Genomic DNA, 57,671 nt, shown 5'->3' on the forward strand with positions numbered 1-57,671 from the left:
GCCCTCCTGCGCGGCCTTCCCTCGAGCCCGCAAAAGCACGCCAGATAGCGCCGCCATGTCCCCGCCATCGATCCGGTAACGACGCATCTTCTCGGCGCCGGGCATCATTATCCCCAGCTGCCACTTCGCTTTGCTCAGTTCGAAAGCCAAGTAAATCGTGGCATACTCGCTTCCGGCGGGTGCGTCAGTGTGATCAGTACGCATCGTTGATCCTCCAGGGTGAGTTGGTGGTCACAAACTCAATTTACCCCTGACCACCTGCCACCCCATAGGATCTACGAACTGCAACCGCTACTTCAGCTTGAGCCGATAGGTCTCATGGCAGTCGGTGCAGCGGTCGTTGATGCTGGTGTAGGCGGCCTTCAGGCTCGCGACGTCGGTGATCTTGCCCTTGACGTCGGCGATCGCCTTCTGCACCGGCGGGATCTTGGAGTCGAAATCGGCCTTGTTCTGCCAGACTTTTGGCGACGCACCGTAGCTGGCGTTCACCACGTCCTGCTTGGGATTGACCTCGAAGGTTTTTGCGATCTTCGCGACGTCTGCCTCGAGATTGGCGAGCGCCTCGTCGACGGCCTTCTGGTTGTAGGGGATGTCGCCCTTGGTCATCTTCTGGATGACCGTGTAGAGGCTCTTGGCCTGCGAGCGCATCAAATTGTCCTGGTGAACGGCGACCTGCTGCTGCGCCATCACGGCGCCTGCGCCCAACAGCAGGGTCGTCGCGACAATCATCACCCGTTTCATTGCTTGTTCTCCGGCTCACAGATTCTGGGAAAGACCATCCACCCGTTTCACGGGCATCCGTCCATCCAGATTAGAACCCCGTGCGCGACATTTATTCCCGCACGGGCAGATCGGGGATTGTTAAAGGCTGTGACGGCGATGGTGCTCGTGGATGGCGATCCACACCCGCTCCGGCGTCGCCGGCATGTCGATGTGGTCGATCTTGTATTCGCGCCACAGGGCGTCGACGATGGCGTTGACGATGGCCGGACAGGAGCCGATCGCACCGGCCTCGCCCGCGCCCTTCACGCCCATCGGATTGGTCTTGCAGGGAACGTTGGCGGTCTCGAACACGAAGGCGGGACCATCAGCCGCACGCGGCAGCGCATAGTCCATGTAGGTGGCGGTTATGAGCTGCCCGTCACTGGCGCCGTAGACCACCTGCTCCATCAAGGCCTGACCGATGCCCTGCATGGCGCCGCCGTGCACCTGGCCAGCCAGCAGCAGCGGGTTGAGCGTCTTGCCGAAATCGTCGACGATCACGTAATTGACGATCTTGATCATGCCGGTGGCCGGATCGATTTCGACTTCCGCCAGATGCGTGCCGTTGGGATAAGTGCCGTCGGCGCTGGCAAACGTCGCGCTGCCGTTCAGCTTTGAGGGATCTGCGCCCGGGCGCTTGGCGAGATCGGCGAACGAGATCGAACGGTCGGTGCCGGCGATCCGTATCACGCCCTCCGAGATCTCGAGGTCGCCGGCGCCGGCTTCCAGCGCCTGCGCCGCAATCTCCTTCAGCTTCTGCCCGAGTTCGCGCGTGGCACGCTCGACGCTGACGCCGCCGGAGGGAATCGAGGCCGAGCCGCCGGTGCCGAGCCCGGTCGCAATCTCGGCAGTGTCGCCCTGGCGGACATGCACGCGCTCCGGCGGCAAGCCGAACTGCTCGGCGACAATCTGCGCATAAGCGGTCTGATGCCCCTGCCCGCTCGATTGCGTGCCGATCAGGACGGTGACCTCGCCATTGGGATCGAGCCGCACATTGGCGGTCTCTTCGCCCATCACGCCGCAGATCTCGACGTAGCTTGCGAGGCCAATGCCTCGGATCAGGCCCTGCTTCTTGGCGAGCTTTGCGCGCTTGGGAAACTCCTTCCACTCGGCGATCTCCATCGCCCGCTTCAGATGGGCGGCGAAATCGCCGGAATCATAGACCTTGCCCGTGGCCGTCTTGTACGGCAGCGCCTTCGGCTGAATGAAGTTCTTGCGGCGGATGGCATCCGGCGTCATGTCGAGTTTTCGCGCGCAGGCGTCCACAAGGCGCTCGATGACATAGGCGGCCTCGGGCCGGCCTGCGCCGCGATAGGCGTCGACCGGAACGCTGTTGGTGAAGATGGTGCGCACCCGGCAGTGGAAGGCCTGGATGTCGTAGAGGCCGGGCAGCATGCCGGCGCCGCCGTGGGGAATGTAGGGGCCGAAGGTCGACAGATACGCGCCCATGTCGCCCATCAGGTCGCAATCCATGGCGAGGAATTTGCCGTCCTCGGCGAGCGCCATCTTCGCGGTGGTGACGTTGTCGCGGCCTTGCGCATCACCCATGAAATGCTCGGTACGGTCGGCCGCCCATCTCACCGCCTTCTTCAATTTGCGCGCGGCGACCGCCAGCAAGGCGTATTCGCGGTACGGAAACAGTTTTGTGCCAAAACCGCCGCCGACGTCGGGGCAGATCACCCGCATCTTGTCGGTCGGGATATTCAGCACGTTCTGGCAGAGGATGTCGCGCAGACGGTGGCTGCCCTGGCTGCCGACCGTCAGTGTCAGATGATCGTTCTTGGCGTCGTATTCGCAGACGGCGGCACGCGTCTCCATGAAGCTTGCAACCACGCGCGGATTGACGATGGAGATTTCGGCGACCGCATGCGCCTTGGCAAAGGCGGCTTCGGTCGCGGCCTTGTCGCCGATCGAGACGTCGAACAGCACATTGCCGGGCTTATCCGGCCAGACCTGCGGCGCGCCCTTCTTCACGGCATTGACGACGCCGGTCACCGCTGGGAGCGGGCTCCACTTGACCTCGATCGCCTCGATCGCGTCGCGGGCCTGATCGATGGTCTCGGCGACCACGAAGGCGATGGAATCGCCGACATGGCGCACCTCGTCTTTGGCAAGGATGGGGTAAGGCGGGCCGGTGAACGGATCGGTCTCCAGATTGAACAGGCACGGCAGATTGCCGAGATCCGCAACGTCGTCGGCGGTCAGGATCAGCGCAACGCCGGGCAGCGCGCGAGCTCGGCTCACATCGATGGTGTATTTGGCATGCGCGTGCGGCGAGCGCAGCATCAGGGCGTGAAGTGCGGCCTGCGGCGCATAATCGTCGGTATAGCGGCCCTTGCCGCGGATGAGTGCGTCATCCTCTTTGCGCAGCACGCTTTGGCCAACGCCGAACTTGATGGGAGCAGCCATTTGATCTTCCCGTTCTCATGGTTGTTTTGCCGGCATATTGCCGTGGAAAAACTGGCAAGGCAAACGGCTTTCGCCATGCGCCGTCCGCGAAAGATCCCCCGCGCCTTGCTTGTCAGAGCGGGCTGGGACGCAATCCAAGATCGGTCCAGTTGGTGGCATGGTGGTTGTCGAGCTCACCCCGCATGTTGATCACTTACATGCCTTGGCTCCACAGACGCATCGCGCTATTTCTCAGCGCATCTATAGCCCGTTCCGGCGAGAAGTAGTCGATCTCGCCACGCGTCAGGCCGATATCCATCAGCTCCCTGTCACTCAGATCCTGCAAGGTGACTCCTGGGCCCCGCCGCCGGCGCCGCTCCTGAAACGCACGCCAGTATCGCGTGATCAGGCTTAAAATGCTCCTCGCCAATGCGATGTCGGGGCGTAGCGCCGCGGCATCGCGCTCGGTCGCGGGTGCGATGTTCGTCTGTTGAGCTGGCATCGGATGCTCCTGCTGTTGTGCCGGCAGGGAGCGTGGCCAAACAAAAGGCCCCGTCCGATGCCGGCGGGGCTGGTGGAAAAGATGTCGTCGTCAAATTCTAGCGCGCGACTCCTCCCACGGCCCAGCCGAAGCGGGTCATGTGGTTGCAGGTGACTTTGCGCACTGATTTGATCATGAGGTACCAATCCCACAGAGATCGCGCAAAATCAAGGGATGTATGGATGTTGGTTGCATCCTAGAGGCGAGGACGACGCTTCGGCGAATTCGTCCTCCTAAAGCGGACACAACGAATCTACTATTGAAGTTCGCCTAGCCCCGCACCAGTGAGAACAGCCAGCCGCGGCCGAACAGCACGAGGATACAGAAGGCGTAAATGAACGTGCCGGTGATCATCAGCAGCGCCAGCGTCATTTCGTCCCGGAAGCTCGGCATTGTGGAGAAATAGATCGCCCCGAAATGCGCGGTCAGCCACAGCCCGGCGGCGAGGATCAGGCCGCTCAGGACGAATTTGGCGAGCGATTGCACCAGCGCCCGATCGAATGCGAGATAGCCGCGCCGCACTGCGAAGGTGAGCACGAGCAGCAGATTGGTCCAGACACCGACGGCAGTTGCCAGCGCCAGCCCGATCTGGGCCAGCGATCCCATCAGGGCGAATTTAAGAGCTACGTTGACCGCGATACCCGTCAGCGAGGCGCGCACCGGCGTCGCGGTATCCTTGCGCGCATAGAAGGTTGCGACCGCGCTGCGGATCAGCACGAAGGGGATCAAACCAATGGCATAGGCAGCGAGCGTGGCGCCGGCGGCGATGGCATCGGCCTTCGAGAACGCGCCGCGGGCGAACAGCGCACGCATGATCGCCTCAGGCACGGTGACGAAGGCCGCGACGAAGGGCACCGAGAACAGCAGCGTGAACTCGAACGCGCGGCGCTGCGCCTTCATCGCACCGTCATGGTCGTTGGCGGTGATGCGCCGCGACATCTCCGGCAGCAGCACCGTGCCGATGGCGATGCCGATCACGCCGATCGGCAGCTGGTTGAGTCTGTCCGCGTAATAGAGCGCCGACAGCGCGCCGGCGGGCAGGAAGGTCGCGATGATCGTGTCGGCGAACAGCGCAATCTGGGTCCCCATCGAACCCAGGGTCGCCGGCCCGAGCGCCTTGAAGAAGGCGCGGACATCTTCATCGAGCTTGAGCGGTGCAATGCGCGGCAGGCCCCCGTGACGCGCAAGATCGCCCGCAAGAAGAAAATATTGCAGGAAGCCCGAAATCAGGACGCCCCAGGCAGCGGCGTGCCCCGCATTGGGAAACCAGGCGGCCAGCGCCAGCGTCATCATCATCGAGATGTTGAGGAAGATCGACGCGGCCGCGGCGCTGGCAAAGCGCTGCATCACGTTGAGCATGCCGCCATAGAGCGTCACCAGCGTGATCAGCAGGAGATACGGAAAGGTGATCCGGGTCAGCTCGATCGCGAGCTTGCGCTGGTCGGCATCCTCACTAAAGCCTGGCGCCAGGATGCTCATGGCCTGCGGCATGAACAGCCAGGCGACGACCAGCAGCAGAACCTGCGAGGCCAGCAGCAGCGTGAAGATGCGGTCGGCGAACAACCTTGCCGCGCCCTCCCCGCGCTCGCCATGGACATGCGCATAGGCCGGCACCCAGGCCGCGTTGAAGGCGCCCTCGGCGAAGATCGCGCGGAAGTGATTGGGCAGGCGGAGCGCCACGAAGAAGGCGTCGGCCACGGGGCCGGCGCCGAGGATCGCCGCGAGCATGATGTCGCGGACAAATCCCGTCAGCCGCGAGAGCAGCGTATATCCGCCAACCGTGAAGATCCGTCCGAGCATGCGTCTGTTTTAGAGCCTTATCGGACAGAGGTCGATTGCATCTTGCGATGCGCATCGCTGTGCCCTGTCCCCTTGTGGGAGAGGGCATCGCCGCAAGTAGACCCAAGCTCATTAGGATGAGGGGTCTCTCTCCGCGCATTCCGTGCGGAGAGACCCCTCATCCGGCGCCATAGCCGAAGCTTCGCTTCGGCGTTCTTAAGAACGGCGGCCGAAGGCCGCCTATGCCACCTTCTCCCACAAGGGGAGAAGGAAGGGCAGCAATACGGAAATATCAGCCCGAAATCGCGCCGCGCACGGCTGCGATGATTCGCTCCTGGGCGGCCTCGTCGAGATAGGGGTGCATCGGCAGGCTGATGACGTCAGCCGACAGGCTCTCGCAGCGCGGCAGGCCGCCTTCGGCCACCGGATAGTGCTTGTAGGCGGTCTGCTGATGCATCGACTTCGCGTAATAGATCGCGGTCGGCACGCCCTGGGCCTTCAGCGCGGCGGCAAAGCCGTCGCGGTCGGTCCCCTCAGGCAGGCGTATGGTGTATTGCGCCCAAACCGAGGTGCAGCCGGGCGCAAGACGCGGCACGGTGACGACATTGGACAGGCCGCGCGCATAGCGCTCCGCGACCCTGTTGCGGGCGGCGACCTCGTCGTCGAAAATCTTCAGCTTCTCGATCAGGATCGCGGCCTGCATGGTGTCGAGCCGGCCGGTCAAGCCGAGCCGGACGTTGTCGTATTTGTCCACGCCCTGCCCGTGCACGCGGATGCTGCGCAGCGTGGCGGCGAGTTCGTCGTCGTCGGTGAAGATCGCGCCGCCGTCGCCGAAGCAGCCGAGCGGTTTGGCCGGGAAGAAGCTGGTCGTGGTCGCGAGCGCCTCGGTGCCGAGCATGCGGCCCTTGTAGCTCGCGCCAAAGCTTTGCGCGGCGTCATCGATCACGAACAGGCCCTCGGCCTTTGCGATTTCCGCGATGGCATCGTGATCGGCGGGCTGTCCGAACAGGTCGACGGGGATCACCGCGACAGGCCGCAAGCCCGCCTTCCGTGCGGTCGCGATGCCGCGCTTCAGCGACTCCGGACTCATGTTGAAGGTCGCCTCATCCACATCGACGTAGACGGGCGTAGCGCCGGTCCGCGCCGCCGGCGAAGCGGTGGCAATGAAGGTGAACGAGGGACACAGCACGGCATCGCCGGGACCGACGTTCTTCGCCATCAGCACCATCAGAAGCGCATCGGTGCCGCTGGCGCAGCACACCACGTGCTTGGCGCCGCAATACGCCGCGAGCTGCGCCTCGAGCTCGGCGACTTCCGGGCCGTTGACGAACTGGCAATGATCGAGCACGCGCTTGACGGCCGCATCGAGCGCGGCGCCGAGGCGGCGGCGCTGCGAGCCGACATCGATGAAGGAAATGGGATCGGAACGCAGATGCTGGTTCATGGCGCCTTGCCGATTGTCTTGCGTGGTTGGAGCGGTCGACATGGAGGAGGATCAGCCGGCGACGCGGCGCGGGCCCGTGCGGGCTGCCGACGACGTCGCGGCGGGCCGCGATGGCGTTTCGAGGCACTGCGTGGCGATTTCGAGGCTGGCGACGCCCTCGTCGCCGGTCACGGCCGGCGTCTCGCCGTGGCGGACGGCCCTGAGGAACGCGATCAGTTCGGCGCGCAGCGGCTCGTCGTGCCCGACCGGCAGATGCCGCATCGAATAGCTGCCATCGGGCTTGAAGCCGAAACATTCGGTGACCTGGCGCGTCAAGAGATCGCCCATCACATATTTGCCGCGGGTCGCGACCGTGACGCTGCGCGCCTTGAACGGCGTCAGCCAGTTGGTGTTGATGTGAGCGAGCACGCCGGATGCGGTGCGGAACTGCAACAGCGCGATATCCTCGCGCTCGGCCACCGCGCTGGACAATTGCGGCTGCACCTCGACGATGTCGGATTCGGTGAACCAGCGGATCAGATCGATGTCGTGGACGGCGAGATCGATGACAACGCCGACATTGGACATGCGCGGCGGGAACGGACCGACGCGGGTGATCGCGATCGAGAGGATGTCCTCGCCCGCGATCGCCTGCTTGACGGCGGCGACCGCCGGATTGAAGCGCTCGACATGGCCAACCATCAGCGTCACGCCGGCCTTTTGCGCGGCGGAAACGATCTCGCGGCCTTCCGCGACCGTGGACGCAATCGGCTTCTCGACCAGCACGTGGATGTTCTTGGCGATGCAGGCGAGCGCGATCTCGTGATGCAGATGGGTCGGCGCTGCGATGGTGACGGCATCGACGCCTGCGGCGAGCAGCTGATCGAGCGTTTCGAAACCCTGGCAGTTGGCGAGCTCGCAGGTGCGCGCGAGGTGAACCGGCGAAGGATCGACCACACCGACAAGGCTGACGCCGGGCAACCCCGCGAGCACGCGCGCGTGGTTACTGCCCATTACGCCGGCACCAATGACGCCGACGCGCAAGCCGGCCATTGCCGGTGCAGACCCTTTGGAACTCATCTGAGCAAACCCCGATTCAACGCAAATCCCCGGGCCGCTTCTAGCATGGACGCCACATTTGTGGCGGATGCCGAGCGTGCAGACCGGACACGATTTGATTCAAAAAGTTACACGCTCCCCGGGCGTTAAGCCGCTGAAAGAAACCGCTCTTTCGGCCCGGGTCGCGTGATTCGGAAGCTTTGCTGGTTACGACCTTTGATAGTCGTCTTCAATCCGGATGATGTCGTCTTCCCCGAGATAGCTGCCGGTCTGGACCTCGATCAGCTCCAGCATGATCTTGCCGGGATTCTCCATCCGGTGCACCGCGCCCATCGGGATGTAGATCGACTCGTTCTCATGCACCGTCTTCACGGTCTCGTTGACGGTGACGCGCGCGGCACCGCGGACCACGATCCAGTGCTCGGCGCGGTGATGGTGCTTCTGCAGCGACAGCCGCCCGCCGGGCTTGACCACGATGCGCTTGACCTGGTGGCGCTCGCCATTGTCGACCGACTGGTAGCTGCCCCAGGGCCGATGCACCTTGAGATGCTCCTCGGTGACCTTCGGCGCGACCGCCTTGAGCCTGGTCACCAGCCGCTTCAGGCCGTTGGCATCGTTCTGGCGCGAGACCAGCACCGCGTCCGCAGTCGCCACCACGACGAGATCATCGACGCCTTCGAGCGCGACCAGCGCCGAATCGGTGGTGACGTTGCAGTTGCGGGAGTCTTCGAACACCGCGGCGCCGTGCGCGGCGTTGCCTTGCGCGTCCTTGTCCGACAATTCCCACACCGCGTGCCAGGAGCCGACGTCGGACCAGCCGCAGGACACCGGCACCACCGCGGCGCGCGAGGTCTTTTCCATCACCGCATAGTCGATCGAGATCGCCTTGGCCGAGCCGAATGCCTGCGGCTCCAGCGTCACGAAGGACAGATCGCGGCCGGCATTGGTGACCGCACTGGCGATCGCTTCAACGCTTCCTGCGTCGAGCTTGCGATATTCGTCGAGCAGCAGTGCAGCCGGAAACATGAAGTTGCCGCTGTTCCAGAGATAGCCGGAGTTGACGTAGTCGGCGGCCTTCACCGCGTCCGGCTTCTCGACGAAGCGCGCCACCGCATGCACCTCGCCCGAGATCGCCTCACCCGGGCTGATATAGCCGTATTCGGTCGCGGGCCGCTCCGGCTTGACGCCGAAGGTAACGATGCGCTCGGCGCTCGCGGCCGCGAGGCCTTCGCGGCAGGCGGCGACGAAGGCGGCAGTGTCCTGCACCACGTGATCGGCGGCGAGCGCGAGCACGACGGCGTCAGCGGCGCGTATTTGCGCGAACACCGCACCCGCGGCGATCGCGGGGCCGGAATCGCGCCGCATCGGCTCGAGGATCACGTCGGCCTCGATGCCGATCTCGGCGAGTTGCTCCAGCACCATGAAACGGTAGGACGCATTGGTGATGACGATCGGCCGATCGAACAGCGACGCATCCGAGACGCGCAGCAGCGTGTCCTGGAAGGTCGAGCGCGCGCCGAACAGCGGCAGGAACTGCTTGGGGCGCACCTCGCGCGAGGCCGGCCACAGCCGCGTGCCGGCACCGCCGCACATGATCAGGGGGATAATGCGTTTGTCCATCGTCATCTCAAACCTTGAAGTAGTCCCGATACCAGGTGACAAAATTACGGACCCCTTGCTCGATCGGCGTTGACGGCACAAAGCCGGTGTCGCGCATCAAATCCTCGACATCCGCGAACGTTTCCAGCACGTCTCCGGGCTGCATTGGCAGCAGCTCTTTGTTTGCCGTCCGGCCCAGCTCCCGCTCCATAAGCGCGACGACATGCATCAGCTCTTCGGGGTGGTGATTGCCGACATTGTAGACCCGAGATGGCGCATTTGCGGCAGCCGGCTCGTCCGCGGGCACCCGATCGATCAGCTTGGATACTACACGGGTCACGTCGTCGATATAGGTGAAGTCGCGACGCATCTTGCCATGGTTAAAGAGCCGGATCGGCCTATCAGCCATGATCGCGTTCGCGAACAGAAACAGCGCCATATCGGGCCGCCCCCACGGTCCGTAGATGGTGAAGAAGCGCAGGCCCGTGACCGGCAGCCGGTAGAGATGGCTGTAGGACTGCGCCATCAGCTCGTTCGCCTTCTTGGTCGCGGCGTAGAAGCTCACGGGATGATCGGTCCGGTCCTGCACGGCAAATGGCAGTTTTGTGTTGGCGCCATAAACGGAGGATGACGAGGCGTAGACGAGATGACGACAGAAATTGTTCCGGCAGCCCTCGAGCACGTTGAGAAAGCCCTGGAGGTTGGAATCGGCGTAAGCGTGCGGATTGTCGATCGAGTAGCGCACGCCGGCCTGCGCGGCGAGATGGACGACTTTGGCGAATCCGTGTCGCGCAAACAGTGCCGCGATGGTGTCGCGGTCGGCGAGATCGGCCTGCACGAAGGAGAAGCGGGAATCGTTCCGCAGCAGCTCCAGGCGCGCCTGTTTGAGCGCCGGATCATAATAGCTGTTGAGATTGTCGAGCCCGACGACGGGCCGGCCCTCGCCCAGGAGCTGCCGGGCGACATGAAAGCCGATGAAGCCGGCGGCACCCGTGACCAAAATCGCCTGATCCGTCATCCTGTTCCCAAGGGTCCTTCACCCGCGCCCGCGATCGGCGCCTGTTTAGCTGCTGCGCCAAGCGGGCGATATCCCGCCGCCGTTCATGACAGCTTCCTTTCATGACAGCTTCCTTTCAGCTATTGCAAGATCGGCGCCAAAACCATACCAAAGCGGCCGAATTCGGCGCTTCGCGTCGGGTCGCCACAAATCTTCGCAAACCCTGTTCATGCGGGCGAGATGCGCCGAATCCTGCTGTCGACGGCCAAAATCCTGATTTCCGCGGCGCTGCTCTATCTGGCGCTGCGCAAGGTGGATCTGTCCGAACTGTTTTCGCGTTTCACCGTGACCAGCCTGTTCTGGATTGGCATGGCGATCGCGATTATGTTCCTGCAAATCTTCGTCGGGGTGCTGCGCTGGCGCGAGGTCAGCGCCGAATGCGGCGCGCCGCTCGAGCTCGGCCGTGCCATGCGTTACAACGTGATCGGCGCGTTCTTCAACCAGACTCTGCCATCCGCGATCGGCGGCGATGCGGTCCGGCTGTGGCTGGTCGCGCGCGCCGGCGCCGGATGGCGCGCGGCGACCTACTCGATCTTCGTCGACCGCGCGATCGGCCTGATCGCGCTTGCGATCATCATCGTCGCGAGCCTGCCCTGGAGTTACGCCCTCATCACCGATCCGCACGGACGATCGGCATTGGTGCTTGTCGACCTTGCGGCACTCGCGGGCGGCCTTGGTTTCCTGATCTTCGGCGCGCTGAAATGGCCGTGGCTGAAGACCTGGTGGGCCACGCATCACATCCACGCCTGCGCGGTGATCGCGAACCGCGTGATCTTCAGCGCGACGCGCGGACCGATCATCGCCATCCTGTCGCTCGTCATTCACGTGCTCGCTGTCGTCATCGCCTGGTGCGTGGTGCAGTCGATTGCCGCGCCGGTCAGCTTCGGCCAGGCCTTCCTGCTGCTGCCGCCGGTCATGCTGATCACCTTGATGCCGATCTCGATCGCCGGCTGGGGCGTACGCGAGGCCACGATGGGGCTGGCGTTCGGCTTTGCTGGGCTCGCTGCGAACGAAGGCGTCAACGTCTCGCTGCTGTTCGGCGCCGTCTCGTTCATCGTCGGCGCGTTCGGTGGCCTAGTCTGGATCCTCAGCGCCGAGAAAGCCGCGCAAGGATCGGGGCCGATCGGGGTGCCGGAGTGAATCCGGCCAGCGGCGCTCTCGCCGTCGGACCATCGCTGCTCGCCGTCGCGATCGCCGCGCTGATTTCGGCCCTCATCACCTGGACCAGCCGTCCCCTGTTGCAGCGCTACGCACTGGCGCGTCCGAATGCGCGGTCCTCGCATCGCATCCCCACCCCGCAGGGTGCGGGCATCGCGGTGATCGCCGCCACGCTGCTGGTTGCTTCGGTCTGGGCCAACGTCGCGATCCCGCCGGCGCTGGTGGCCGCGACGGTGCTGATTGCGCTGGTCGGGTTTGCCGACGACATCGTTTCGCTGCCGGTACTAGTGCGGCTGGCGCTGCAGGCCGCCGCCGTCGGCGCGGTCGTGTTCACCTCGCCCGAGACTGCGCGCATCGTTCCGGCCCTGCCGCTTGCGCTGGAGCGCGGCCTCATCCTGCTTGCGGGGGTCTGGTTCGTGAACCTGGTCAACTTCATGGACGGGCTCGATCTGATGACCGCGGCGGAAGTGGTGCCGGTGACCGCGGCGCTGATGCTGCTCGGATGGCTCGGCGAACTGTCCTGGCCGGCCGCGCTCGTCGCCACGGCGCTGTGCGGGGCCATGCTCGGCTTTGCACCATTCAACCGTCCGGTCGCAAAGGTGTTTCTCGGCGATGTCGGCAGCTTGCCGATCGGCCTCCTGCTCGGATGGTGCCTGCTGGAGCTCGCCTGGCATGGGCAGCCGGCCGCAGCGCTGTTGCTGCCGGCCTATTACCTTGCGGATTCCACCATCACGTTGTTTCGGCGCATCGCGCGGCGCGAACCGTTCTGGTCGGCACACCGCACGCATTTCTACCAGCGCGCCATCGACAACGGCTTCACGGTTTCCCGGGTGATCGGCGAGGTGTTCGCGCTCAATCTCGTGCTTGCGGGAGTAGCGATCGTCGCAGTTTGCGCCGGTTCGATTATGATCGAGATGATCACCCTGCTGGCGGGCGCAATCGCGATCGGCTTCGTCCTGCGGCGGTTCTCCCGCCCTCAGGCGTCCTGAGGACGTAGCACCGACGCGTGTGTCAACGGGTCGGCGCGCGGTTCATGCCGGCTCACGATGACCTCTTGCCCGGAGATTTGCTCAGTCAGGCGGCGGTCGAACCGAATTCCGGGACCGCATCTTTCAGGATGGTCCTGATCGTCGCCCGATCGTCCCCCGCGATCGCCTGCTCAAGCGCCGTGATCCATTTGCGCAGGGTCCGCATCGGCGGCTCGTTGGGCTGCGCGGCCATAATGCCGGCGACGCCAATCTCGACCATCGGCTCCTCGGACGCAAACAGGATCTCATGCAACCTCTCGCCGGGCCGCACCCCCGTGAACACGATCTCGATGTCGTAGCCGGGCTGAAGGCCGGACAGGCGGATCATGCGTTCGGCGAGATCGACGATTTTGACCGGCTGGCCCATGTTGAGGACGTAGACCGAGACGTCCGAACGCACCGTTCCGAGCGCATGCGTTGCCGCCGTGATGACGAGGTCGCAGGCCTCACGGATGGTCATGAAGTAGCGGACCATGTCGGGATGCGTGACCGTCACCGGGCCGCCGGCCTCGATCTGCGCCTTGAATTTCGGCACCACTGAGCCGTTCGACGCCAGCACGTTGCCGAACCGGACCGAGATCAGCCGCATCGGTGGCTTGGCAACACCGGCCTGCGCCGCGACGTCGCGATCAAGCGCCTGGCAGTACATCTCCGCGAAACGCTTGGTCAGGCCGAGCATCGACACCGGCTCAATCGCCTTGTCGGTCGAGATCATCACCATGGCTTCAGCGCCGGCAGCGACCGCCGCATCGGCGACGTTGATTGAGCCGAAGATGTTGGTCTTGACGCCCTCGCTCCAGTCGCGCTCGAGGATCGGCACATGTTTGAGGGCCGCGGCGTGGAACACAATGCCCGGCCTGAACTCGGCAATCAGGCGCATGATGCGTTCGCGGTCGCGGATGTCGGCGATCCGCCCCTCGATGGCAGCGCCCGTTCCGAGCGCCGAGAGCGCCTCTGTGACAGCGTAGAGCGCCGGCTCGGAATTTTCCAAGATCAGGAGGCGCGCGGCGCCGAAGGCGACGACGCGCTCGCAGATCTCCGAGCCGATCGAGCCGCCGCCGCCGGTGACGATGACCGCCTTACCCTTGATCAGGGCTTCGAGGCGCGCATAGTCGATCTGCTCGCTCGGCCGCAGCAGGAGGTCCTCGACGGCGACCGCGGTCAGCCGCGGCGCGTCCCCACTGTCGAGCGACGGCATGCGGTTGACGATCACACCGAGCTTTCGCGCCCGCATCAGGATCGATTCTGGATGGGCTTCCGGCTCGAACGCCGACGGCGTCATCACCAACCGGGCGATTGGCTTGCTGCGCTTGGCGAAGTCGCCGATGACGTCCTCGATGTCGTCGACGCCGCCCAGCACCGGCACATTGCGGATGAATTGGCCGAGATCCGCCCTCGAGGGCGACAGCACGCCAACGGGCCAGATGCGCTTGATGGCGCCGCTCTCGATGCCGCGCAGCAGCACCTCGGCATCCGCCGCACGGCCGATCAGCAGCGTCGGTGCGGCATCCGCGATCCTGGCATGGCGCCGCACCCGCGTATAGCGGAAATAGCGATAAGCCATGCGCGACGCGCTGAGAAAGGAGATTTCAAGGAACCAGTAGAGGACGATCGTTACCTTGCCGAGGAAGAACGCGCCACGAACATTGGGGGCGACGAAGATGTAGTCGAGGACGAGCAGCGCAACCGTCAACACGGTCGCAACGCGAATGATGTTGAGCGCGTCCGGCAGCGAGATGAAGCGCCATTTCGTCGCGGTCAGGTTGAAGATGAAGAACACGACCGCGGCGAAGGCGAGGAAATAGGGCAGGATCTGGAGCAGCAACGGGAGGCGGTCGAAGAAGCCCTCGCCCGCCTCGAAGCGCAGATAAAAGGCGACGAATAGCGCCGCCGTGGTCGCCAGGAGATCGTGGAGCGCGATCAGGAAATTGCGCAAGGTGAGATGCGAAAGACGCGTCATCCGCCGACCGATGAATACCCAGTTTAGTGCGACCTGACCGCGCTGATAGCCCATCTCGACAAGACTTGCCAGCACTAGACTTGGCAAAGACTTGCCAGCTGCGCGGCCCTCAGCAGCCGGCTTCTTCCACCTTCGGCTTGGCGCGGCGAGCGCCGAGCACCATGCCGCCGGCAACGCCGACGCCGATGACGTACATCCAGCCCTCATGGAAGTCGAACAGATGGGAGTTGAACAGCGAGGTGAAGACGTTCTGCACCACGACCAGGAGGCCGATCCAATTGGCAAGCCCGTCGCCGCGAAACAACAGCAGATGCAAGACCCAGATGGCGTAGAGAACGGCGATACCGATGACGCCCCATTGCACGGTGACGTTCAGCGTCTGGTTGTGCGGGTTGCCGATCACCTCGGCCGAAGCCTGGTATACGGCGCCGTGGGTGGCGGCCCGCTCGAACAATCCGCGCGTCGAGCCAGTGCCGTGCCCGATGATCGGCGCCTCCGCGAAGAAGCCGAGGGATTTCCGCCAGAATTCGAGCCGCAAGCCAAGCGAGGTCGGCTCGCCCTTTTCCACATAGCGCGTGTAGTCGCTGGCAAAGGTATCGGCGGTCTTGCGCAGTTGCGGCGAGGCCTGCCAGGCGACAGCCGCGCCGGCAAGCAGAGCAACCGAGATGATCGCGATGTTGCGCCACCTCAGATGAAGCAGCGCGAACACGCCGAACATGATCGGAATGGTGACGAGCGCGGTGCGTGACACCACCACGAAGGCCATGTTGACGAAGAAGCTGAGCGCAAGCGCGGTTAATAGCCCGGCAAGCCAGTACCTCTTCTCACGCAGCAGCAGCACGACGGGATAAGCGAGCGCGACCGCACACAGGGTGAATTCCTGGCTCTGGTCGATGTAGTTCTTGACGAAGATGCCGCGTTCGGGCGGATCGGTCTTGAGGGCGAGGTTGGGATAGAAGGCGACTAGCCACGACATTACCGACAATAGCGCACAGGAGACGAGGAATGCGACGAGCACCCAATGCCCGCGCTGCGAGCGCTCGAAATGGTAGAGCAGGACCGGAAGCACGAGGAGCTTGACCGTCGGATTGACTGCGTAGAGCCGCGCGCCCCATGCCGCGTCCGACCACAGCGTTCCCACAAGTGCGAGCAGGACCAGCGCGATCGGCGCAACGCAGATCGGACGCTTCAGCGATTGCAGGAACGCGCGGACGTCGAGAAACGGCACCATGCAGAGAAGCATCAGGGCGTTGAAGACTCCCGCAAGAGAGGTCGACCACGGCAGCGAGGCAGCGGTCAAGATAGCGAAAACGTCGACCGTTTCGCGCCAAGCCGTAGGACTGCGCAAGCGCCGCCACAGCATCTCGCCGGTCGTCTTCCGGGCAACCACCGTCACTCGTCCCCTCCGCGCGCGCGATGGACCAGCGCCGTCGTGCTGAACCCCTGGAGGATGTCGACCAGCACGACCGTTCCGCCGGCGGCCTCCACGACCTCGTGGCCGATCACCTGCTCGCGGGTGTAGTCGCCGCCCTTCACCAAGGCGCTCGGCTTGATCCGGGTGATCAGGTCGATTGGCGTGTCCTCGTCGAAGATGACGACAAGATCGACGGCTTCAAGCGCAGCCAGCACCTCGGCGCGTGCGCGCTCGTCCTGCACTGGACGGTCCGCGCCCTTCAGCCGCCGCACCGAGGCATCGCTGTTGAGGCCGACGATGAGGCGGTCGCAGGCGGAGCGCGCCGCGGTCAGCACCTTGACGTGGCCGGGATGCAGGATATCGAAACAGCCATTGGTAAAGCCGACCCGCAAGCCCAGCCTGCGCCATTCGGCGAGCTGCGCCTCGAGTGCGCCAGCCTGGATCACGATCTTCTCTTCGGCCGCGAGATAGGCATGCGGCAGGATCTTTCGCCGCAGCTCGGCGGCGGTCACGCTGGCGGTGCCCTGCTTGCCGACGGCGACAGCGGCTGCTGCATTGGCCATGCGCAAGGCCGTATCCCAATCCGCGCCCGCCGCGAGCGACACGCAAAGCGCTGCGGCGACAGTATCGCCGGCGCCGGAGACGTCGCGCACCTTCACAGGGTACGCCGGAACATGAACCGCTTCGCCATTGCGCGGCACCAGCGTCATGCCGTGCTCGCCTTGGGTCACCAGGATCGCCTCGCAATCGGCGAGCCGCATCACGTCCTCGGAGGTGTCAATGATGCTTTGCGCCGTGTCGGCGCGGCTGCGGGTCGCTTCCGAGAATTCCTTGCGGTTGGGCGTGAGCAGCGTGGCGCCGCGATAGATCGCCCAGTTGAGGCTCTTGGGATCGACGATCACGGGCTTGCCGAGTATTCGCGCGGCGTCGATGGTGTGGCGGATCACGCGCGCGGTCAGCACGCCCTTGGCATAGTCGGATAGCAGCAGAATGTCGGCGCGCGATATCTGCGGCAGGATCGCCTCGATCAGCCTGGTCTCGATCTCGTCGGAAGCCGGCAGCGCCTGCTCCCAATCCACGCGCAGCATATGGGTGGAGAAATGCTCGGAGACGAAGCGCACCTTTCGCGTCGTCGGCCGCGACGGATCGCACACCAGCACGCTTTCAATGGCGGTTTGCTCGGCAAGCGCGGCCGCGAGCCGCCGGCCCGCATCGTCATCGCCGATGAGACCGACGAAGATGCAGCGCGCGCCGAGCGAGGCGACATTGCGCGCGACGTTGCCGGCGCCGCCGATATGGATCTCGCTGCGCCCTGCTGCGATCACCGGGGCCGGCGCTTCCGGCGAGATCCGCGACACCTCGCCATAGACGAACTCGTCGAGCATGATGTCGCCGATGCACAGCACCGTCCGGCCCGCAATGGCTTGCGCGAGAGCATCGAAATCGAGAATGGGCGTCGGCATGATCAAGCGCCTCAGCGAAAGCGATCGGGCCGGTCGAGATAATCCCCGACATAGGCCTTCACCGCGTCTTCCAGCGTCGTGAAGCCGCCGTTATAGCCGGCACGATGCAGACGATCGACCTTGCTCTGGGTGAAGTACTGGTAGCTGCCGCGGATCGCCTCGGGCATGTCGATGTATTCGATGTTGGGCTCGCTGCCGAGTGCCGCATAGGCGGCAAGAATCAGGTCCTTGAAGCTGCGCGCCCTGCCGGTTCCGACGTTGAACAGCCCCGACACCGAGGGCGTCGCCACTAGCCACATGATGACCCGAACGACGTCGTCGACATAGATGAAATCGCGGCGCTGATCGCCGTCGGCGATGCCCGCGCGGTGCGACTTGAACAGTTGCACGGTGCGGCCCGCCCTGACGTCGTCGAAGCGGCGCGCCAGCACGCTCATCATCGAGCCCTTGTGATACTCGTTCGGGCCGAACACATTGAAGAACTTCAGCCCGGCCCATTGCGGCGGCAGCTTGTCGCCGCGCGCCGCGCGCTCGGCGACGGCGAGATCGAACAGCTGCTTGCTCCAGCCGTAGAGATTCATCGGCCGCAGCTTTTTCAGCGCCGGCAGCGACGCGTCATCGTCAAAGCCGGCGGCGCCATCGCCATAGGTTGCGGCCGAAGAAGCATAGACGAACGGCACTGCATTGGCCGTGCACCAGTCCAAGAGGCGCATCGACAGGCGGAAATTGGTCTCGATCACGAGATCGCCGTCGGTGGCGGTGGTCTCGGAAATCGCTCCGAGATGGATCACGGCGTCAAGCTTGCGGTCCTTCAGCCACGCGAGCAGCTCGGCCGGCGGGACGATATCCACCAGCTGCCGCTTGGCGAGATTGCGCCACTTGCCATCGGTGCCGAGGAGATCACAGACCACGACGTCGCTGCGGCCGGCCTCGTTCAGCGCGGCGACGACATTCGATCCGATAAAACCGGCCCCGCCGGTCACCAGCAACATTCCAAAATCCCTGCCCGAATTTCGAGGTCCGGTCCTGCCCTAGCGCATGATCCGCCAAAGTGTAAGCGGTTTTGGGACCGGCGGGCTGCCGGCTTTACCTGCCGGCCCGGAGCGGCTACCGAACCGCCACAATCCAATGCGGCAGCGTCCCAAGTAACAAATGAGCAATGATTCGCAATCTAAGGGAAGTGAGGACCGGAGCGACACCCGCCCGATCCTGATCATCCCCTATATGTGGATCGGCGATTTCGTCCGGAATCACACCGTTGTCCGGGTTCTTAAGGAGCGCTGGCCGAACCGGCCGGTCGATCTCCTGACCACATCCCTGTGTGCCCCGCTGGTCGATTACATGCCCGGCGTACGCGATGGCGTCGTCTGGGACCTCCCACGCAGCCAGCTCGCCGTGGGCCGCCAGTTCGGCCTGGCAAAGCTGCTGCGCGAGCGGAACTATGGCACCGCACTGGTGCTCCCCCGCACCTGGAAAGCAGCCATCGCGCCCGCGTTGGCCGGCATCCCCGAGAGGGTCGGCTTTGTCGGCGAGTTCCGGTTCGGCCTGCTCAACCGCTGGCGCTGGGGCGAGAAGCGGCTGCCGCGCTTCATCGACAAGAACGCCGCCCTCGCCCAGCCCGAAGGCGCGCCGCTGCCGGGAGAATGGCCGGTGCCGCAATTGCAGGTTCCGGCCGGGGAGATCGCCCGCTGGCGGCAGGCCAACGGCCTCGGCGCGGGGGCGGCCGTGGCGCTCGCCCCCGGCTCGGTCGGCGCTTCAAAACGCTGGACCTACTATCCGGAGGCCGCCCGGCTGCTGGTCGAACGCGGGCTGGAGGTCTGGGTGGTCGGAGGTCCCGGGGAAAAGGGGCTGGCGCAGGACATCGTCGCCGCCGGCGGCCCGGGGGTGCGCGACCTGACCGGCACGGACTTGCGCAACGGTGTGCTGGCCATGGCCGCGGCCGGTGTCGCGATCTCCAACGATTCCGGATTGATGCATATCGCAGCCGCGCTGGGGACGCCCACCATGGGCATTTTCGGCCCGACCAGCCCGTACCTATGGGCCCCCCTCAACGGCCTTGCCGCCACCGTTGTCCAGGACAAGAGCGCTCTCGCCTGCCAGCCCTGCCAGAGCACGATCTGCCGCATGAACGACCACCGCTGCATGCGCGATATCGCAGCAAGCGAGGTGCTTGAGATCGCGCAGCGGGTGCTGAGGGAAGCCGGCGCGCGCGAGCGCTAGCTAGGCTTTGAACTTTCAGGAGGTTGTCCATTCGGACCTGACCGGGAACTCTGAAGTCGCCAAACACCAGCGATTCGCGGAGAACCGAATGGACGTCCACAAGAATGCTCCTTTGACTCCGAAAGGTCGAGAGGCGATGGTGCTCAGTGTTGTTGAAGGAGGGCTGAGCAAGGCAGCCGCCGCGCGCCAGTTCAACGTCACGCCAAAGACGGTCGCCAAGTGGGTCAACCGTTTCCGCACCGAAGGCGTGGATGGATTGCGGGATCGTTCCTCACGGCCCCATTCATTGCCGAGCCAAACCCCAGCGGCCACATGCGCCGCCGTCGAGGCATTGCGCCGACAGCGCCACACGGGCAAGCAGATCGCCGCTGAGGTTGGGGTGTCGGCGGCGACTGTGAGCCGGGTCCTGCGGCGGCTCGGCCTCAACAGGCTCTCGGCGTTAGAGCCGGCTGAACCAGTGCGCCGATATGAGCGTGAGCATCCCGGCGAGCTGATCCACATCGACATCAAAAAGCTCGGCAAATTCAATCGCATGGGTCACCGCATCACAGGTGTTGTCCGCTCCGAACAGAACCGCTCTCGTGAGGCGGGGTGGGAGTTCGTCCACGTTTGCATCGACGATGCCTCTCGCGTTGCCTTCAGCAAGATCATGAAGGATGAACGCAAGGAGAGCGCCGTGGCGTTCCTCAAGGCGGCGGTCGCCTACTATGCGAGCCTGGGCCTGACAATCCAGCGCGTCATGACCGACAACGGCTCCTGCTATCGATCCAGGGCTTTTGCCAAAGCCTGTAAGGAGCTCAGTCTCAAACACATCCGGACCAAGCCTTACACGCCCAAGACCAACGGCAAGGCCGAGCGCTTCATCCAAACAAGCCTACGAGAATGGGCTTATGCCCGCGCTTACGAGACCTCCGAGCAACGCGCCACCGAGCTGCCAAGATGGCTTCACCGCTACAACTGGCATCGCCCTCATGGCAGTATCGGATCAAAGCCACCGATCAGCAGACTCGGTCTGGCCGGGAACAACCTCCTGAGGCTCCACAGCTAGCTCCGGATGAACGCTTGCTCGTGTCAGCCGAACTTGTAAGGAAGCAAGCGTTCGCCAAAAGATTCGCCTCGCCAAATCAATTGAAGGCCCGCGACGATTTCCGCCCCGTAGACGGCGTATGGAATTTCGATCGACTTCAGCCAGGGCGCGACCCACTGGTTAAGAGGCGTGCCGTCGATGCTGACAATATCGCAATCGCCGGGAATTTTCAGGCCGCGTTCGAGCGCGCGCCGGTTCACGCCGTAGGCGATTTGGTCGCTCACACAGAGAATGGAGTCCGGCATGTCGCTGCCGCCGAAAATTCGGGCGGCGGCGTCATAGCCGATTTGGAGGTGCGATCGCCCTTCCCCGTCGGCCTGGATGATCGCCTCGTCGGACCATCCACGCTCCCGCAGCCTGGCCAGAAAGCCTGACACGCGATCCCGCGATGCGGACGAGCCCAGCCGCGGATAAACAACAGCCGGGGCTCGCCGTCCGAGATTGGCGAAATAGTCGGCAACGGCAGTACCGGCTGCGCAATCGTCGATACCGACGAACGGACCGTTGCCGACCGGATTGCGGCGGCTCACGAACACCGTCGGGGCGCCCGACGCGGACAACTCGCTCAACCCCGGGCTGGGCACCGCCGCAACGAGGATATAGCCGCACACCATCTGGGCCCGCATCGCGTAGAGGTATTCGTCCTGAAGTTCGGGGCGGTCGTGCGTGTCGCACAGGATCATCACGTAGCCGGCCTCGCGCAGTGCCGCCTCGGTGGAGCTTGCGATGGTTGCCATCGCCGGATTGTCGAGATTGGCCGCGATCATCGCCACAAGCTGGCTTTGGCCGCGCTGGAGTGCCCGCCCCACCGGATTTGGCCGGTAGCCGACCGCCTCAATCGCGTCGAGCACCCGCGCCACCGTGGCCGGTGAGGCGCGGCGCATCTCGCCGTTGACGATCCGAGATACGGTCGAAACCGATACACCAGCCCGGGCCGCCACAGTGGCAAGTGAGATGTCTTCCCGGATCGGCTGTCTTTTCATGGTCATCCGCAACGTCCGCCGGCGAGTTTCTCCGGAATCGCTACGAAACAGTTTGGATGAAGATTGACAACTTGGCAAACGTTTGCCAAAGATGTTTTTGCCCTCGCAGGAGGGTGGCCCGCTTGCGGTCCCCGTTAGTGGACCACCTGCGCCCAAACTCGAGGCATCCGATCTGCGGATGCCAATGTCGAAGGAAACGTCCGCGCTGAGGATCCGTCGGAGAACGGACCCATGTGCCTAATCTCGCGCGGACCCGCTTCAGGGCCGGTGAGCGGAGAGGAAACGACCATGCGTGCCGTCGCGCCCGTTTTCACATCTTTTGTGCTGTCCGTTCTGTCCGCCATCACGCTGTGCGGACCAGCCGCGGCCGAGCCGACCACGCTCCGAATGGCCTGGTATTCGGACGGCAACGAGGGCGAGGTGATGGCTGACCTGCTCAGGCGATTCCACGAGCAGAACAAGGACATCGAAATCGTCCTCGATCAGGTGCCGTTCAAGGCGATCAACGAGACCTTGCCGGTGCAGCTGGCCTCCGGCCAGGCTCCCGACATGGCGCGTGTCGTCGATATGGGCGGTCTATCGCGCTTCGCCCTCGATATGCGTCCCTTTCTCAAGGACCCCAGCTACTGGGAAACGAACTTCGGCCCTTTCCTCGAATGGATGCGCCCGGCCGGCGATACGAAGGCAATCCCGGGCTTCATGACCCAGCTCACCGTCACCGGTCCATTCGTCAACAAGACGCTGTTCGAGCAGGCCGGCGTCGCGATGCCGGGCGAGAAGTCGACCTGGGAGGACTGGGCGAAGACGGCGAAGCAGGTCGCGGACAAGGTCCAGGCACCGTTTCCGCTGGCGCTCGACCGCTCGGGCCACCGTTACTATGCGCTCGCGGTGTCACAAGGCACGCAGGTGTTCGGGGCGAATGGCGAGCCGGATGTCGTCGACGAAGGCTTCAAACGCGCGGCGCAGCTCGTCTACGACTGGCACAAGTCCGGCGTCATGTCGAAGGAGCTGTGGGGCTCGGTCTCCGGCACGGCCTATCGCGGCGCCAACGACGAATTCAAGAACGCGCAGGTCGTGATGTATCTGTCCGGATCGTGGCAGATCAGTCAGTTCGCCAAGACCATCGACAACGCCTTCGACTGGGTGGCCGTCCCCAATCCCTGTGGGCCGGGCGGGTGCAGCAGCATGCCGGGCGGCGCCGGTCTTGTGGCCTTCAAGACGACCCAGCATCCCAAGGAAGTCGCGCGGGTGATGGAATATCTCGCGAGCGAACCAGTGCTGGCGGAGTTCTACTCGCGCTCGCTGTTCGTGCCCGGCCACCTCGGGCTCGCGAAGAAGGGCGTCGACTATCCGACAGCCAGCCCGGAAGCCGCCGCCGCGCTGAAGGTCTTCACCGCAAGCGCTGCCCAGATTTCCCCGATCGCCTACCGGATCCAGGGCTACAGCAATAGCCGAATCGTCCTGAACGCCGTCATCAGCCGGCTCGGGCAGGCGGTCTCGGGCGAGACGACGCTTGAGGACGCCTACAAGCGCATCACCGCCGATGTCGCGCAGCAGATAGCCGAACGCAACAAGAAGTGACGACAACTGGTTCATCGGGCCGGAGGATCACTGCGATGTCGGGCATCTCGTCCACTATCCGACCTGAGCGCGGCATAGCAACCGGCGCGCTCGCCCGACTCGGACAGGTCGCGGTCCTGCCGGTTGGCGTCGCGTTGCGGCTGCTCGATCCGCCGATGCGATGGATGCAGCGCATCATCGGTGTGCGTCGCATGGCGTACGTGTTCCTGCTTCCCAACTTCGTCTTCTTCGGCTTGTTCGTGTTCCTGCCGATCGGCATCAACGTCGTGTTCTCGCTGACCGGCGGTACGGCGCTGTTTCCCTCGCAGCGCCCCTATGTCGGCGGCGACCAGTTCGCCTATCTGTTCGACTGCGGCTCCTATCTCGATCCATCGAGCTGCCGCGAGGACCACTTCTGGCGCGGCGTCGCCAATACCGCAAAGTTCGTCGTTTTTCAGGTGACGGCAATGGTGCTGTTCTCGCTCATCACCGCGCTTGTCCTCAACATGAAGATCCGTGGAAGGGGCTTTTTCCGGGCAGTCTATTTCTTTCCCGTGCTGCTGTCGCCCGTGGTGGTCGCGCTGATCTGGAAATGGATCCTGCAGCGCGACGGGCTCCTCAACGCCGCCATCACCACGCTCGGCGGTCAGAAGATCCTGTTCTTCGTCGATCCGGGCTGGGCGATGTTCTGGGCAGTGTTCGTCTCGGTGTGGGCACATATGGGCTTCTACACCTTGATCCTGCTCGCCGGCCTGCAAGCGATTCCCGCCGATCTCTACGAGGCGGCGGAAATGGACGCGACGCCGCGCTGGCGCGTATTGTTACGCATCACGCTGCCGTTGCTGTGGCCGAACATGATCGTCGTCATCGTGCTCGCGCTCATCAAGGGCGCGCAGACCTTCGACGAGGTCTTCGTGCTGACCGGCGGCGGTCCTGGCACCGCGACGCTGATGGTCGTCCAGTACATCTATGAGACCGCGTTCTCGAGCCAGGTGCAGAATTTCGGCCTCGCTGCCGCGGCATCCGTCGTGCTCGGTGTCGTCCTTTTCGTCCTGACGCTCCTGCAATTCGCCGCCGCGCGGCGCAAAGAGGTTTGAGATGCCAACCATGCGCCTTTCAAGCATGCTCGGTCAGCGTCGCAACGGGACCGGACGTCCGCTGCACTGGACCGACATGGTGGCCTACGTCTATCTCGCGCTCGGCGTCGTCCTGATGTTCGGCCCGGTGCTGTGGCTGGTGCTGTCATCGTTCAAGACCCAGAGCGCACTGCTGGAATTTCCCCCGTCGCTGCTGCCGTTCGCACAGGTGGAAGTGACGGTATCAGGTCAGCCACAGAAGCTGCCGCTGTTCCGCGCCAAGCTTCCCGACGGCACGGTCCGCGAACTGGCGCAGGTCCGGCGCATCGGGCTCATTGCCCAGATGGTCGATCCCGCCGATCCCTCGCAACAGTTCCGCGTCGCGATCGACAAACGCGAGCCGGTGCGCCGCGTCGCGCTTGCGACCGAGAATTACAGCGAGCCGCTGCAGCGCTTCGCCTTCCTGCGCTTCCTGTACAATTCGGTATTCGTGACGGTGATCGCCACGCTGATCACGCTGCTGATCAACTCGATGGCCGCCTATGGGCTCGCCGTCTATCAGTTCCCCGGCAAACAGGCGGCCACCCTGGCGGTGATCGGGACGCTGATGATCCCGGTGACCATCATCCTCGTGCCCGTCTATCTGGTGGTGACCGAACTCGGCCTCACCAACTCGCTTTGGGCGGTGATCCTGCCGGGTGCCGCGACGCCGACGGGCGTCTTCCTGCTCCGGCAATACATGCTGACGTTGCCGAAGGACCTGATCGAGGCTGCGCGCATGGACAAGGCATCAGAGTGGCAGATCTATTGGCGCATCGTCATGCCGCTGACCCTGCCGGCGCTGGCGGTTCTGGCGATCTTCTCGATCATGTGGCGCTGGAACGAATTCCTGTGGCCGCTCGCGGTCCTGACCAAAACCGAGGTCTACACGTTGCAGATTGCGCTCAATGCCTTCCAGGGCGAACTCCAGACCCAGTGGCACTATCTCCTTGCGATGACGGTCGTGACGCTCATTCCCGTCGCGCTCGTCTTTGTATTCCTCCAGCGTTTCATCACGACGGGCATCGGCTCGACGGGAATGAAATGACCGATCGGGGCAATCGACCATGGCTGAACTGAAACTCGCGGGCGCACGCAAATCCTTCGGCACCATCGATGTGCTGCACCGCATCGATCTCGCCGTGAAGGATGGCGAATTCGTCGTCTTCGTCGGGCCGACCGGTTGCGGAAAGTCGACGCTGCTGCGCGTCATCGCCGGCCTCGAAGACGTAACCAGCGGCGAGGTCCATATCGATGGCGAGCGCGTCACCCATCTGCCGGCCTCCGAGCGCGGGCTCGCCATGGTGTTCCAGTCCTATGCGCTTTATCCGCACATGAGCGTGCGCAAGAACATGGCCTTTGCGCTCGAGAATATGGGGCTGAAGCCTGCGGAGATCGAGGAACGGGTTGAGCGCGCCGCCGCCATGCTGCGGCTCACGGACTATCTCGACCGCAAACCCAAGGCGCTCTCCGGCGGACAGCGCCAGCGCGTCGCCATCGGCCGGGCCATCGTGCGCGATCCGAAGATCTTTCTGTTCGATGAGCCGCTGTCGAACCTCGACGCGGAGCTCCGCGTCGCGACGCGCAAGGAACTTGCCGCGCTGCATGCCAAGCTGGGCGGCACGATGATCTATGTCACCCACGATCAGGTCGAAGCCATGACGCTTGCCGACCGGATCGTGGTGCTAAAAGCCGGCCGGATCGAGCAGATCGGCACGCCCCTCGAACTCTACAATCACCCCTCGAACGCCTTCGTTGCCGGCTTCATCGGTTCGCCCCGGATGAACTTTCTGTCGGCTGTGGTGGTTTCCGACGACGGCATGCTCCGCCTCACGGTCGGCGAACGTGAAGTCGCGCTGCCCCGCGCGGCTTCCGGCCTCGCGGCCGGCACGGCCGTGACGCTCGGCATCCGCCCCGAGCATATCGACGTCGCGCCCGACACGGGCATGCTCACAGCAACTGTCGACCTCGTCGAACGGCTTGGCGGTGAGACCTTCATCTATGCCTCGGCCCCCGGCCTGCCGCAGATCACGCTGCGACAGGATGGCCAGTCACAGCTCTACCGCGGCGATGCGGTCGCGATCCGCTTCGCCGCCGACCACCTGCACATCTTCGACGCAACCGGCGCAGCCCTCGCCCGGCCCTGATCGAACCGGAGCCTGATTTCATGAAAGCCCTGACCCACGGCCGCTTCCGCGGTCTCGACGGCCACGGCGCGCTGTTCGACCTCGCGACCGGACCGGCAGCGGCTCCGCTCGCGACGCTGCGCGTCGCGATTCTGGAGAGCGACATCGGCCGCGTCACCCTGCGCCGGCAGGATGGCTATCGCCTCGACCGCGGCTGGGCGATCGCGCCTGATCGTACCGAGCCGCCGTTCGAGGGACGGCTGCGCGACGATTTCTCCGGCTTTGCCAATCCGGCTTCGACGGTGTCGGAGGCCGGCGGCATCGTCACGCTCGCCGCCGCGGGTCTCAGCGCGCAAGTGCGGCTTAATCCGTTCGGCATCGCCTGGTACCGCGACGGCGAGGACCGGCCATTGCTGCGCGACCGCCCGACCCAAGCTTATTTCCTGTCGCGCAAGACCGGTACGTTGCTGCACGCGATGGAACGGCACGACGACGAACGTCATTACGGCCTCGGAGATAAGGCCGGTCCGCTCGATCGCACTGGCCGGCGCTTCGCGATCGATGCCGTCGACCCCTGCGGCTTCGATGCCGAGCTCTCCGATCCGCTCTACAAGATGCTGCCGTTCTTCATCGTCGACGGCGCTCGCGGCGCGCACGGCATCTTCTACGACAATCTCGCCCTCGGCTCGGTCGACCTCGGCTGCACGATCGACAACTACCACAACCTCTTCCGCAGCTATCGCGCCGAGGACGGCGACCTCGACTATTACGTGCTCGCCGGCCCGACCGTGCCAGAAGTAACGCGCCGGTTTTCCTGGCTGACCGGCGGACAGGCCTTTGCGCCCCGCTGGACGCTCGGCTTCGCTATGACGACCATGACGATTGCCGACGCGCCGGATGCGGACGCGCGCATCACCGGCTTCATCGAGGATTGCAGACGCCACGGCATTCGTTGCGACAGCTTTCACTTCGGCTCGGGTTACACCTCGATCGGCGAGCGTCGCTACGTCTTCAACTGGAACCGCGACAAGTTCCCGGATCCATCGGCGACGATGGCGCGGCTCAAGGCGGCCGGCATGCAGCCGGTCACCAACATCAAGCCCTGCCTGCTCGACGATCACCCACGGCTCGCTGAAGCCAGGGCGAGCGGCATTCTGGTTGCTGACGGCGAGACCGGCGATCCGGCGGTCGCGCAGTTCTGGGATGGCCTCGGCTTCCATGTCGACTTCACCAACCCGAAGGGCCGGCAGTGGTGGGCGGACGGCATCCGCGACGCGCTGCTGGCCTATGGGGTAACGGCGGTGTGGAGCGACAACAACGAATATGAAATTTGGGACGAGGATGCGGTCTGCGACGGCGACGGGCGGCCGTTTCCGCAAGGACTCGCCCGTCCCGCGCAGGCACTCTTGATGCACAAGCTCGCCTTTGAGACCCAGGCCGCACAGGCACCGGACAAACGCCCCTATACCATCACGCGCGCCGGCAGCGCCGGCATCGCCCGTTACGGCCAGACCTGGAGCGGCGACAACGAAACCGCCTGGAAGACGCTGCGCTACAACCTGACCCAGGGCCTCAACATGAGCCTGTCGGGGCTTTACAACATCGGCCACGACGTCGGTGGCTTCCACGGCCCATCGCCAGGCCCGGAACTGCTCTGTCGTTTTGTCGAGTTCTGCGCGCTGTGGCCGCGCATGGTGATGAATTCCTGGAAGACGAACGGCATCGTCAACACGCCCTGGATGCATCCGGGCGTACTTCCCCAGGTCCGATCCGCCATGAACCTGCGTCACAACCTCATCCCCTATCTCTACACCCAGATGTGGCGTGCGGCGGCCGAAGACGTGCCGGCGGTGCGCCCGATATTGTGGGATTTCGCGTCCGACGCGACCGCCGGAGCCGTCGAGGACGCTTTCATGCTTGGCCCCGATCTCCTCGTCGCTCCGGTGCTGGAAGAGGGAGCGACGACGCGCGAAGTCTATCTGCCCGCCCATCTCGGTGGCTGGTACGACTGGCATGACGGGACGCCATTCGAGGGCGGGCGAACCGTCAGTGTCGCAGCGCCTCTGGGCCGGCTACCGCTCTTCGCACGCGCGGGCGCGATCGTTCCGATCGAAGACAAGGATGGGCTGACGGCGATCGCGTTCGGAGCCCCCGATCATGGTGGCTTCGGCCTTGTCTATGTCGACGATGGCGAGACGGCGGACTGGCGCAAGACAGGCACGACCATTGAATTTCGCCTCCGCCGCGACGATGCCGGCTTCGTTCTCGATGTCAGCGGAGGAGAACTGGCGGCAACAATCCGCGTCCGCGGCGTCGGCGTGCCGAATCTGCGTTTTGCCGGAACGGCAGAGTGAGCCGCCGCCAATCTTGGCTGTTTTTTAAAGCTTTTTGATTTCGGGTTCTCTAGCTAGGGGGATACGCGGCTGGCGACATTTGCGATGATGAATGTCTAGAGGTGGTTTGCCCGACGGGTCAAATGCCATTTTGTACAATCCGAAAAATTGCTATACAGGGCCGCCAAGCCATTGATTCCGCTGGCACCGGCTACTGTGCATGGGGTTGTTTTCGCGCTTTTTGATCTCGACCCGAGGCGGTCGTTCAGAGCAGCGGACGATAGACGTCGCCGATCCGCGCCGCTTCGGCATCGAGGCTGAACTTCGCAAGCACACGGGCGCGGCCACACTCGCCCATTGCGGTCGCCGCGGCCACGTCGCGCATCAGCGGCTCCAACGCGGCGACCAGCGCATCGGCATCTCCCGGCGGCATCAGCACGCCGGTGACGCCGTCCTCAACCACCAGTTCGGCCGCGCCGGCGCGCGCGGCGACGAGTGCGCTGCCCGCCGCCATCGCCTCGATCAGCGTCAGGCCGAAACCTTCATTGCGCGAGGTGAAGGCGTAGATGGTCAGCCGCTGGTACCAGCGCTGCACCTCATCGATCGGCAGCTCCCCGGTGATAACGATGCGCGATTGCAGGCCGGCGGCCTCGATCCGCCGCTTCAGATCGTTGGCAAAGGACGTCTGCTCCGCCGTGACCTGGCCGATGATGACGGCGCTGAAATCCGGATAGCGCGGCAACAGAATGCACATCGCGTCGACGAACACGTCTGTGCCCTTCTGCGCGCGCACGCGGCCGAAGCAGCCGATCGCGTAGCGGCCCGGCAGGCCGCTTTCCGCAAAGGCCGCCGCGCGATCTTGCGGCGGCGCATAGACGTCGGTGTCGACGCCATGCGGGATCACGGTCGCCTTCACCTTCAGGAACGACGCGGAGATGTCGGAGGTTGCGATGATCGCGTCCATGCGCCGGATCAGCCAGCGCGTGATCCAGCTGTGATGGCGCTGCGCCGCCGAGGTGAAGACGAGCTTGAGCGGCCAGCCGAGCGCGCGCAGCGCGACGCCCGCGATCATCTCGTTGTTGCGGCGCGCGTGCCAGATCAGCGGCGTGCGGCGGCGCCATAATTTCAGGACGTCGGCAATGCCGATGCGCGCAATCCCCTCCGGCGCGTCCGAGCCGAACCAGCCGGCGCGGAACAGCTTCGCCAGCCGCGGCGCCACCATCCGGTTGGTCGCGGTGACCCCGGAATAGCGCCTGTGCAGATTTGGCACGATCACCTGCAGATCGCCCGGGGTATTCGCCACGTCATGCTCCGTTTCGAAAAGGTCCTATACGCAACATTAAGCATAGTGGCCAGTTCAGCCGCGCCGAAACCCCCTCTTCACCGCATAAACGTTAGCTTCACGCGTTGATCGAAGACGGGTGAGACCATGACTGTGCTTGTCACCGGCGGCGCCGGCTATATCGGAAGTCACACGGTCCTGGCGCTGGCGGAAGCCGGCGAGGACGTCGTCGTGATCGACGATCTCTCCACGGGTTTTTCCGCCTACCTGCCCGAGGGCGTGCCGCTGTTCATCGGCGATGCCGGCGACGAGAACCTGGTCGAAGGCGTGATCGGCCAGCACAACATCGAGAGCATTATCCATTTCGCGGGCTCGGTGGTCGTGCCGGAGTCGATGCGCGATCCGCTCGGCTACTACCGCAACAACTTCACCACCGCGCGCAACCTGCTCAACGTCGCGGTCAAGCGCGGCATTGGCCGCTTCATCTTCTCCTCAACCGCCGCCGTCTACGGCAATCCGGACCAGGTGCCGGTGCCCGAGCACGCGCCGACGCGGCCGCTGTCGCCTTACGGCTCGTCGAAGCTGATGACAGAGATCATGCTGCACGACGTCGCCTCGGCCTACGGCATGCAATATGTGACCTTGCGCTATTTCAACGTCGCCGGCGCCGATCCGCAGGCCCGCATTGGCCTTGCCACTGTCGGCGCCACGCATCTGCTCAAGATCGCGGTCGAGGCCGCGACCGGCCAGCGCGCCAAGATCGACGTGTTCGGCACCGACTATCCGACCCCGGACGGCAGCTGCATCCGCGACTTCATCCACGTCACCGACCTTTCGCAGGCGCATCGCTCGGCGCTGTCGTATTTGCGCCGCGGCGGCGCCTCGACGACGCTGAATTGCGGTTATGGCCGCGGTTATTCGGTGCTGGAGACCATCGACGCGGTACGGCGGGTTTCGGGGCGCAGCTTCGCCGTGCAATACGCGCCGCGCCGGCCCGGCGACATCATGACCATGGTCGCCGACACCGGCCGCATCCGCAGCCTGCTCGACTGGAAACCGCAATACGACGATCTCGAGACCATCGCTGCGCACGCGCTGGCCTGGGAGGACAAGCTGTTCCGCGAGCATCATGGCGAGCTCCGCCGCGCCGCCTCGGCCTAGAATCCATCCAGGCGCAAGCCCTTAATTGGGCTTGAAAAGCGTAGCTTTAGCGGGCACAGAGGCCGTTCGATCCCTGACGCGCGGGCAGGCTTTTTCCTGTGCCGTCAATGGACTGCGGATGGCCCAGTTTCCAAAGAAAATTACCGACGATCCCTATGCGGCAGCGGTCCTGATTCGCCGCCTGGTCACGGAACAGGGCGTCATCTATTGGCGGCGCTACCTGGTTGCCTTCGCGCTGATGGCACTTGCCGCAGGCTCGACCGCGGGCGCGACCTACGTGCTCGGTCAGGTCATCAACCAGGCCTATGTCGACAAGAACATCCCGGGCATCGCGATGTTCTCGGGCGTGACAGTGATCCTGCTGTTCATCAAGGGCGTGGCGACCTACGGCCACATGGTGATCCTGACCAAGATCAGCAACGCGATCCTTGCCACTAATCAGCGGCAATTGTTCGCTAAGTTGATGCGCGAGAACGTCGGCTTCTTCTCCGAGCGGCACTCATCGGAATTTCTGGCGCGGCTGACGGCCGGCGCAAAGTCCATCACCGACGTCCTCAACATGCTGGTCAACGCCGTCGGGCGCGACCTCATGATGCTGCTCGCCATGATCGGCGTGATGGTGTGGCAGGATCCGCTGATGTCGTTCATCGGCCTCGTCGCGGTACCGCCGGCGATGCTGGTACTGCGCAAGCTGGTCAAGCGCATCAAGGGTCTCGCCTTCAATCAGTTCACCGGCACTGCCGACATTATGGAAACGATGCAGGAATCGCTGCAGGGCATCCGCACCGTCAAGGCCTTCACGCTCGAAGAGACGATGCAGAAGCGCATCGACGAGAACATCGCAATCGTCGAGCGCAACGCCAACAAGATGGCCCGAGTCGCCAACCGCTCCAACCCGCTGATGGAAATGCTCGGCGGCTTCGCGGTCGCCGGCTGCCTGCTCTATGGCGGTTACAGCGTGGTTGCACTCAACGCCACGCCCGGCGCATTCTTCTCCTTCATGACCGCGTTCCTGATGGCGACCGAGCCGGCCAAGCGGCTGGCGCGGCTCAACATCGACCTGAACAGCCAGCTCGTCGGCGCGCGCATGCTGCTCGAAGTGGTCGACAGCCCGGCCAGCGAGCAATCCGACGATGACAAGCCGGCACTGAAGCTGTCCGATGCCCGCATCGAGCTGCGCGACGTCAGCTTCTCCTATCGGACCGGCGAGACCGTGCTCAACCGCATGAGCTTCGTCGCCGAGCCCGGCAAGGTCACCGCGCTGGTCGGCCCCTCCGGCGGCGGCAAGTCGACGGTGCTGGCGCTGCTCTTGCGCTTCTACGAGGTGACGCAGGGCGACATCGTGATCGACGGCCAGTCGATCGGCTCGATCTCGCGAAAGTCGCTGCGGGCGCAGACCGCCTATGTCGGCCAGGACGTCTATCTGTTCCGCGACACCATCCGCAACAATATCGCCTTCGGCAGGCCGGGCGCGACCGAAGACCAAATCATCGATGCCGCGAAGGCGGCCTGCGCGCATGATTTCATCATGAGCTTTCCGCTCGGCTACGACACGCCGGTCGGCGAGCACGGCACCCAAGTGTCGGGCGGCCAGCGCCAGCGCATCGCGGTCGCGCGCGCGCTGCTCAAGAACGCGCCGATCATCCTGCTCGATGAGGCCACCGCGGCGCTCGATTCCGAGTCCGAGAAGCAGGTGCAGGAGGCGATCGAGCATCTCTGCCGGAACCGCACCACTATCGTGATCGCCCATCGCCTGCACACCATCATGCACGCGGATGCGATCCTGGTGGTCGAGGGCGGCGAAATCGTCGAGCAGGGCCGGCACGACGACTTGCTCCGCCGCTCGGGCCGCTACGCCTCGTTCTTCCGACTGCAACATCACGACACCAGCCCCTTGGGGCTGGTGTCGATCGGTGCAACCGCCTAGCATTCCTCTCACCGCAAGAGTCACCCCAAGAGCAGCGAGATCGCTTCATGAACGCCGCCTCCTACGTCGTCCCGCTTCCGCCGCAACCATCGCTTCCCGTCGTCGGAGAGTCCGGCCGCTATCCGGTGCGCCGCATCTGGTGCGTCGGCCGCAACTATCTCGAGCACATCCGCGAGATGGGTAATGACGAGCGCGCGCCGCCGTTCTTCTTCGCCAAGCACGCCGACATGCTGGTGCCCGATGGCACGACCATTCCCTATCCGCCGCTGACCAAGGATCTACATCACGAGGTCGAGCTGATCGTCGCGATGAAGAGCGGCGGCCTGAACATTCCGGCCGACAAGGCGCTCGACCACGTCTACGGCTATGCCGTGGGCATCGATCTCACCCGCCGCGACCTCCAGCTCGCTTCGCGCAAGAAGGAGCGTCCCTGGGAGATCGGCAAGTCGTTCGATTATTCCGCGCCCTGCTCCGCGGTGCAGCCGGCCGCGAAGATCGGCCATCCCGCCAAGGGCAAAATCTGGCTCACGGTCAACGGCAAGGAAGCGCAGAAGGGCGACCTCACCGAGCTGATCTGGAACGTGCCGGAGATCATCTGGCAGCTTTCGCAGCAGGTGAAGCTCGCCGCCGGCGACATCATCATGACAGGCACGCCGGCCGGCGTGTCGCAGCTCCAGCCGGGCGACAAGCTCGAATGCGGCGTCGACGGCGTCGGCGCGCTGAGGGTCTCGATCGGCCAGCCGGAATAGGCTGCACAACGTTTTTCAAATCGAAAGGCCCCGGACGGACCGGGGCTTTTTTCTGTTCCGATGGCGTGGACATGCCGGATTCGATCTACCAGGCCTTCACCGGTCGATCGGCGTGGCTTGCCTGCGGCACACCACGGTTGAGCGACATATGGGAATGCACACACAGCCAGCCGTCGGCATCCCTGGCAAACACCATCGTTGCCCGTCCGGGACGTGGAAACGGACTGCCGTCGGGATGGTAGCCGGTGCTCGTCCACGGCGCGATTACCGTCGCCATCGCGCCGTCGGGAGATGCCAGAACCGCGGTCTGCTCAAGGACGAAACGGAAGTCGGCCGTCTTTGGCCAGACGTTATCCCATTGCGTCGTGACCCATTGGTCCAGGCCGGGGATGACATCGCTATGCGTGCCGAAGGCAAGCACATCAGGATGAAAGAGCGGCCTCGCCGAGGCGTAGTCGACATCGCGCACGAAGCCTGCAAAGGTCTCCAGCCATTGGTGGAAGAACTGCGTTATCTCCGCGCTCGCGGTCGGCAAGGGGGCCATGGCCTGCTCCAGTGACTGCGGCGATCACCGCAGTGCCGACATGACGATCAGACCGAGGATCAGCGTCGTCAGCGAATATTTGAGGGTGTAGTAGACGTTGCGGTTCCAATCCTTGACCTTGCGGCTCGCGAGGTGGATCTCGTAGAGCTTGCCGAACACCTTGTTGAGCACGCCAACGCTCTCGCCATCGACGTTCTGGGTGGCCGACGCCTTGACGATGTGATGGCTGACCCAGCGGTTGATCGCGGTCATGAAGCCGTATTTCATCGGACGCTCGACGTCGCAGAACAGAATGATGCGGTTGACGTCAGTCGCATTCTCAGCGCTGTGGATGAAGGTCTCGTCGAACATGAAGGCCTCGCCGTCGCGCCAGACGCATTCGACGCCGTCGACCAGGATGCAGCACTTGTTCGAGTTCGGCGTGACGAGACCGAGGTGGTAGCGCAGCGAGCCAGCGAAGGGATCGCGGTGCGCCCCTAACTTGCCGCCCGGCGGCAGCATCGCGAACATCGCGCCATGCACGCTCGGAATCGAATTCAACAGCTCCACCGTCTTCGGGCAAAGCGTCCGTGCCGAGGGCAGGAAGTCGTCGTACCATTTCAGGTAAAAGCGCTTCCAGCCGCTCTTGAAGAAGGAGTAGAAGCCCCAGTCGTTGTTCTTCGCAGCGGCGCGGATAAAGCCCTCGTCGAACAGGCGGATGGCCTCGTCGCGAATTGTTTCCCAATTGTCGCCGAGCGGCTTGAGCTCTGGAAACTGATCGACCGAGATCACCGGCCTGTTCGGCACGGCCGAGCCCGCATACATCAGCACGTTGTAGGGCGCGAGATAGGTCGAGTGGTCGCCGAGCTGGCGCGCGAAACGCAGCCGCTGCTTGCCTCGGAAGTGAACGTAAATCGTCGATGTCGCAAGCACATAGAGCACGACAAGTTGCGGCGCAAAAAGCTGTTTCAACATCTCCCGTTCCCCAGTGACACAGCTGGGGACGTCCTCTACCCCGGCCCGGCCCGAGCGGCAAGATATTGACCGCTAGGTTGCAATCACTCTGCAGAGAGACCAGAGATGAAACAGACCGAAACGAACCGAATCACGCCCGCGACAACGCCTGGAGCCCCTTGAAGGTCAGACGCTTGGGGTCGGTGACGCCGGCGAGATAGAGCCGGCGAATGAAGGCGATGACGGCGTCGCGGTCGCAATCGGTCAGCGCGACGACGGCGTCGACCGCGATCTTCTGGGCTTCCATTGGGCTCACCTCGGCGTTGCGAGTACCCGGCCGAGATAGGCTAGGACTTACCGGTTAATCCCGCGTTAACCGTTCGGGCAGCATGGCCGATTCAGCCGGAGGGCCGTATACGCGAAACAACGCATGGCCGGCCCGCGCAGATTCCGGGCGCAACCGCGTCGGCGACCGGCGCTAGCTGGCACCGGGCTTTGCGATGTTCTGAGCAAGCGATTTTAGCAACTCGGTTTGCTTCAGGACCAGCTCGCATTGCTTTCGCGCATGCGCGCTCGACAGCTCAACCAAGTCCGCAAACGTTGTCGCACGGCCCAACTCCCGCGCATACTCCAGCGTAGCGCCCGCATTGACTTTCATCAGTTCGAGCACGACGGTGCGACACTCGGCTGCCGTTCCAATCGCCTCGATGAGGTGGCTTTCCGCGGCGGCGACGCCCTCGACCTCCGGTGCCCCACCGGCTAGCCGTGGCTTGGCCAGGTCCTTGGCATAATCCAGCGCAACGTGAACACCAGCCTTCATGCCCTCCAAGGCACGAGCCTGACAGTCCTTGGCCATGTCCAGGATAAGATCGGCGGTGGTGCTGCCCGGAGGCTCAATCGTTGCAGCGATGACGCTGGCGGCTTCCTGTGTCGGCACCGTCGTCGAAGCAGGCGCTGCTTGCGCGATCTGCGGCGCATCCTGACGGTCGATGGTGATCGAGCCCGGGGGCATCGCCAAGCCCTCGTCGACGGCGCGGCTCACCTCCGCGGCCAGCGCCACCAGCGAACGACGCCTGGCGCGTGCAATGTCAGCAGGCTGTCTTGAGCGCGGCTTGCCCATGATCATTCGACTCCATGATAAGGCGTTCCGAGATCCAACCCCACAGGGCCACGATTTCCTCCGAAGCTTTTCCCTCCGGCGCGAACTCGGTCACGCCCAGCCCCGCCCCCAGCGCATCCTGGTGGTCGTTGCGCTGCCCAATGAAGGGGAGCGCAAGCAAGCCGAGCGAGTTGAGCGAGGTGGCCGCTTCGCTCAGCCGGCAACCCCGTGTGGGCGTCTGATTGAGGATGAAGCCAAACCGGCGATCGAGCCTGCGAATAGCGATCAGCGTAGGTATTGCGGCTTCGATATCGGCCGGGCTCGGACGAGCCGGGATGAGGCAAAGATCGGCACTGGCAATGGCGCGCGCCGCCAAGGCATTGTTCGTGGCGGCGGTGTCGATGATCGCGAGCCAGACCCCTTCGGCCTCGAGGCGAGATAAGATCTGCTCGATTTCAGCAGGTTCGTCGACGCGCTCGACGCGCGGGTGAGGATTTTCGCGGCGCTCTCTCCATTTCGAGATCGTGCCCTGGGCGTCCGCCTCGACAAGCGCGACACGCTCTCCGCGGGCCATGGCGGCCACCGCGAGCCCAACAGCCAGCGTACTCTTGCCGCTTCCGCCTTTTTGCGTGACCAGAGTAAGGACGTGCATGTTCCGCGCTCCCCTCAATGTCAGCGACGCGGAACTCAGACGCTGCATGCAACGCAAAAACACTACTTCAAGTGGCGATTCAGCTCAAGGGGTCAACGGCCCCGTCCGACAACATACGGAGATCAGGAATACCGCATCACGCCATCGTCGATCCAGCCGAAGCGCAGCGAGACGATGTCGAGAGCGTAGTTCTGGTGGAGACGCCACGGCCGCTTCGAACCTTGTTTCGGCATCTTCGCGATCGAGCGCTGCACGTAACCAGAGGTGAAATCAAGCGAGGGTTGCGCCGATATCGTCGGATCATCATTGTGGGGCATGCACTGGCGAAAATTGTGCCGGTCCATGTAGTTGATCAGCCGGCAGACATATTCGCAGGTGAGATCGCATTTCAAAGTCCAGGACGCATTGGTGTAGCCGAGCGCCGAAGCCATGTTCGGCACGTCGGCATACATCATGCCCTTGTAGGTCAGCGTGCTGGCGAAATCGACGGTGCGGCCGTCGACGCTCACATCGAGCCCGCCCACGGCCTGGAGCACGAGCCCCGTTGCCGTCACGATGATGTCGGCGGCGAGCTCGCTGCCGTCCTTGAGGCGGATGCCGTCGCGCGTAAACGAGTCGATCTCGCTGGTGACGACGGCGGCGCGCTGCTCGCGGATCGCCTTGAACAAATCACCGTCCGGCACCAGGCACAGCCGCTGATCCCATGGATTGTAGCCCGGAGTAAAATGAGTGGCGACATCGTAGCCGGAGCCGAGCGCGCTTCTCACGCCATTGAGGATGAGCTCCTTCACCTTGGCGGGGCGGCGCCGGCTGAGCTGGAAGAAGAACATCCCCCACATGACGTTGCGCCAGCGGATCAGGCGATAGGCCAGCCGCGTCGGCAGATTGCGGCGCAATTTGTTGGCGACGGGATCCTGCGCGGGGCGCGACACCACATAGGTCGGCGAACGCTGCAGCATGGTGACCTGCGCGGCCGTCCGGGCAAGCTCCGGCACCAGCGTGACCGCGGTCGCGCCCGAGCCGATCACGACGACGCGCTTGCCCGCGTAGTCGATATCCTCGGTCCATTTCTGCGGATGCACGATGCGGCCGGCGAAATCCGCCACCCCCTTGAACTCCGGCGTATAGCCCGCCTCGTATTTGTAATAGCCTGAGCACATGAACAGGAAATTGCAGGTGAAGCGCACGGTCTCGGTCGCGCCCTCACTCTTGGTGCGTTCGGCCTCGACGGCCCAGCGCGCCTCACTCGTCGACCACGCCGCGCGCTTGACGCGATGGTGGAAGCGGATGTGCTTGTCGATGCCGTTCTCGGCCGCGGTCTCGCGCACGTAGTCGAGGATTTGCGAGCCGTCGGCGATCGCCTTCGGGTCGGTCCACGGCTTGAAGGAATAGCCGAGCGTGAACATGTCGCTGTCGGAGCGGACGCCGGGATAGCGGAACAGGTCCCAGGTCCCGCCGATGCAGTCGCGGCCCTCCAGGATGACGTAGCTCTTTGTCGGGCATTTAGTCTGCAAGTGATAGCCCGCGCCGATGCCGGACAGCCCGGCACCGACGATCAGCACGTCGACATGTTCTTGTGGCATGGTGTCCTCCGCTGACCACAATTGTCCGCCTGCGGGTGCGGCCCGTCAACCAGCAAAGGGCTCGGACACAACCTGAACGAAACGCGCGCCATTCTCAAAGCAACGAAGCCCCGGATCGCTCCGGGGCTTCGCGTCGATAATCGATCTAACTGTTGGCTCAGTACCGGTAGTGGTCGCTCTTGTACGGACCTTCCGGCTTGACGCCGATGTAGTCGGCCTGGTCCTTGCGCAGTTCGGTCAGCTTGACGCCGATCTTGGCGAGATGCAGGCGTGCGACCTTCTCGTCGAGCGACTTCGGCAGCACATAGACTTCCTTCTTGTACTTGCCGTCCTTGTTGTTGGCGAAAAGCTCGATCTGCGCCAGCGTCTGGTTGGTGAAGGAGGCCGACATCACGAAGGACGGATGGCCCATCGCATTGCCGAGGTTCACGAGGCGGCCTTCCGACAGCATGATGATGCGGTGCTTGTCGGGGAATTCGATCTCGTCGACCTGCGGCTTGATGTTGGTCCACTTCAGGTTACGCAGACCCGCGATCTGGATCTCGTTGTCGAAGTGACCAATATTGCAGACGATGGCGCGATCCTTCATCGCGCGCATGTGCTCGATAGTGATGATGTCCTTGTTGCCGGTGGCGGTGACGAAGATGTCGGCGCGCGGCGCGGCGTCTTCCATGGTCACGACTTCGTAGCCTTCCATCGCCGCCTGCAGCGCGCAGATCGGATCGATTTCGGAGACCATGACGCGGCAGCCGGCCTGACGCAGCGAGGCGGCCGAACCCTTGCCGACGTCGCCGAAGCCTGCGACCATCGCGACCTTGCCGGACATCATCACGTCGGTGCCGCGGCGGATGCCGTCGACCAGTGATTCACGGCAGCCATAGAGGTTGTCGAACTTCGACTTGGTGACGCTGTCGTTGACGTTGATGGCCGGCCACAGCAGCGTGCCGGCCTTCTGCATGTCATAGAGACGATGCACGCCCGTGGTGGTCTCTTCGGAAACGCCCTTGATGCTCTTGGCGATCTCGGCGAAGTAGCCCTTCGGCTTTTCCTTGAGCTGCTTCTTCAGAAGCGCGAAGAAGACTTCCTCTTCTTCCGAACCCGGCTTGTCCAGGAACTTGGTGTCGCCGTTCTCGGCGCGCAGACCGAGATGGACGTACATGGTGGCGTCGCCGCCGTCATCGAGGATCATGTTCGGGTGACCGCCGCCGTGCCAGTCGAACAGCTTGGCGGTGTAGTCCCAGTACTCGGTCAGCGTCTCGCCCTTGACGGCGAACACCGGAATGCCGGCGGCTGCGATTGCCGCCGCGGCGTGGTCCTGCGTCGAATAGATGTTGCAGGAGACCCAGCGAATGTCGGCGCCGAGCGCTGCCAGCGTCTCAATCAGCACACCGGTCTGAATCGTCATGTGCAGCGAACCGGCGATACGCGCGCCCTTCAAAGGTTGTTTGGGGCCGTATTCCTCGCGGGTTGCCATCAGGCCCGGCATCTCGGTCTCGGCGAGCGAGAGCTCCTTGCGGCCGAAATCGGCGAGCGAAATGTCCTTGACGATGTAATCGGTGAAGCCGGGCTTCGCGTTCATGTCTGTTTCCTGGTCAGTGAGTTCTGCGTGTTAGTGAGCCTGTCATCGGGCCGCGCTTCGCGCGGACCCGTTGACGGCGACCTCTCCTCGCAAGCGGGGCGAGGTTAAGAGCATCAGAGCGCGCGCTTGAGTTGCTCGACCAGGTCGGTCTTCTCCCAGGAGAAGCCGCCCTCGTTGTCGGGCGTGCGGCCGAAATGACCGTAGGCCGAGGTGCGCGCGTAGATCGGGCGGTTGAGATCGAGATGGCTGCGGATGCCGCGCGGGGTGAGGTCCATCGCCTTGGCGGCGGCCTCCTCGAGCTGATCCTCCGACACCTTGCCGGTGCCGTGGGTGTCGATATAGATCGACAGCGGCCGCGCCACACCGATGGCGTAGGCAAGCTGCAGCGTGCAGCGGTCAGCAAGACCGGCCGCGACGATGTTCTTGGCGACATAGCGCGCCGCATAGGCTGCCGAACGATCGACCTTGGTCGGATCCTTGCCGGAGAACGCGCCGCCGCCATGCGGGGCCGCGCCACCATAGGTGTCGACGATGATCTTGCGACCGGTCAGGCCGGAGTCACCGTCAGGACCGCCGATGAAGAACTTGCCGGTCGGATTGATGTGCCAGATGGTCTTCGACGTGATCCAGTCCTCCGGCAGCGCCTCGCGCACATAGGGCTCGACGATGTCGCGGATCTGCTTGGACGAGATGTCCTCGACCAGATGCTGGTGCGACACCACGATCTCGCGCACGCCGACCGGCTTGCCGTTCTCGTACTGCACGGTGACCTGGCTCTTGGAGTCGGGGCCCAGCACCTTCTCGCGGCCGGAGTGGCGCGCTTCGGAGATCAGGCGCAGGATCTTGTGGGCGTAGAAGATCGGCGCCGGCATCAGGTCGGGCGTCTCGTTGGTGGCGTAGCCGAACATGATGCCCTGGTCGCCCGCGCCTTCTTCCTTGACCTCACCCGGCTGCAGCGCATCGACGCCCTGCGCGATGTCGGCCGACTGCGGATGCAGCAGGATCTCGATGTCGCAGGTCTTCCAGTGGAAGCCGTCCTGCTCGTAACCGATGTCCTTGATCGCGCCGCGGACGACACCCTCGATCTGCTCGTTGGTCACGGACTTCGGACCGCGGGTCTCGCCGGCGATCACCACCTTGTTGGTGGTCGCGAGCGTCTCGCAGGCGGCGCGGATAGCCCACGGATCGATGCCGGCTTTCGGCCCTTCGCGGTAGAACAGATCGACGATTTCATCGGAGATCCGGTCGCAGACCTTGTCGGGATGCCCTTCGGACACGGACTCGCTGGTGAAGAGATAGGACGCACGCATCAGTAACCCCCTGTCCCGCCGCTAGCCGGCGGTCGTTTGCGATGTTTACTTTCGGATGATGTCAGTCACGCCGTCGCGAGATGACGTAGGATTCGTCGAGAAACCAGAGCCCGTTGTACTTTCGCAGCACGTCCCTGGCGGCGTCCAGAGTGCGGCCGTTTTGAGTCATTTCTGTCAATCGGTCGTCCTCGATCTGAGCGACATACACCGCCGCATTCCACGCTGCAAAGGCCGTCGAGGTTCCGATGGTACCCGTCACCTCGTTGGGCAGAGCTTCCATATCATACCTGAAGATCGAACGGTTGTCCGCATAGGCATTAAAATTTAGGTCGCGGCCCAACGATCCAAGCTCGTACTTCACCGCGCGCAATAGCTCATGGCGGCTCACCGAGAAAGGATTTTCTCCAGGCCAGATCGCCTGGATCATTTCCATGCCCGGATCCTGGCCGTGGGAGTGGATTCCGATCAGCCGCCCGCCTGGCCGAAGCGCCCGAGCCAGCGGCGCAATGATCCGCTTTGCCCGAAAATTGACCGAGGACAGGGCACGGTAGGGTTGGGATGCGATAATGAGGTCGAAATTGGCTTCGGTCTGGCCCGGCCGTGGAATGGTCGAATCCAGCAGGAACCTGTGGTCCTCGCGATAGAGCACGAGGACGACGGGCCGTTCGTACAACGGCATGGCCGTGCGCGGGCTGATCGCGGCGCGCCAGTTCTGCTCCAGGAACGGCCTCAGCTCGACGATCTGCTGCTCGAACTCTCCCGATGATTCACCCCGGAGCGGGACTTCGTGCCAGACGGTGGCAGCGGCTGCCGCAGGCGATGCCGGCGTCAGCCAGGGCGCCTCCGAATAGAACATGTTGGTAAAAACGAACACCGACGCCGGATGCTCGAAAATGCGATCCGGCACCTTCTCCAGGGTCAGGCGCAGGTCTTCGAGACTGAGTTCCTTACCGGCGACGTAGAATGGCATGTGCGGAAAGCGCTGGTGCGTTGCGCGCAGCACCCGCGCCAGCACCGTGCCGTCACCGACACCCGCGTCGAACATGCGCAGTGCCGGCGGGCGGGGATGGATGGTGGCAAGCTCGAGCGCCACGCGATCGGCGACGACCCGCTTTTCGCTGCAGGTGTGGACGAACAGCAGGTACTTCTGCCGGTTCTCGAAGAAGCGGAAATTGCCGCGCGGATCGCGCTTTTCCGGGGGCACCTGAAGTCCCCGCGGCGGCGGCAGGCCGCCGGTCATCGACGCCGCCATATACGCCTGGATCCGGTCCAGCGTGTCGATGGTGATGCGCTTGCCCTCGCGCAGCCGCTGCACCAGCTTCCCATCGTTCACCGCTCGCCGGCCAAACGTCGATTCCGCCATGTCCGCCTTGCGGCAGAACTCGGTGATTTGGCTGAGGATTTCGCCGTTTTTCATCAGTGGGACTGCGGTGGGCAGACATGTTGGGACTCGCCCCTTTAGCAAAGTCTGCCCACCGGGGGAATACCCACCGTTGCTTTACTTCACTTCCAATGACGGGAACGTGAACCCCGACGCACTGCCGTACAACAAACAAGCGCCCCCTCCTTTGACGGGATCACCACCATGTGCCGCCTGCTCGTCGCGCTCTTCCTGCTCGCCGCAGTCCTGTGGTCTGCGCCCGCATTTGCGCTGGCGCGCAGTCAGCTCGGGCCGCTCTGCACCACCGACACTACGCCGGCGGACCAGATGATCGATGCCTGCACCAAGATCATCGCGCTGAAGGTGTTCAAGAGCCAGCAGCTCGCGACCGTCTATTTCTGGCGCGCGGTCGGCTGGAACAAGAAGGGCGATTACGCAAAGGTCATCACTGACGCGACCGAGGCGATCCGGATCCAGCCGAGCCAGGCGGCCTACGATCTGCGTGGCTCGGCCTATTACGACAGGGGCGAGTACGACATCGCGATCGCGGATTTCGACGATGCGCTAAAGGTCGGTCCGCCTGATGGCACGATCTTCCACAACCGCGGCAATGCCTGGCGCGGCAAAGGCAATTACACGAAGGCGATCGCCGACTACGATGCCACGATCAAGCTGGAGCCGAAATCGGCGTTCTCGTTCCAGAACCGCGGCATCGCGAAGGCGGCGCTCGGCGAGCTCGACGGCGCGCTCGCCGACATCAACCAGGCGATCCGGCTCGATCCGACGCTGCCGCAGCCGCTGATCAACCGCACCGCGATCTGGCGCGCCAAGGGCGATCTCGATCGCGCCATTGCCGATGGCTCCGAGGCGATCCGGCTCGCCAGGGAGAAGCCGCCCGCTAACATCATGACGCCGCCGAACAGCGTGCTGATCGCGGGTTACACCCATCGCGCGCTGGCCTATGAGGCCAAGGGCGATTACGCCCGCGCGGGGGACGACTACAAGGCGACGCTGGCGATCGCGGCCTCCGATGCCGACAGCAAGGCCAATCAGGCGACCGCAAAAGTGCGTCTGTCGCTGGTGACGGATGCAGTCGCGCCAATCCCACGCGATGCGCCGACCCCGACCGTGGCCCCGTCGCAGCAGCAGACCGGCGCAGCGTCAGTCCCCTCGCCTGCTCCGGCCGTTCGCGGCACGCGGATGGCGCTGATCATCGGCAACGGCGCCTATGCGCATGTCAAGGCGCTGCCCAATCCGCCCAATGACGCACGCGCCGTCGCCAGGAGCCTGCGCGACATCGGCTTCATCGTGTCGGAAGGCGTCGACCTCGACCGCACAGCGATGCAGAACAAGACGCGCGACTTTCTGCGCGAGGCGGCGCAAGCCCGGGTCGCGGTGGTCTACTATGCCGGCCATGGCGTGCAGGTCGACGGCCGCAACTATCTCATTCCCGTCGACGTCGAGCTCAAGCAGGGCGCGAGCATGACTGATGCGATGATCGACATGGACACGATCATGGCCGGCCTCGACGACCAGGTCCGTACCAACATCCTGATCTTCGATGCCTGCCGCAACAATCCGATGGCGCAGCAGGTCGCATCCACGGGCGCCAGTCGCGGCATCGAGGGCGCATCGGGCCTCGCCGCGCCGACGGGCTTGGGCGCCGGTGCAACGCTGGGCGCCGGCACGCTGATCGCATTCGCGACCGCGCCCCGCCAGGTCGCGCTCGACGGCGAAGGCGCCAACTCACCGTTCTCGGCCGCCCTCTCCCGTCACCTCGGCACGGCGGGACTGGAAGTGCAGCAGATGCTGACGCGGGTGCGGGCGGAAGTGGTCTCGTCGACCAAGAGCAAGCAGGTGCCGTGGTCGAACTCGTCGCTGCTGGGCGAGGTTTATCTGGCGGAGAAGTGAGCGCTGCGTATCAGAAGCGTCGCGCTACTCGCCACGCGCTCAGTTGTCATCGCCCGGCTTGACCGGGCGATCCAGTATCCAGAGACAGTGAGAGGTACGGAGAAGCCGCGGCGTACTGGATTCCCCGCCTGCGCGGGGAACGACACCGAGAGTGTAGTAAGGCCTCGCCGTCACTCAGGTAACGGACTGCACGGGATCAGTTGCCCCAAACTTCCTTCGCGATCTCCACCGCGAGGCTTAGCTTGGCCCACTGCTCTTCCTCGGAGAGGATGTTGCCTTCCTCGGTCGAGGCGAAGCCGCATTGCGGGGAGAGCGCCAGCTGCTCCAGCGGTACGAACTTGGCGGCTTCTTCCAGGCGGCGCTTGACGTCGTCCTTGCTCTCGAGCTCGCCGAACTTCGAGGTGATGACGCCGACCACGACGACCTTGTTGCCCTTGGGCAGGAAGCGCAGCGGCTCGAAGCCGCCGGCGCGGTCGGAATCGTATTCCAGGAAGTAACCGTCGTAATTGGTGCCGGCGAGCATGGTCTCGGCGACCGGCTCGTAGCCGCCCGATGAAATCCAGGTCGAGCGGAAATTGCCGCGGCAAACATGCGTCGTCACCACCATGTCGGCGGGCTTCTCGGCCAGCGCGTAATTGATGATGCGCGCGTAGATCTGCTGGAGGCCCTCCGGATTGTCGCCGCGCTCGCGCGCCTTCTGCAACTCATCCTGCGAGCAGAGATAGGCCCAGACGGTGTCATCGAACTGGAGATAGCGGCAGCCGGCGTCGTAGAAGGCCTTGACGGCTTTCCGGTAAGTCTTGCCGAGGTCCTCGTAGAAGGCGTCGAGTTCGGGATAGACGTCCTTGGAGATCGCCTTGCGGCCGCCGCGGAAGTGCAGCACCGCCGGCGACGGGATCGTCATCTTGGCGGTGACGTGGGCCTGGTCGGCACACTTCTTCAGGAAACGGAAGTGATCCAACATCGGATGGTCATCGGGGAAGTCGAGCTTGCCGATCACGCGGACTGCGTCGTGACGCGTCTCCACACCCGCGAACTGGATGCCGGTCTCGGGGTGGAACAGCTCGCAGCCGGTCAGCTTGGCCAGGAAGTCGAAATGCCACCAGGAACGGCGGAATTCGCCGTCGGTCGCGAGCTTCAGGCCGATCGAGGCCTGCTTGTGCACGACCTTCTCGATCTCCGTGTCCTCGATCTTGCGCAGATCGTCGGCCGAGATCTCGCCCTTCTCGAGCCTGGCGCGGGCTTCCTTGATCTTGGCCGGACGCAGGAGGCTGCCGACCTCGTCGGCGCGGAACGGGGCTCTGGTTCGCTGCATGTCTTACTCCCGAGATTCTTAGTGGACCGCCGCCCCAGCGACGCCGAGGTGACGCTCGAGGACCGAGGGGTCGGCCTTCAGCGCGGCGCTCGGGGCGTCGTGGACGATCGTTCCGCGCTCCAATATCACAACGCGGTCGGCCAGCCCCAGAATCTTTTGCGCATTCTGCTCGACGATAATCGAGCAGATGCCGCCGGCCCGGGTGATGGTCCCGATCGCCTTCAGCAGTTCCTCAACGATGATGGGGGCAAGGCCCTCGGTCGGCTCGTCCAGCAGCAGGACCTTCGGGTTGAGGGTCAGCGCGCGGCCGATCGCCAGCATCTGCTGCTCGCCGCCGGAGAGCTGGTTGCCAAAATTGCTCCGCCGCTCCTTCAGCCGCGGGAACATCTCGTAAACCCTGTCGACCGTCCAGGGGCCAACTTGCGCCACGGCGGTCATGTTCTCTTCCACCGTGAGGGAGCGGAAAATGTTGCGCTCCTGCGGCACCCAGCCGATCCCGGCGCGCGCTCGCTGGTCGGGGCGCAAGGTCGTGACGTCGGCGCCGGCGAGCGCGACGGTGCCGGAGAAGCGGCGGGTGACGCCGACGATGGAGTTGATCAGCGTGGTCTTGCCGGTGCCGTTGCGCCCGAGTAGCGCCAGCACCTGCCCCTCGGCAAGACGCAGGCTCATATTCGGCAGCACCACCGCCTCGCCATAGCCGGCGCGCAGGGATTCGATGGCCAGCAGGTCAGACATTGATCGCCTCCTCGCCGAGATAGACCGCCTTGACCTGCGGATCCCGCGCGACCTGGTCCGGCGGGCCCTCCGTGAGCAGCGCGCCCGAGACCAGCACCGAGATGCGGTCGGCAAAGGAGAACACGAGGTCCATGTCATGCTCGATCAGGAGCACGGTGACGTCGCGCGGCAGGCTGCCTACGACTGCGAGAATGTCGTGGCGCTCGCTCTCGGGCACGCCGGCGGCGGGCTCGTCGAGCAGCAGCACGCGCGGCTTGGCCGCGATCGCGACCGCGATCTCGAGCAGGCGCTGCTTGCCGTAAGGCAGCGTCACGGTCTGCTCGTTCATGACGTCGAGCAGATGGAAACGCGCGAGCAGATCGGCGATCTCGCCGTTGACGTCGCGGCGCGTCCCCATCCGCCGCCACCAGTCGCCGCCATGGCCGAGGCGTTCGGAAACCGCAAGGCCGATGGTCTCGAGCGGGGTCAGGTCGGGATAGAGCTGGTTGATCTGGAAGGTACGCGACAGGCCGCGCAGCACGCGTTTGTGCACGGCAAGATCGGTGATGTCCTGGCCTTCGAGCAGGATGCGTCCCGAGTTCGGCTTGAGTACGCCGGTGAGCTGGTTGATCACCGTGGTCTTGCCGGCGCCGTTCGGGCCGATCAGCGCGTGGCGGGCACCCTGCTCGATCTTCAGCGACAGGTCGCGGGTGACGCGCAGGCCACCGAACTGCTTTTCGAGATTCTGGGTTTCGAGCGCGATGGTCATGCGTCGCTCTCCGGCACGGCGACGACGGCCTTGCGTCCGGCGATCTGCTTGATCACGAGGTTCGGCACATACAGGGCCCAGCGATGCAGGCGCTGGCGGCCGACCAGCACGATCACGACCAGCACGAGACCGATCCAGAACTGCCAGTATTGCGGGGTGATGGTGGAGAACAATTCCTGGAGCATGCGGAACAGCACCGCGCCGATCAGCCCGCCATAGAGATAGCCGGTGCCGCCGATGACGAGCACCAGCATCAGGTCGGCGGAGCGCTCGAAGGCGAACACGTCGAGCGAGGCGATCGCCGTGGTCTGGGTGAAGAGCGCGCCGGCAATACCTGCGTAGAACGCCGCAAGCGTATAGATCGCGATCAGGCGGCGGTTGACGGGGATGCCGATCGCCGCCGCGCGCAGCGGATTATTCTTGATCGCGCGCAGTGACAGCCCGAACGGCGAATGCACGACACGGCGCGCCAACAGGAACAGCAGGAACAGCACGGCGAGCGAATAGAAGAACCCGGCCTTGCCGAACATGTCGAAGGGGATCTCGCCGAAGATCGGCTGCATCTCGATGCCTTGCAGGCCGTCGGTACCGCCGGTGATGGCGGAGAAGCGCTCGGCGAGTGCCTCCAGAAGCAGCGCGATGCCGAGGGTCACCATCAGCCGGGTGAGGTCGACCCCGCGGATCACCAGGAAGCTCGTGGCGAAGCCGAGCACCATCGCGGCCAGGCCGGCGACAACAAGCGCGAGCACGGGCTCGTTGACGATGCCGTGAAGCGCAAGAAGCCCCGCGGCATAGGCGCCGACGCCGAAGAAGGCGGCATGGCCGAGCGACACTATGCCGGCATAGCCGAGGATCAGATCGAGCGACATCGCAAACAGCGCCAGCCGCAGGATGTCGGTCATGATCAGGTAGCGGGTCGGAAACAGGAAGCCGCAGGCCAGCACGATCAGCCAGAAGGCGGCTTCGCCATAGTGCCAGCGTGCCTGGCGCTGGGCGTGGTGGCCGACGTCGGAAGAAGCGCTCATCGGCGAACTCAACGCGCGGCCGTGCGGCCGAACAGGCCGTTCGGGCGCCAGATCAGGATCACGATCATCATGGTGTAGATCACGAAGGGACCCATCTTTGGTACGTAGTACTTGCCGGCGACGTCGCCGATGCCGAGCAGGAGCGAGGCCAGGAACGGCCCGGTGATCGAGGACGAGCCGCCGACGGTGACCACGATCAGAAAGTAGATCATGAACTTCAGCGGGAAGTACGGATCGAGGCCGAGGATCTCCGCGCTCAGCGCGCCGCCGAGGCCGGCAAGGCCGCATCCAAATGCAAACGTGAAGGCGAACACCTGCGGCACATTGATGCCGAGGCCGCTTGCGGCGCGGGGATCATCAACGGCGGCGCGCAGGCGGCTGCCGAAACGGGTCTTGGCCAGCACCATCTGGAGCGCAATGGTGAGCAGGCCGCAGATCATGATGATCATCAGCCGGTAGCGGCCGATACCGACGCCGAACAGGTCGAACTGACCCTGGAGCGCAGCCGGCAAATTGATGAAGACCCGCGACGATCCCTGGATGTAGTCGACGGCGGCGACCGACATGAAGGTCAGACCGATCGTGAACAGCACCTGGTCGAGATGGCTGCGCGCATAGAGGTGGCGGTACAGCGTCCGCTCGAGCGCGATGCCGATCGCAGCTGCGGAGACGAAAGCGAGCGGCAATGCGGCGAAGAACGGCCAGCCCATCCGGTTGACCAGCACCATGCAGACATAGCCACCGGCCATGGCGAAGGCGCCATGCGCAAGGTTGACGAAGTTCATCAGGCCTAGCGTGACCGCGAGCCCGCAGGCCAGCACGAACAGCAGCATGCCGTAGGCAACGCCATCGAACAGGTTGGTGAGGATTGCGGTCATCGGGAGTCGAAGGTCATCTCAAGTGTTGCCAAGGGCTGTGCTGCGCTCCCTCTCCCGCTTGCGGTCGCTTGCGGGGGAGGGTTGGGGTGGGGCTGCTTCCGCAACGGGCACTTCCCCCTGTGTGGAGAGGGCCCTCACCCGGCGCGGGACGATGCTTCGCATCGCCCAGATCGCGCCGACCTCTCCCGCAAGCGGGAGAGGTGTGCAGAGAGAGCCCCCGGGATGGCGCACTTTCGCGCGTCACTTCTTGGTCTTGCCGAGATCCTTGACGGCCTCGAAAGTGGCGAACTCGACATTGTAGAGTTCGCCGTCGACCTTCTCGACCTTGCGAATGTAGATGTTCTGCACGATGTCGCGGGTCGCAGGGTCAATCGAGATCGGGCCGCGCGGGCTTTCCCACTTCTGGCCCTTCATGGCCTCGACCAGCTTGGTGCCGTCAGTGTCGCCACCCGTCTTCTTCAGCGCTTCATAGATCAGGTGGATGCCGTCATAGCCGCTCACCGCCATGAAGCCCGGACGGTTGCCGAAAGCCTTCTTGTAGGCGGCGACGAAGTCCTTGTTCATCTGCGAGGGATGCGCCGCGGAATAGAGGTGTGCGGTGACCGTGCCGAGCACGGCGTCGCCCATGTTGTTGAGGAGATCGTCATCAGTGACGTCGCCCGGTCCGATCACCTTGATGCCGGCCTTGTCGAGGCCGCGCTCGGCATATTGCTTCATGAAGTTGCCGCCCTGGCCGGCCGGCACGAACACGAAGATCGCGTCGGGTTTGGCGTCCTTCATGCGCTGGAGGAACGGCGCGAAATCAGGGTTTTGCAGCGGCACCTTGACCTCTTCGACCACCTCGCCGCCGCCCGCAGTGAAATTCTGCTTGAAGAAGTTCAGCGCGTCATTGCCCGGCGCGTAGTCGGAGGTCAGCGTCGCCACCTTCTTGATGCCGTTCTTCACGGCCCAATCTCCGATGATGGTCGAGGACTGCGCCAGCGTGAAGCTGGTGCGCACGATGTAGGGCGACCGCTCGGTGATGATGGAAGTGCCGGCCGCCATCACGACTTCCGGGATCTTGGCTTGCGTCGCCAGCGGCGCGGCCGCGAGCGCGGCCGGTGTCACGCCGAAGCCTGCGATGAAATTGACCTTGTCGTTGACGATCAGCTCTTGCGCCGCGGTCTTGGTCTTGTCCGGAATCGCAGCATCGTCCTTGAGAATGATCTCGATCTTCTTGCCGGCGACGGTGTCGCCCTTCTGCTGCATGTAGAGCTTGATCGCGTTCTCGATCTGCTTGCCGGTCGAGGCCTGGCCGCCGGTCATCGGCAGGATCAGGCCGACTTTCACGGCGTCCTCGGCCTTGACGGGCGCGGCGGTCACGATGCCGGCAACGGCCGCCAGTGCGGCGGCCCAACTGGCTTTCCAGGAGACCCTACAAGAAAGCTGTTTACGTCCGAACATCAGATGTCCCTCCCCTTAATTCCCGACCTCTTGTGTGGCGGACCGAGTGCCCGGTCCTTGTCTCACCATAGCTCACGCACGAGCCCTATCGCGCGTCAAATGGCGTCCTTCGCGCAGCCCTTGTCAATCGGACGTTTGGCGACCATTCGGCGCAAGCCGAGCGTCCCGATTTTCCGTCGGCAAGGGGCTATATCGCGGTTACGTCAGGGTGAGCCAAGCACCCAACTTCGACCGCTTTTATTTGTACGATTGTACAAATAAAATGGACCTGTCAACGAAAAAGCCTCTCGCCGATCAAGCCAAGTCCCCTTGCCGCCAAGCCTCGTGCCGTAGTCTAGAAACTGGGCGAGCGGCGTGGATGGAGGATTCCGTCATTCTTTTGCAGAATTTGAACATCGCAAAAGCCCGATCGGCCGCGGCTTGGTAGCAAAGTACCTACCTCGAATAAGTCTATTTTACCTTGTTGAAGGCTACTGTCCCGGCACCCGCCTGACCTTATCGCCCAACCAGACCGAACCCGCGTGCCCCCACAAATGGCGAAGTCTTTCCGTCCCGGCCTGATCCTTCTCGCGCTTGCCGCGGGGCTGTCCGGCTGCGGCACCGTCAACGAAAAGCTCTCGGCCGGCATGGTCGACTACGTCCCGCAATGGGCCGGTGGCCTGCCGGCGGACGCGCCGCCGCGGGCAGGCACGCCGCAATACGACGCCTACATGAAAGAGCGCGAGCGCAAGCGGCTGATGCCGGCTGCCGATCGCGAGAAGGAAGAGCAGGCGCAAAAGGGCGCGACGGGCTCGGCACCCGGCAACGCGGTGCGTTAGGAGCGAATGGCGAATAGGGAGTAGCGAATAAGGAGGCTGACTTTTTTTCTACTCGGTACTCGCCACTCACCATTCGCTAATCCATAAACACCACAGTCTTGCGGCCGTTGGGGATGACGCGGTCATCCAGATGATAGCGGATCGCGCGGGCGAGCACGCGGCGCTCGATGTCGCGGCCCTTGCGGACGAGATCTTCGGGCGTGTCGCGGTGGCTGATGCGCTCGACGTCCTGGTCGATGATCGGGCCCTCATCGAGGTCGCGGGTGACGTAATGGGCGGTGGCGCCGATCAGCTTGACGCCGCGCTCATGGGCCTGGTGATAGGGTTTTGCACCCTTAAACCCCGGCAGAAACGAGTGGTGGATGTTGATGCAGCGGCCAGACAGCTTCGCCGAAAGATCATCCGACAGGATCTGCATGTAGCGGGCGAGCACCACGAGGTCGGTGCCGGTCTTGGCAACGAGGTCCAGGATCTGAGCCTCCTGCTCGCGCTTGGTTTCCTTGCTCACCGGCAGATGGTGGAACGTGATCCCGCCGAAATCGAGCCCGGCATAGGCTTCGCGCGGATGGTTGGAGACGATCGCGGTCGGGATCATCGACAGCTCACCGGTGCGCCAGCGATAGAGGATGTCGACCAGGCAATGGTCGGACTTCGACACCAGCAGCATCACCTTGCGGTGCGCGGCACGGTCGCGCATCTGCCACTCCATGGCGAAACGTTCCGCGATCGCGGCAAAGCCGGTCTGCAGCGCCGACAGTTCCACGGCGAGATCGGCCGCGGTGAACACCACACGCATGAAGAACTTCTTGGTCTCGACATCGTCGAACTGCTGGGCGTCGAGAATGTTCTGTCCATTATGGGCCAGAAAAGTCGACACCGCGGAGACGATGCCGGGGCGATCCGGACAGGACAGGGTCAGGACATATTGATGATCGGGCATGGGCCTTGATGAAGGTTTGTGCAAACGGCGCGGAACCCCGCGAGTTGCGCCCTGCTCTATCACCGACCCCGCCCTTGCGCCAATCCCAAGACTTGCTTCGACGTCTAGACTTGCTTCAACGTCAAGACTTGCTTCGACGTCAAGCGCGGAGTCAGGATGAAGAGACGATTGCGAATCCTGACTGGAGCATCCCCATGGCCGACCGACTGAACGGCTACCGCATCCTGATCCTGGAAACGCGCGAGGAGGCGCAGTTTTCAAAGCTGCTCGCCGAACAGGGCGCCGAGGTCGTGCAATGCCCGATGTTCACTATTCAAGATGCGCCCGACCCCGCCCCGGTCGAGGCCTGGATCCGCCGCGCCATCGAGAAGCCCTTCGACGACCTCGTGCTGATGACCGGCGAAGGCCTGCGGCGGATCATGAAGCTCGCGCGCGAGCGCGGGCTCGACCAGGCCTTTGTCGCCGCCCTGGCAAAATCGCGAAAATTCACCCGCGGGCCGAAGCCTGGCAAGGCGCTGCGCGAGATCGGGCTCGAGCAGCAGCAGATGACGGAGAAGCCGACCACTGAGGGCGTAATCGAGATGCTGGCGAAGCTCGAACTCGGCGGCCGCCGCCTCGGCCTCCAGCTTTATCCCGACAAGGACCACAGCGCGCTGATCAGCGCGATCACCGCCCAGGGCGCCGAGGTCGACACGGTGTTGCCTTACGTCTACGATCCCAAGGCGGCCGATGCCAGCATCGTCAACGCAATCGACAACATGGCGAAGGGACGGATCGACGCCATCGCGCTGACTAATCTCGGCCAGGTCCGCCGCCTCCTCGAAGCTGCGAAAGCGCATGGCAGCGAGGCGCGCCTGCGCGCAGGACTCGAGCGGACGTTGATCGCGTCGGTAGGACCGGCGGTTTCCGGAGAGTTAGCTGCACACAGCTTGCGCACGGACGTTTCGCCGGTCGAAGACCACTACTTCATGCGCCCGCTGATCTCGGCGATAGCGGCGGCGCTGGTGGAAAGGCGGCCGAAGGTGGCAGATTGATCGCCAGACGTGGTGCCTAGCTTGCCACCTGCGAGGCCGCCGACATCAGTTCCTGCGGGCTCGGCGCGGCAAACATGCGATGGCCGCCTTCGGGCACCTCGGTAAAGCTCCAGCGCACAACCCCCTCGCGGTCCAGCAGAAACTGCCCAAAGAGCTGGCCCTGGCCGGTTGCCGCCATGCGCTGATCGGCTTCCGTTATCTCATAGCCGTCCTTGCTATTGAGGTACTCCGCGGCCGCCGGCCGGTTCATCGGGCCGGGCAATTCGCCGGGCATGTCGACTTGCATGCTCATGACCACGTTCATGCTGACCTTGTGCGGCCACTCCGTCTCGTTCTCCGTGAACTCGATATTGGGCAGGCCGAACGCGCGATGCGAGATCCGCTCGGGATCGGATGCGGCGAGCAGGTTGGGCAACGGATGGTAACGGAAATAGAGTCGCGCGCGCTCGATCGGCGTGTTGACCACCGTGAGACTTTCGATGCCTTTCTCGTGCAAGGCGGCATCAAGTTGCGCCTGTGCCGCGATATGGCGGCGGCAGAACGGGCAGTGCAGTCCCCGATACAAGCCGACCAATATCGGGCTCTGTCCGCGAAAGTCTTCGAGCGCGATCTTTCCTTCGCGCGTGATCGCGTCCAGCACGACGTTCGGTGCACGATCGCCCGGTTGAAGTGGTCCTTCGACGTGACGTTCAGACATGATGGCACTCCTTCACATGATCTAGTCAAGAAACGGCAGTACGATCAGCCCTGCGGGATCAAGCCCGTGCCGCGCGCAGACGTCCTGTGCCAGCGCGAAATATCGCTCGGCCTCGGGCATGTCGCCTCGATCAAGGTTCAGCGTCGCAAGACCATCATAGCATGGAAACAGCTGCTGCGGCTCGCCGGTTTCGCTCGCCACCTCGATCGCCTCATTGTAGCAGCGAGCAGCCAGATCGGGCCGGAAATGGCATTGATGGATTTGCCCGAGCACGATCAACGGCACGGAGAGATGCTCGCGCTGATCAAGCGCGCGGTCGATTTCGATCGCCTTTTCGGCAGCCGGCACCCCCTCCTCGGTACATTTGTCGGTGAAGGTGCAACAGGCAACGGCAAAATTGGCAAGAAGGCGCGCCTGGAACCCGAGATCGCCGATCCGACGCGCGACATCGAGTCCGCGTCGGCAAACCTCCACGGCCTTCGCCGGGTCGACGATCGTGTAGAGCACACCGAGATTGGTGTAGCCGCGGCAGGCAACGTTGAGGAGACCGGCGGCCTCGGCTGCTGCGACACTCTGCTCCACCTCGCGCACCGCCTCCTGGTGTCGTCCAAGCCGCGCCAGTGCTGCCCCCTTGGTGTTGAGCGCCTCCGCAATGGCGCGCGCCGCCTCAAGTCCGGCTTGCCTGTCGGCGTCCGCCGGCACGCATCGGGCGTAGCCAAGCGCCTCGTCCGCCCATCTCGCGGCGGCCACGTGATCGCCCGTGCGAAACGCGAGACGGCCGCGCTCTTGCAGGAGGTGCGCCCACTCGATGGGCGCGTCGGTCCCTCCAAGCAGTTCGGCCGCCTCGGCATAATGCGCCTCTGCCTTGATCCGCTTGCCGGCGTCCCACAACAATCGGCCAAGCTTGCGGAGAATTCGCGCTTCGCCGATGCGGTCCTCCGCATTGCGATGACCTTCCAGCGCACTCTGGTAGTGCTCCTCAGCCGTGATTCTCCGTCCGGCCGCGGCACACAGCTCCGCGATGCGCTCGTACAGGATCAGGCGTTCGGGCTCCCGTTCCCCGCCGGCCAACAACACGGCGAGGGCCTGCTGGTAGAAGCGGATGGCATCGTCATTGGCGTAGGTCGCGCGGGCGCGATCGCCGGCCGCGCGCAGATAGCGCGCACCTTTCGGCTTGCTCGCGCTCAGGCTGAAATGATGTCCGAGAAGTATGAGGTCCTCGAGCCGCTCGGGCTCATTGCCATAGAGCCGCTCCAGCGCGGCACCAATCCGTCCATGGAGCTCGATCCGGCGCTGCAAGAGCAGGTTTTGGTAGATCACGTCCTGAAGCATGGTTTGCGTAAAGCGATAGGATCGCAGCGAGATCGAGTTCGCGCCCGCGACCTCCTCGACAATCTCGGCATCGCACAGAAGTTCGAGCCCCGCTTCCACCTTGGTCCGCTCGGATGCCGTCGCACCGAGAAGAGCCGCATCAAAACGTGGGCCGATCACCGCGGCCTCCTGGGCCAACCGGCGCACCTCATGCGGCAGCCGGTCCAGGCGCGCCAGTAACAGAGCCTGAATGCTTGCCGGGATATCGGCGGCGGCCTCATCTGACTTGATCCGCCACCGTGAGCCGTCACGCTCCAAGGCGCCAGCTTCGATGAGACCGCGGATGATCTCCTCAAAGAAGAGTGGGTTGCCGCCTGCGCGATCGAGGATTCGACTGAACAGATTTCCCGGCGGTTCACTCCAGCCGTGGCTGAAATAGGCCGCGAGCAGCTTTTGTCCGTCAGCATCGCCAAGCGGAAGCAATCGAAGGGTTGTATGGCTGATCCGACCCGAACCGAACTGATCCAGTTCCAGCATGGGCCGATGCGTAAACAACAGCATCAGCCGCGTACGCTCCAGCCGGTCCATCAGGAATCGCAGCGCTTCAAGCGATACGGCATCGGCCCAGTGCAGATCCTCGACAATGATCAGGAGCGGTGACTGGACCAGGCGCCGTTCGAACACGGTGCGAATCGCAAAGAATATCTGCCGCCGAAGCTGCTCGGGCTCGACGTGCTGCAACGCGGCGTCCGGATCGCCGAGACCGAGAACGTGGAAATAAAGGGGCATCAGGCGATCGGCCTCTTCGACCGCAAGGCCGAGTTCCAACAGTGCCGTAGCCAGCTTGGCCTGGGCCTCTGCCACGGTCGCCTTCTGCGCGATGCCGTAGGCGCTGCGCAGCACAGCGGCAAGAGTGCCGTAGGATTGTTCGCCCAGCGGCGAGCAGACAGCGCGCCGGATCGCCACGCCGGCGAAACGGTCCTCATCGCGGGCGTGGGCAACGAATTCGTCCACCAGACGCGTCTTGCCGATGCCGGCTTCACCGACCAGCCGCACCAGTTGCGCCGCGCCGCGACACGCGAGATCAAGGCTGTCGACCAGACGAGCAAGCTCGGCGTCGCGCCCAATCACCGGCGCACTCAGGCCCAGCGTATCGAGGCCGCGTGCCGCACGCGGCGTATCGAGCGGTCCGTTCAAGCGATGAACCAGGACGCTGCCCATCTTGCCCTTGAGCGAGACCTCGCCAAGCGATTCATACGAGAATGCATGCCGCGTAAGACGGTAGGTCAGCGGCCCGACCAGCACCTCGCCCGGGGAAGCCATCGACTGCAATCGTTGAGCCGTATTCACCGTATCGCCCGTGACCGAGTAGGATTTGGCAACTCCAACTCCCAGTCCGCCCGCAACCACGTGCCCGGTGTTGATGCCGACATGAAGCAGGAGCGGTGAACCGGCATACGCCTTCGCACGTTCGCTGAGGCGCGCGGTTCGGCCAATCATGTCGAGCGCGGCGCGGACGGCCCGCTCGGGGTCGTCTTCGTGCGCGGCCGGCGCTCCGAAC

47 protein-coding genes and 1 pseudogene (1 of these 48 running past the window's edge) are annotated in these 57,671 nt (G+C 64.1%); 15 read left to right on the forward strand and 33 right to left on the reverse strand.

All coding sequences use genetic code 11. The features are described 5' to 3' along the window. The 9 genes and pseudogenes from IVA82_RS31385 to IVA82_RS31425 form a co-directional block, all read right to left on the reverse strand. Positions 1 to 204: pseudogene (locus tag IVA82_RS31385) on the reverse strand (hypothetical protein); the annotation flags it as partial. Between the two features lie 87 nt (positions 205 to 291). Next, positions 292 to 741, reverse strand: coding sequence for a cytochrome c (locus IVA82_RS31390; protein ID WP_247391666.1), 450 nt, complete (start codon positions 739 to 741; stop codon positions 292 to 294). Positions 742 to 861: 120 nt separating this feature from the next. Beyond that, positions 862 to 3,171 (reverse strand): xanthine dehydrogenase family protein molybdopterin-binding subunit, encoded by a 2,310-nt coding sequence (locus IVA82_RS31395; RefSeq protein WP_247391669.1) that lies wholly within the window; start codon positions 3,169 to 3,171, stop codon positions 862 to 864. 193 nt (positions 3,172 to 3,364) lie between these two features. Next, positions 3,365 to 3,652 (reverse strand): DUF1127 domain-containing protein, encoded by a 288-nt coding sequence (locus tag IVA82_RS31400; RefSeq protein ID WP_247391683.1) that lies wholly within the window; start codon positions 3,650 to 3,652, stop codon positions 3,365 to 3,367. 309 nt (positions 3,653 to 3,961) lie between these two features. Then, the gene (murJ, locus tag IVA82_RS31405; RefSeq protein WP_247391687.1) at positions 3,962 to 5,491 is read right to left on the reverse strand and encodes a murein biosynthesis integral membrane protein MurJ; all 1,530 of its coding nucleotides are present in this window, start codon (positions 5,489 to 5,491) and stop codon (positions 3,962 to 3,964) included. Between the two features lie 271 nt (positions 5,492 to 5,762). Beyond that, a complete protein-coding gene (locus IVA82_RS31410; protein ID WP_247391689.1) occupies positions 5,763 to 6,914 on the reverse strand; it encodes a DegT/DnrJ/EryC1/StrS family aminotransferase in 1,152 nt (383 codons plus the stop codon). Between the two features lie 51 nt (positions 6,915 to 6,965). After that, positions 6,966 to 7,973 carry a Gfo/Idh/MocA family oxidoreductase gene (locus IVA82_RS31415; RefSeq protein WP_247391691.1) on the reverse strand — a complete coding sequence of 336 codons (1,008 nt, stop codon included), beginning with the start codon at positions 7,971 to 7,973 and terminating at the stop codon, positions 6,966 to 6,968. Positions 7,974 to 8,159: 186 nt separating this feature from the next. Beyond that, entirely contained in the window at positions 8,160 to 9,572 is a 1,413-nt protein-coding gene (locus tag IVA82_RS31420; RefSeq protein ID WP_247391692.1) for a mannose-1-phosphate guanylyltransferase/mannose-6-phosphate isomerase, read from the reverse strand. 7 nt (positions 9,573 to 9,579) lie between these two features. Continuing rightward, positions 9,580 to 10,569 carry an NAD-dependent epimerase gene (locus IVA82_RS31425; RefSeq protein ID WP_247391694.1) on the reverse strand — a complete coding sequence of 330 codons (990 nt, stop codon included), beginning with the start codon at positions 10,567 to 10,569 and terminating at the stop codon, positions 9,580 to 9,582. A 219-nt stretch (positions 10,570 to 10,788) separates the two neighbouring features. Here IVA82_RS31425 and IVA82_RS31430 point away from each other — a divergent pair, with 219 nt between their 5' ends. Next, complete coding sequence (locus IVA82_RS31430; protein ID WP_247391696.1) at positions 10,789 to 11,748, forward strand: lysylphosphatidylglycerol synthase transmembrane domain-containing protein; 960 nt, start codon at positions 10,789 to 10,791, stop codon at positions 11,746 to 11,748. Further along, the gene (locus IVA82_RS31435; RefSeq protein WP_247391698.1) at positions 11,745 to 12,755 is read left to right on the forward strand and encodes a glycosyltransferase family 4 protein; all 1,011 of its coding nucleotides are present in this window, start codon (positions 11,745 to 11,747) and stop codon (positions 12,753 to 12,755) included. The genes IVA82_RS31430 and IVA82_RS31435 overlap by 4 nt, the downstream gene beginning before the upstream one ends. Positions 12,756 to 12,840: 85 nt before the next feature. On the opposite strand, the gene IVA82_RS31440 is transcribed toward IVA82_RS31435, so the two are convergent. The 4 genes from IVA82_RS31440 to rfaD all read right to left on the reverse strand — a co-directional run bounded on the left by IVA82_RS31440 (position 12,841) and on the right by rfaD (position 18,623). Then, complete coding sequence (locus IVA82_RS31440) at positions 12,841 to 14,754, reverse strand: SDR family NAD(P)-dependent oxidoreductase (RefSeq protein WP_247391872.1); 1,914 nt, start codon at positions 14,752 to 14,754, stop codon at positions 12,841 to 12,843. Between the two features lie 109 nt (positions 14,755 to 14,863). Further along, positions 14,864 to 16,150 (reverse strand): O-antigen ligase family protein, encoded by a 1,287-nt coding sequence (locus IVA82_RS31445; protein WP_247391701.1) that lies wholly within the window; start codon positions 16,148 to 16,150, stop codon positions 14,864 to 14,866. Beyond that, on the reverse strand, positions 16,147 to 17,631 hold the full coding sequence (gene rfaE1 / locus IVA82_RS31450; protein WP_247391703.1) for a D-glycero-beta-D-manno-heptose-7-phosphate kinase: 1,485 nt from the start codon (positions 17,629 to 17,631) through the stop codon (positions 16,147 to 16,149). The genes IVA82_RS31445 and rfaE1 overlap by 4 nt, the downstream gene beginning before the upstream one ends. Positions 17,632 to 17,642: 11 nt before the next feature. Further along, positions 17,643 to 18,623 (reverse strand): ADP-glyceromanno-heptose 6-epimerase, encoded by a 981-nt coding sequence (rfaD, locus tag IVA82_RS31455; protein WP_247391706.1) that lies wholly within the window; start codon positions 18,621 to 18,623, stop codon positions 17,643 to 17,645. Positions 18,624 to 18,783: 160 nt separating this feature from the next. Here rfaD and waaF point away from each other — a divergent pair, with 160 nt between their 5' ends. Together waaF and IVA82_RS31465 are read left to right on the forward strand one after the other, a co-directional pair. Next, positions 18,784 to 19,851, forward strand: coding sequence for a lipopolysaccharide heptosyltransferase II (gene waaF, locus IVA82_RS31460; protein WP_247391708.1), 1,068 nt, complete (start codon positions 18,784 to 18,786; stop codon positions 19,849 to 19,851). An 88-nt stretch (positions 19,852 to 19,939) separates the two neighbouring features. After that, a complete protein-coding gene (locus IVA82_RS31465) occupies positions 19,940 to 20,899 on the forward strand; it encodes an IS481 family transposase (protein ID WP_247391711.1) in 960 nt (319 codons plus the stop codon). Positions 20,900 to 20,922: 23 nt separating this feature from the next. Here IVA82_RS31465 and IVA82_RS31470 read toward each other — a convergent pair whose 3' ends face one another. Next, entirely contained in the window at positions 20,923 to 21,927 is a 1,005-nt protein-coding gene (locus tag IVA82_RS31470) for a LacI family DNA-binding transcriptional regulator (protein ID WP_247391876.1), read from the reverse strand. A 282-nt stretch (positions 21,928 to 22,209) separates the two neighbouring features. Here IVA82_RS31470 and IVA82_RS31475 point away from each other — a divergent pair, with 282 nt between their 5' ends. The 5 genes from IVA82_RS31475 to IVA82_RS31495 all read left to right on the forward strand — a co-directional run bounded on the left by IVA82_RS31475 (position 22,210) and on the right by IVA82_RS31495 (position 29,076). Further along, complete coding sequence (locus IVA82_RS31475) at positions 22,210 to 23,502, forward strand: extracellular solute-binding protein (RefSeq protein WP_247391714.1); 1,293 nt, start codon at positions 22,210 to 22,212, stop codon at positions 23,500 to 23,502. Between the two features lie 155 nt (positions 23,503 to 23,657). Next, a complete protein-coding gene (locus tag IVA82_RS31480) occupies positions 23,658 to 24,578 on the forward strand; it encodes a sugar ABC transporter permease (RefSeq protein WP_247391879.1) in 921 nt (306 codons plus the stop codon). Positions 24,579 to 24,588: 10 nt separating this feature from the next. Next, positions 24,589 to 25,644, forward strand: a complete 1,056-nt coding sequence (locus tag IVA82_RS31485; protein ID WP_247391715.1) for a carbohydrate ABC transporter permease — start codon at positions 24,589 to 24,591, stop codon at positions 25,642 to 25,644. Positions 25,645 to 25,663: 19 nt separating this feature from the next. Beyond that, positions 25,664 to 26,743: a sn-glycerol-3-phosphate ABC transporter ATP-binding protein UgpC gene (gene ugpC / locus IVA82_RS31490; protein ID WP_247391717.1), complete on the forward strand. Its 1,080-nt coding sequence runs from the start codon at positions 25,664 to 25,666 to the stop codon at positions 26,741 to 26,743. Between the two features lie 20 nt (positions 26,744 to 26,763). Next, positions 26,764 to 29,076: a TIM-barrel domain-containing protein gene (locus IVA82_RS31495; protein ID WP_247391719.1), complete on the forward strand. Its 2,313-nt coding sequence runs from the start codon at positions 26,764 to 26,766 to the stop codon at positions 29,074 to 29,076. A 244-nt stretch (positions 29,077 to 29,320) separates the two neighbouring features. On the opposite strand, the gene IVA82_RS31500 is transcribed toward IVA82_RS31495, so the two are convergent. Then, positions 29,321 to 30,358 carry a glycosyltransferase family 4 protein gene (locus tag IVA82_RS31500; RefSeq protein WP_247391721.1) on the reverse strand — a complete coding sequence of 346 codons (1,038 nt, stop codon included), beginning with the start codon at positions 30,356 to 30,358 and terminating at the stop codon, positions 29,321 to 29,323. Positions 30,359 to 30,484: 126 nt separating this feature from the next. Between IVA82_RS31500 and galE the strand changes: the two genes are divergently transcribed. The 3 genes from galE to IVA82_RS31515 all read left to right on the forward strand — a co-directional run bounded on the left by galE (position 30,485) and on the right by IVA82_RS31515 (position 34,174). Then, a complete protein-coding gene (galE, locus tag IVA82_RS31505) occupies positions 30,485 to 31,498 on the forward strand; it encodes a UDP-glucose 4-epimerase GalE (protein WP_247391723.1) in 1,014 nt (337 codons plus the stop codon). Positions 31,499 to 31,616: 118 nt separating this feature from the next. Then, complete coding sequence (locus tag IVA82_RS31510; protein ID WP_247493685.1) at positions 31,617 to 33,425, forward strand: ABC transporter ATP-binding protein; 1,809 nt, start codon at positions 31,617 to 31,619, stop codon at positions 33,423 to 33,425. A 47-nt stretch (positions 33,426 to 33,472) separates the two neighbouring features. Next, positions 33,473 to 34,174, forward strand: coding sequence for a fumarylacetoacetate hydrolase family protein (locus IVA82_RS31515; protein ID WP_148739227.1), 702 nt, complete (start codon positions 33,473 to 33,475; stop codon positions 34,172 to 34,174). An 85-nt stretch (positions 34,175 to 34,259) separates the two neighbouring features. Here IVA82_RS31515 and IVA82_RS31520 read toward each other — a convergent pair whose 3' ends face one another. The 9 genes from IVA82_RS31520 to IVA82_RS31560 all read right to left on the reverse strand — a co-directional run bounded on the left by IVA82_RS31520 (position 34,260) and on the right by IVA82_RS31560 (position 43,291). Then, positions 34,260 to 34,718, reverse strand: a complete 459-nt coding sequence (locus IVA82_RS31520; protein WP_247391726.1) for a nuclear transport factor 2 family protein — start codon at positions 34,716 to 34,718, stop codon at positions 34,260 to 34,262. Between the two features lie 24 nt (positions 34,719 to 34,742). Next, the gene (locus tag IVA82_RS31525; protein WP_247391729.1) at positions 34,743 to 35,672 is read right to left on the reverse strand and encodes an aspartyl/asparaginyl beta-hydroxylase domain-containing protein; all 930 of its coding nucleotides are present in this window, start codon (positions 35,670 to 35,672) and stop codon (positions 34,743 to 34,745) included. A gap of 130 nt (positions 35,673 to 35,802) precedes the next feature. Then, positions 35,803 to 35,958 (reverse strand): hypothetical protein, encoded by a 156-nt coding sequence (locus tag IVA82_RS31530; protein ID WP_014493894.1) that lies wholly within the window; start codon positions 35,956 to 35,958, stop codon positions 35,803 to 35,805. Between the two features lie 171 nt (positions 35,959 to 36,129). After that, a complete protein-coding gene (locus IVA82_RS31535) occupies positions 36,130 to 36,771 on the reverse strand; it encodes a phasin family protein (RefSeq protein WP_247391732.1) in 642 nt (213 codons plus the stop codon). Beyond that, the gene (locus IVA82_RS31540; RefSeq protein WP_247391736.1) at positions 36,740 to 37,402 is read right to left on the reverse strand and encodes an AAA family ATPase; all 663 of its coding nucleotides are present in this window, start codon (positions 37,400 to 37,402) and stop codon (positions 36,740 to 36,742) included. Before IVA82_RS31540 ends, IVA82_RS31535 begins: the two co-directional genes overlap by 32 nt. Positions 37,403 to 37,524: 122 nt before the next feature. Continuing rightward, positions 37,525 to 38,985 carry an NAD(P)/FAD-dependent oxidoreductase gene (locus tag IVA82_RS31545; RefSeq protein WP_247391742.1) on the reverse strand — a complete coding sequence of 487 codons (1,461 nt, stop codon included), beginning with the start codon at positions 38,983 to 38,985 and terminating at the stop codon, positions 37,525 to 37,527. Between the two features lie 157 nt (positions 38,986 to 39,142). Next, positions 39,143 to 40,564, reverse strand: a complete 1,422-nt coding sequence (gene ahcY, locus IVA82_RS31550) for an adenosylhomocysteinase (RefSeq protein WP_247391746.1) — start codon at positions 40,562 to 40,564, stop codon at positions 39,143 to 39,145. A gap of 113 nt (positions 40,565 to 40,677) precedes the next feature. Continuing rightward, positions 40,678 to 41,874 (reverse strand): methionine adenosyltransferase, encoded by a 1,197-nt coding sequence (metK, locus tag IVA82_RS31555; protein ID WP_247391749.1) that lies wholly within the window; start codon positions 41,872 to 41,874, stop codon positions 40,678 to 40,680. Between the two features lie 61 nt (positions 41,875 to 41,935). Then, positions 41,936 to 43,291: a hypothetical protein gene (locus IVA82_RS31560; RefSeq protein ID WP_247391751.1), complete on the reverse strand. Its 1,356-nt coding sequence runs from the start codon at positions 43,289 to 43,291 to the stop codon at positions 41,936 to 41,938. 168 nt (positions 43,292 to 43,459) lie between these two features. Here IVA82_RS31560 and IVA82_RS31565 point away from each other — a divergent pair, with 168 nt between their 5' ends. Next, positions 43,460 to 45,166, forward strand: coding sequence for a caspase family protein (locus IVA82_RS31565; protein WP_247391754.1), 1,707 nt, complete (start codon positions 43,460 to 43,462; stop codon positions 45,164 to 45,166). Between the two features lie 196 nt (positions 45,167 to 45,362). On the opposite strand, the gene IVA82_RS31570 is transcribed toward IVA82_RS31565, so the two are convergent. From IVA82_RS31570 to IVA82_RS31595, 6 genes are all read right to left on the reverse strand, one after another. Continuing rightward, a complete protein-coding gene (locus IVA82_RS31570; protein WP_247391757.1) occupies positions 45,363 to 46,481 on the reverse strand; it encodes a cobalamin-independent methionine synthase II family protein in 1,119 nt (372 codons plus the stop codon). An 18-nt stretch (positions 46,482 to 46,499) separates the two neighbouring features. After that, positions 46,500 to 47,216 carry an ABC transporter ATP-binding protein gene (locus IVA82_RS31575; protein ID WP_247391760.1) on the reverse strand — a complete coding sequence of 239 codons (717 nt, stop codon included), beginning with the start codon at positions 47,214 to 47,216 and terminating at the stop codon, positions 46,500 to 46,502. Then, on the reverse strand, positions 47,209 to 47,964 hold the full coding sequence (locus IVA82_RS31580) for an ABC transporter ATP-binding protein (protein WP_148743433.1): 756 nt from the start codon (positions 47,962 to 47,964) through the stop codon (positions 47,209 to 47,211). Before IVA82_RS31580 ends, IVA82_RS31575 begins: the two co-directional genes overlap by 8 nt. Continuing rightward, entirely contained in the window at positions 47,961 to 48,989 is a 1,029-nt protein-coding gene (locus IVA82_RS31585) for a branched-chain amino acid ABC transporter permease (RefSeq protein ID WP_247391762.1), read from the reverse strand. Before IVA82_RS31585 ends, IVA82_RS31580 begins: the two co-directional genes overlap by 4 nt. 8 nt (positions 48,990 to 48,997) lie before the next feature. Next, positions 48,998 to 49,867: a branched-chain amino acid ABC transporter permease gene (locus tag IVA82_RS31590; protein ID WP_247391765.1), complete on the reverse strand. Its 870-nt coding sequence runs from the start codon at positions 49,865 to 49,867 to the stop codon at positions 48,998 to 49,000. Positions 49,868 to 50,107: 240 nt separating this feature from the next. Continuing rightward, positions 50,108 to 51,310: an ABC transporter substrate-binding protein gene (locus tag IVA82_RS31595; protein ID WP_247391768.1), complete on the reverse strand. Its 1,203-nt coding sequence runs from the start codon at positions 51,308 to 51,310 to the stop codon at positions 50,108 to 50,110. Positions 51,311 to 51,843: 533 nt separating this feature from the next. On the opposite strand from IVA82_RS31595, the gene IVA82_RS31600 reads away from it, so the two are divergent. Next, on the forward strand, positions 51,844 to 52,128 hold the full coding sequence (locus IVA82_RS31600; protein ID WP_247391771.1) for a hypothetical protein: 285 nt from the start codon (positions 51,844 to 51,846) through the stop codon (positions 52,126 to 52,128). Between the two features lie 76 nt (positions 52,129 to 52,204). On the opposite strand, the gene purU is transcribed toward IVA82_RS31600, so the two are convergent. Beyond that, a complete protein-coding gene (gene purU / locus IVA82_RS31605) occupies positions 52,205 to 53,068 on the reverse strand; it encodes a formyltetrahydrofolate deformylase (protein ID WP_148744087.1) in 864 nt (287 codons plus the stop codon). Positions 53,069 to 53,262: 194 nt separating this feature from the next. Between purU and IVA82_RS31610 the strand changes: the two genes are divergently transcribed. Beyond that, positions 53,263 to 54,102, forward strand: coding sequence for a uroporphyrinogen-III synthase (locus tag IVA82_RS31610; RefSeq protein ID WP_247391773.1), 840 nt, complete (start codon positions 53,263 to 53,265; stop codon positions 54,100 to 54,102). Positions 54,103 to 54,118: 16 nt separating this feature from the next. On the opposite strand, the gene IVA82_RS31615 is transcribed toward IVA82_RS31610, so the two are convergent. Continuing rightward, complete coding sequence (locus IVA82_RS31615; RefSeq protein ID WP_247391776.1) at positions 54,119 to 54,799, reverse strand: redoxin domain-containing protein; 681 nt, start codon at positions 54,797 to 54,799, stop codon at positions 54,119 to 54,121. A 21-nt stretch (positions 54,800 to 54,820) separates the two neighbouring features. Then, on the reverse strand, positions 54,821 to 57,671 hold the 3' portion of the coding sequence (locus tag IVA82_RS31620) for an adenylate/guanylate cyclase domain-containing protein (RefSeq protein WP_247391778.1). It continues 479 nt past the right edge of the window; only the last 2,851 of its 3,330 coding nucleotides appear in the window; the start codon falls outside the window, past its right edge; it ends in the stop codon at positions 54,821 to 54,823.

It is taken from the genome of Bradyrhizobium sp. 142 (assembly GCF_023074015.1).
Classification (GTDB): domain Bacteria; phylum Pseudomonadota; class Alphaproteobacteria; order Rhizobiales; family Xanthobacteraceae; genus Bradyrhizobium.

Coding starts and splice junctions, on each gene's coding strand:
- IVA82_RS31390 (WP_247391666.1), bottom strand. CDS start 741: ATGAAACGGGTGATGATTGTCGCGACGACCCTGCTGTTGGGCGCAGGC.
- IVA82_RS31395 (WP_247391669.1), bottom strand. CDS start 3,171: ATGGCTGCTCCCATCAAGTTCGGCGTTGGCCAAAGCGTGCTGCGCAAA.
- IVA82_RS31400 (WP_247391683.1), bottom strand. CDS start 3,652: ATGCCAGCTCAACAGACGAACATCGCACCCGCGACCGAGCGCGATGCC.
- murJ (WP_247391687.1), bottom strand. CDS start 5,491: ATGCTCGGACGGATCTTCACGGTTGGCGGATATACGCTGCTCTCGCGG.
- IVA82_RS31410 (WP_247391689.1), bottom strand. CDS start 6,914: ATGAACCAGCATCTGCGTTCCGATCCCATTTCCTTCATCGATGTCGGC.
- IVA82_RS31415 (WP_247391691.1), bottom strand. CDS start 7,973: ATGAGTTCCAAAGGGTCTGCACCGGCAATGGCCGGCTTGCGCGTCGGC.
- IVA82_RS31420 (WP_247391692.1), bottom strand. CDS start 9,572: ATGGACAAACGCATTATCCCCCTGATCATGTGCGGCGGTGCCGGCACG.
- IVA82_RS31425 (WP_247391694.1), bottom strand. CDS start 10,569: ATGACGGATCAGGCGATTTTGGTCACGGGTGCCGCCGGCTTCATCGGC.
- IVA82_RS31430 (WP_247391696.1), top strand. CDS start 10,789: ATGCGCCGAATCCTGCTGTCGACGGCCAAAATCCTGATTTCCGCGGCG.
- IVA82_RS31440 (WP_247391872.1), bottom strand. CDS start 14,754: ATGACGCGTCTTTCGCATCTCACCTTGCGCAATTTCCTGATCGCGCTC.
- rfaE1 (WP_247391703.1), bottom strand. CDS start 17,631: ATGCCGACGCCCATTCTCGATTTCGATGCTCTCGCGCAAGCCATTGCG.
- rfaD (WP_247391706.1), bottom strand. CDS start 18,623: ATGTTGCTGGTGACCGGCGGGGCCGGTTTTATCGGATCGAATGTCGTC.
- waaF (WP_247391708.1), top strand. CDS start 18,784: ATGAGCAATGATTCGCAATCTAAGGGAAGTGAGGACCGGAGCGACACC.
- IVA82_RS31465 (WP_247391711.1), top strand. CDS start 19,940: ATGGACGTCCACAAGAATGCTCCTTTGACTCCGAAAGGTCGAGAGGCG.
- IVA82_RS31470 (WP_247391876.1), bottom strand. CDS start 21,927: ATGACCATGAAAAGACAGCCGATCCGGGAAGACATCTCACTTGCCACT.
- IVA82_RS31475 (WP_247391714.1), top strand. CDS start 22,210: ATGCGTGCCGTCGCGCCCGTTTTCACATCTTTTGTGCTGTCCGTTCTG.
- IVA82_RS31480 (WP_247391879.1), top strand. CDS start 23,658: ATGCGATGGATGCAGCGCATCATCGGTGTGCGTCGCATGGCGTACGTG.
- IVA82_RS31485 (WP_247391715.1), top strand. CDS start 24,589: ATGCGCCTTTCAAGCATGCTCGGTCAGCGTCGCAACGGGACCGGACGT.
- ugpC (WP_247391717.1), top strand. CDS start 25,664: ATGGCTGAACTGAAACTCGCGGGCGCACGCAAATCCTTCGGCACCATC.
- IVA82_RS31495 (WP_247391719.1), top strand. CDS start 26,764: ATGAAAGCCCTGACCCACGGCCGCTTCCGCGGTCTCGACGGCCACGGC.
- galE (WP_247391723.1), top strand. CDS start 30,485: ATGACTGTGCTTGTCACCGGCGGCGCCGGCTATATCGGAAGTCACACG.
- IVA82_RS31510 (WP_247493685.1), top strand. CDS start 31,617: ATGGCCCAGTTTCCAAAGAAAATTACCGACGATCCCTATGCGGCAGCG.
- IVA82_RS31515 (WP_148739227.1), top strand. CDS start 33,473: ATGAACGCCGCCTCCTACGTCGTCCCGCTTCCGCCGCAACCATCGCTT.
- IVA82_RS31520 (WP_247391726.1), bottom strand. CDS start 34,718: ATGGCCCCCTTGCCGACCGCGAGCGCGGAGATAACGCAGTTCTTCCAC.
- IVA82_RS31525 (WP_247391729.1), bottom strand. CDS start 35,672: ATGTTGAAACAGCTTTTTGCGCCGCAACTTGTCGTGCTCTATGTGCTT.
- IVA82_RS31530 (WP_014493894.1), bottom strand. CDS start 35,958: ATGGAAGCCCAGAAGATCGCGGTCGACGCCGTCGTCGCGCTGACCGAT.
- IVA82_RS31535 (WP_247391732.1), bottom strand. CDS start 36,771: ATGGGCAAGCCGCGCTCAAGACAGCCTGCTGACATTGCACGCGCCAGG.
- IVA82_RS31540 (WP_247391736.1), bottom strand. CDS start 37,402: ATGCACGTCCTTACTCTGGTCACGCAAAAAGGCGGAAGCGGCAAGAGT.
- IVA82_RS31545 (WP_247391742.1), bottom strand. CDS start 38,985: ATGCCACAAGAACATGTCGACGTGCTGATCGTCGGTGCCGGGCTGTCC.
- ahcY (WP_247391746.1), bottom strand. CDS start 40,564: ATGAACGCGAAGCCCGGCTTCACCGATTACATCGTCAAGGACATTTCG.
- metK (WP_247391749.1), bottom strand. CDS start 41,874: ATGCGTGCGTCCTATCTCTTCACCAGCGAGTCCGTGTCCGAAGGGCAT.
- IVA82_RS31560 (WP_247391751.1), bottom strand. CDS start 43,291: ATGAAAAACGGCGAAATCCTCAGCCAAATCACCGAGTTCTGCCGCAAG.
- IVA82_RS31565 (WP_247391754.1), top strand. CDS start 43,460: ATGTGCCGCCTGCTCGTCGCGCTCTTCCTGCTCGCCGCAGTCCTGTGG.
- IVA82_RS31570 (WP_247391757.1), bottom strand. CDS start 46,481: ATGCAGCGAACCAGAGCCCCGTTCCGCGCCGACGAGGTCGGCAGCCTC.
- IVA82_RS31575 (WP_247391760.1), bottom strand. CDS start 47,216: ATGTCTGACCTGCTGGCCATCGAATCCCTGCGCGCCGGCTATGGCGAG.
- IVA82_RS31580 (WP_148743433.1), bottom strand. CDS start 47,964: ATGACCATCGCGCTCGAAACCCAGAATCTCGAAAAGCAGTTCGGTGGC.
- IVA82_RS31585 (WP_247391762.1), bottom strand. CDS start 48,989: ATGAGCGCTTCTTCCGACGTCGGCCACCACGCCCAGCGCCAGGCACGC.
- IVA82_RS31590 (WP_247391765.1), bottom strand. CDS start 49,867: ATGACCGCAATCCTCACCAACCTGTTCGATGGCGTTGCCTACGGCATG.
- IVA82_RS31595 (WP_247391768.1), bottom strand. CDS start 51,310: ATGTTCGGACGTAAACAGCTTTCTTGTAGGGTCTCCTGGAAAGCCAGT.
- IVA82_RS31600 (WP_247391771.1), top strand. CDS start 51,844: ATGGCGAAGTCTTTCCGTCCCGGCCTGATCCTTCTCGCGCTTGCCGCG.
- purU (WP_148744087.1), bottom strand. CDS start 53,068: ATGCCCGATCATCAATATGTCCTGACCCTGTCCTGTCCGGATCGCCCC.
- IVA82_RS31610 (WP_247391773.1), top strand. CDS start 53,263: ATGGCCGACCGACTGAACGGCTACCGCATCCTGATCCTGGAAACGCGC.
- IVA82_RS31615 (WP_247391776.1), bottom strand. CDS start 54,799: ATGTCTGAACGTCACGTCGAAGGACCACTTCAACCGGGCGATCGTGCA.